The sequence below is a fragment of the Streptomyces sp. NPDC050704 genome (assembly GCF_040654355.1).
In the GTDB taxonomy this organism is placed as follows: domain Bacteria; phylum Actinomycetota; class Actinomycetes; order Streptomycetales; family Streptomycetaceae; genus Streptomyces.
Map to the genome: position 1 here is coordinate 57,420 of NZ_JBFAHW010000023.1, position 53,331 is coordinate 110,750.

Consider the following 53,331-nt stretch of genomic DNA (forward strand, 5'->3'; position numbering starts at 1 on the left):
GCGTTCCGCGGACATTGAGCCCTGGGGCGGCGCATGAAGGCAGGGCCCTGTGGTGATGTGGGTGTGCCGAGGTCAAGGAGCGGTTCGGAAGCCCTGTTGCATGGTGAGGATTGGACCTCACCAGTGATCAGATCGAGGCGTCGTCGGCCGGAGAAGGGGCAGAAGAGGTGCGGGGACGGAGGACCATCAGTGAGCCTTCCAAGCTCGCCACCATGGCAAAGGGGAACCGGTCGACCTCAAGGCAGAGTGCAACGTCATCGGGATGGACTCCTTGACGGACGCCCTCCGCCAGTTCGGCGGCGGCACGGGACTCGGCAGCGCGGCGGAGGAACTCTGCAGGGTCCGTCCCGGCTTCGGTGGCCGTCCGAGCGATGTACTGAGCACACGCCAGATCTTCTTCGGCCTGCCCATCGTCGCCGGTGACCACGAAGGTGACGCTGTCACTCCTGCGTGTCCGCAAGAGCTGAGCCGTTGCCTCCGCCACCACGAAGCTGGCGCACAGCACCAGCGAAGCCTCCTTGACTGCGAGGGCGCCCACTGTCCCTGCCGTGGTCTTCTGCACAACGGTCCGTCCGCCAAGGTCCATAGACCGCAGCAGGCCCGGCGAGTTGACGGTGTCGAACCCGGGCGCGAACGGACCGTCTTTGAGCGCTACCCAGTCCGGGTGGCGGGTTTTGAGCGCCAGGGCTTCGTCGAGCGACTCGGCAAGAACGATCTTTTCCGCCCCCTGGGCAAAGGCCCAGGCAGCCACGGTGAAAGCACGCATGACGTCGACCACGACCGCCACGGGCGGGACTTCGACCAGATCAGTGATGCCGAGGAAGCGAGTGTCCATTCCGATCATGATCCCGCATGCCCGGCCCGAAGCACCCCGGAGAGTGGTGCGCATCACATCGCCGCTCTCGCGTTGCTGGACGAGCAGGGCAACGACGAGACGACCATCACCCAGATCACCCGAGTGGCCGACGTCTACCAGCGCACCCCCTTCCGCGACTTCGCTACCAAGGAGACCTTCTCGGCGGCAACCATGTGGTCCAGCGCGGATCGATGTGGCCCAGCCATGCGTCTTGACCGTCGGCCAGCGGCTGCTTCAGGGGGAGGGGGAGGAACCGGCACGCGAAGGTGAGTCCGGCGTCGTCTCCGTCGCCGGTGACGTGGTGGTCCCACGCATCGGGGGTGTCCGCTCCTACCCGGAGGAAGAAGAAGCTGGTTCGTAGTGGCTGACCCGTGTCGGGATGGGGCTTGTCCTCCACGGTGATCTGCCGGACCACCGTGGCTGTCAGCAGGCCGGTCTCCTCGGCGATCTCCCGAAGGACCGCTTCTTCCAGTCCTTCGCCTGTTCTGACTCCTCCCGCGGGGACTTGGGTGCCGGCCTCCGGCAGGCCGATGTGGTCGAACACCAGAACTTCGGGGACGGCGCGATGCCGGATCACGTAGGCGGCGACACGGATTCTGGGTCGGGTCATCCCAGCATTGTCAGGCGGTCGAGCACGTCATCACGCGCATCACCGCCCAGGAGCACGACGAACTGTCCCCAACACCGAACGACGCCGGGGCAAGCCGCGACGAAAAGGAGAGGACTGCCGATGCGGGCTGACAACTCGGCGCACCTGGCCGAAGCCGCACAACAGCGAGCTCTCCCGCCCGCATCGAGCGTGTCCACGCCGTTCTGGACGCACACTGGGCGGCGATCGGCCGCGACCCCGCCGAGATCACCCGCTCCGCGCAGATCGTCGTCGACTACGCCGACCCCGCCGCCACCCGCGCCCACGTCCGCGCACCCGCTGCCGCCGGCATCCGGCACGTCGTGCTCGCGCTGCCCCGCCCCTGTCCGGACAAGGCCGCCCGCCGGCTCGTCGACGAGCTTGTCGCCTCTGTCCGGGAAAACGGCGCCTGACGGTATCTCCGCCACTCGGCCGCGCACCGCCCCCTGCCCGACAGGATTCAGCCGGGGGTCTGTTGCCGCCGGGCCTCCGGCCCGGCCCGGTTGTCGCGCCGGGGTTCGGCCACCGCCCGCAGAACGTCGACCAGCGCCGCCACCGAGGGCCGGCCCTCGGCAGAGGCGCGGAACACCACGACGATGTGCCGCTCGATCGTCTCGCGCAGTCGCACCACGTCGAACTGCGAGGCACGCAGCCTGAGCATCAGATCCGTCACCGTGCTCACGCCGATGCCCGCCTCGACCAGCGCCAGGGTCGCCGCGGTATCGGTCACCTCGTGGCGTACGTCGGGCTCGATGCCCGCCCGCCGACAGGCGGTGCGCACGGCACGGCCGTAGTAACTGCCGGGTGACGGCAGAATCCACCCCAGATCCCCTGTCTCGGTCAGCGAGAGCTCCGCCCGTCCGGCCATCGACCCGGTTGGCACCGCCAGGGAGAACCGCTCCCGGTACAACTGCGCCACCCGCAGGGCCGGATCACGGGGAATGGGCACATCGGGGTAGTCCAGACCGAGCGCCAGGTCCACGCCTCCGGAGGCGACGGCGTCGTACACCTCGTCCACGTCCATGTCCCGGCTGTGCACGGCCAGCCCCGGATGAACCACGCGCACCCGCCGCAGCGCCATCGGCAGGATCTCGGCGGCAGCCGTGGCGAACAGGCCGACCCGCAGCATGCCGGAGACCTCGCCCCGGCTGCGCTCCAGTGCCTCCACGGCCTCGGCCTCCGTGGACAGGATCCGCTCGGCATGGTGGGCGAGCGTCATCCCCGCGTCGGTCAATTCCACCCGCCGCCCCACCCGCCGCAGCAGCGCCATCCCCGTGGCTTTCTCCAAAGACGCAATCTGCTGGGAGACCCCGCCGGGGGTGTACCCCAGGGCCTGCGCCACCGCGGTGATGGTGCCGCGCCGGGTCAGCTCGACCAGGGAGCGCAGCTGCGAACTCGTCCAGTCCATATAGGGAATCTAAGAGATGAGGCGCAGGAACTGTTCATGGACGTCAACGGTTGGGGTGCGTCACGATGATGGGCAGCCAGCTGATCAGCGTCTCTCGACCGACGGGATGCACCGACGGAACTCGCCGACGGAACTCACTGACGGACTCACTGACGGCCCAAGCCGCGTCCCGAACGGACGCCCCCTTCGGCTCAGGCGTCGGCCTCTGGAAGGGATCGGCCTCGTGTCCTCCTCATCCACCTTCCGCACCGTCCCGCAGGCCGCCGATGCCGTGATCATCGGGGGTGGCGTGATGGGTACGAGCATCGCGTTCCACCTGGCCGAGGCCGGCGTGAACGACATCGTCGTGGTCGAGCGCGGCGAACTGGGCTGCGGCAGTTCGGGCAAGCCGATCGGCGGCGTGCGCGCCCAGTTCTCCGACCCGCTCAACATCGAACTCGGCAGCCGCAGTCTCCGCGCCTACCAGGACTTTCCGTACCGCCCCGGTGCCGACATCCGCCTCGACAGCGTCGGCTACCTGTTCCTGCTCACCAGCGACCGGCAGGCCGCCGCCTTCGGGAACAGCGTCAGGATCCAGAACAGCCTGGACGTCCCCAGCCGCGTGATCACCCCCGACGAGGCCCGCCGGCTGTGCCCGTACATCAGCACCGAGGGACTCGTGGCCGCGGTCTACTCACCCACCGACGGACACGCCCGCCCGGCCCTGGTCGTCCACGGATACGCCACCGCGGCGGCCCGAGCGGGTGTCAGGTTCGCCACGCACACCGGCGTCACCGGCATCGACACCCTCGGCGACCGCGTCGCCACCGTGCACACCGATCACGGCCCCATCTCCTGCTCCACTGTGATCTGCGCGGCGGGCGCCTGGTCGGGGCAGATCGGAGCCATGGCCGGTATCGAGCTGCCCGTACGGCCGGTGCGCCGCCAACTCGCCTTCACCGAGCCGCTGGCGCCCCCGGTGCCCCGTATCCCGTTCACGATCGATTTCTCGTCGTCGGCCTACTTCCACAACAGCGACGACGGGCTGCTGTTCGGCCTGGCCGACCCCGACCAGCCGGACGGCTTCGACACCACCTGGACGTCGGAGTGGCTCGAACTCTTCCGGAACGTCGTACGGCACCGTGCCCCCGCCCTGGCCGACATGGAGACGGCCGACGGCTGGGCAGGGCTCTACGAGGTCACCCCGGACCACAACGCGCTGATCGGACGCTCCGCCGAACTGCCCGGCTTCCTCTACGCCACCGGATTCTCCGGCCACGGCTTCCTGCAGGCCCCGGCGGTCGGCGAGATCGTGCGCGACCTGTACCGGGGCCGCGAGCCGTTCATCGACATCTCCCCGCTCAGCGCCGACCGCTTCCGAACCGGGGCCGACAGCCGTCCCGAAGCCCACGTGGTGTGAATCCCCGTGCGGCGACAGCCCGAACGACCGCCCATGGAACGCCCGTTGGAAAGGCAGCCCCGTCGATGATCAGTCAGTGGCAACTGCGCGCCGCCTTCGCCGCGCGCCTCTCGGACATGTACGGGCGGGAGGTCCCCGCCTACACCACGCTCGTGGACGTCTCGCGCGAGGTCAACGAGGACGTCCTGCGCACACAGGGCGCCGACGCCGAACGGCTCGGCTCCATCAGCCGGGTGACCGCGGAACGCCACGGCGCCATCCGCGTCGGCACCCCGCAGGAGCTGCGGCAGGTCGCCGGCGTCTTCGGCGCCCTGGGCATGCACCCGGTCGGCTTCTACGACCTGCGGGAGGCCGCCTCCAGCGCGGTGCCCGTCGTGTCCACCGCGTTCCGTCCCGTCGACGGCGAGGAACTGGCCCGCAATCCCTTCCGCGTCTTCACATCCATGCTCACCCCCGCGGACCCGCGGTTCTTCGACGCCGACCTGCGCTCACGTCTGGAGACGTTCCTCGCCGGCCGTGAACTGTTCCCGACGGAGCTGCTCGCCCTGGCCGAGCGGGCCGGGGCGGACCGGGAACTACCGGACGCCGAGGCCGAGCGGTTCCTCCAACTCGCCGTGGAAGCCTTCGAGTTGTCCAGCGAGCCGATCGACAGGACCTGGTACGAGACCCTGGAGAAGGTCTCCGCCGTCGCCGCGGACATCGGCGGCGTACGCAGCACCCACATCAACCACCTCACCCCGCGCGTGCTGGACATCGACGAGCTCTACCGGCGCATGACCGAACGCGGCATCGAGATGATCGACACCATTCAGGGCCCTCCCAGGTGGAAGGGCCCCGACCTGCTGCTGCGCCAGACGTCCTTCCGGGCGCTGGCCGAACCCCGCGCCCTGCGCGCCCCGGACGGCAGCGTGACCAGGGGGGCCCTGCGCGTACGGTTCGGCGAGGTCGAAGCCCGCGGTATCGCCCTCACCCGCGACGGCCGGGCCCTCTACGACCGACTGCTCACCCTCGTCGACGAGCAGGCAGACCGCCACCCCGGCGCAGCCTGGCCCGAACTCGCGCGCACCCTGTGGGCGGAGCACGTCCCCGGCACCGAACGCGACCTCGCCGCCCAGGGGTTGGGGTACTTCACCTACCACGTGGTGCCCGACCGGCCGCGGGACGGCAGCCACCCGCCCACCGCCGTCCGCGACTTGGTGGAACGGGGCTGGGTACGGGCCGAGCCCATCGTCTACGAGGACTTCCTGCCCCGCTCGGCGGCCGGCATCTTCCAGTCCAACCTCAGCGGCGAGGGCGCCAGGAACAACGACCGACAGGGCGCCGCCTACGACAGCGCATGGCTCTCCGGCGCCATCGGCCGCGAGGTCCTCGACCCCTACGCCCTGTACGAGCGGCAGCAGAACCGCTCCCTCGCGCAGGTCGCCCGGGAACTGGAACTCGACGGCGTGCTCGGCCGATCCGCCGACCCGACCTCCTGACCCCTCACCACCCTCAAGGGAGCATCATGACCAGCACCGCCCTGCCCACCACCAACGACCTGCGCACCCGTGCCCGCGGGTGCCTGGAGCGCGTCGGCGCGACCGTCCCGGACGGCACCGACTTCCACGCCCGTACGCCCCTCACCGGCGAGGACCTCTTCGGCCTGGCCGCCGCGAGTGCCGCCGACACCGAGGAAGCCGTCGCCGTCACCCGGGAGGCGTTCCTCACCTGGCGCACCACACCGGCCCCGCGCCGCGGCGAACTCCTGCGCCGGCTGGGCGAGTTGCTGCGCGATCACCAGAGCGACCTGGCCGACCTCATCACCATCGAAGCGGGCAAGATCCGCTCGGAGGCACTCGGCGAGGTCCAGGAGATGATCGACATCTGTGACTTCGCGGTCGGCCTGTCCCGGCAGCTCTACGGCCGCACCATCGCCTCCGAGCGCCCCGGCCACCGCCTCGCCGAGACCTGGCACCCACTCGGCGTCGTCGGCGTCATCTCCGCGTTCAACTTCCCCGCCGCCGTGTGGTCGTGGAACACCGCCGTCGCCCTCGCCTGCGGCGACACCGTGATCTGGAAGCCCTCGGAACTCACTCCGCTGATCTCCCTGGCCTGTGACCGGCTGCTGGCCCAGGCCGCCGAGGACGTCGGCGCCCCCGGCGACGTACACCGTCTGCTGCTCGGCGACCGCACCATCGGCGAGCAGCTCGTGGACGACCCGCGCGTAGCCCTCGTCAGCGCCACCGGATCCACCCGCATGGGCCGCGAGGTCGGCCCCCGCGTCGCGGCCCGCTTCGGACGCAGCCTGCTGGAACTCGGTGGCAACAACGCCGCGATCGTCACCCCCTCCGCCGACCTCGACCTCGCCGTCCAGGGCATCGTCTTCGCCGCCGCCGGCACCGCGGGACAACGCTGCACCACCCTGCGCCGCCTCATCGTCCACCGCGACATCGCCGACACCCTCGTCGCCCGGTTGACCGCCGCGTACACCAAACTCCCCATCGGAGACCCGTTCGACGAGAACACCCTCGTCGGGCCGCTCATCTCCGCCCAGGCCCTCGACGCCATGCAGGACGCCACCGCCCGGGTCCAGGCGCTGGGCGGGAAGGTCCTCGCAGGCGGCAACCGGCGTATGGCGGACGTCGCGCCCCAGGCCGCGTACGTCGAGCCGGTCATCGTCCGCGTCGACGAACAGAGCGATGTGGTGCGGGAGGAGACCTTCGCCCCCATCCTCTACGTCCTGACGTACGACACCCTCGAAGAGGCCATCGCCCTGCACAACGACGTCCCGCAGGGCCTGTCCTCCAGCATCTTCACCCGCGACCAGCAGGAGGCCGAACTCTTCCTCTCCTCCGAGGGCTCCGACTGCGGCATCGCCAATGTCAACATCGGCACCTCCGGAGCGGAGATCGGCGGCGCCTTCGGCGGTGAGAAGGAGACCGGCGGCGGCCGTGAGTCGGGCTCGGACGCCTGGCGTGCCTACATGCGCCCGGCCACCAACACCATCAACTACTCCGGCCGGCTCGCCCTCGCCCAGAACGTCAGCTTCCTCTGAGCGGGCTCGCTCTGCGGTGTGGGTCGGTGCGGGCCCTGGCGGGACCGGCCGGTGGTGGAGATGCCGGTGGTTGAGATCCACCGACAGGACGAAGCCGTTCGCGACGGAGTTGCGCATCTCCTCGGCGAGCCGGCCGATGAGAGCGGCCGAGCAGGGCGAAGGCGCGAAGCCGTTCCGGCGGAGGGCCGAGGTCGGCGAGCGTGGCGCCGCAGACCCCGGCGCAGTTGAGTGGCGGCGTCCTGCCCAGCACATGGAGTTCGGCCTGGCCGGCCGCCTCGTCGGCCGGGTGGCCGTTCGCCGGCGTTGACAGCGCGTCGTGCGGGAACCGGCCGCAGTCCTCGGCCATACCGAGGAAGCGGGAGCCGCCGCCGAGGCGCCCGGCGGCAAGCATGGCTTGGAACCCCCAGGTCTCCCCGGGGGCCGGGCGGCGCCGGGTGACCAGCCGGCACACCGGCTCGCCGAATCCCACCGCACCCGTCACATCGGCCGCGAGATCCTGCCCGAGCAGGGTGACGCCGTCCGGAGAGCACGCACCGAGTGCGGTCGGCTGACTTCTCTACCGCGGTTGCCGGCGGACCGACGTCAGCGTCGGCCGCGCAGCTTGCCCAGCAGCCGCTGGGCCTGGGCCCGTCGCCGCGGATCGGCGGAGGCGCGACGCACCTGTTCAATGGTGCGCCGGCCTTGCGGGCTCCTGATGAACCGCTTGATCTTTTCTACTATTCCGGGCACGACTCTTCTCCTGACGACGAGGGCGGTGAGCGGATCCGTGCACAGTCCCGTATACCCCGCTGCAGTGGAGTGGGTGCCTGCCGACGCACCGCGCGTGAACCCCGAGCTCAAGCAGGCTGGGCCGGGGTGCAGCACCTTTGTGCCCAAACACTACGTCGGGCGGGCATGAGCGGAAAGTTTCCGCGGACGCGCGCCCGGACCCGGGGGACCAACTGATGGCGGACCCCGTGGTCCATGACAAGCTGTACTTCCCACTGCCCGAACCCAGGAGGTCACCATGACCGCAGAGTCTGCACCGCAAGAAGGTTCGGAACCGACCGACGTCGAGGAGCCCGCGCCGGCAACCGACGACGACGGTCAGGATGACTTGAAGCGCAAGTTTCGGGAGGCACTGGAGCGCAAGCGGGGCAAACAGGCGGACGCAGCCGCACAAGCCGGGAACACCGACGCGTCGAAGATCCGCGGTACGCACGGCCCGGCTGCGAGTCAGCGGTCGTTCCGGCGCAAGAGCGGCGGCTGAGCCCGCGGCACAGCCTCACGAGGCGGCGGGCAGCAGCACCGAGGAGTCCGGCTCCAGCTGGGTGGCGAAGCCGCCGACGACGGCGAGCCGGTCCAGATCGACGACGGCGATCCGGTTGGTACCCAGCAGAGACACGTACGCCAGTGGCCTGCCGGGGTGAAGTGACACGGCGGACGGGGTCCCGTCGAGCCGAAGGGAGCGGACCGGCCGCAGGTCCGTGCTGAATACGGAGAGGGTGTTGGCGACGATGTCCGTCACCAACAGCCGCTCGTCGTCGACGGCGTAGACCCGCAACGGGTCTCCGCCCACCTTCCGGCTCCGCTCCACCTTCATGGTGCGCGCGTCCACGGCGACCAGGGAGGAGCTCTTGCGGGCTCCGACGAACAGCGTCTTCTCGTCCCGGCTCAGACAACTGCTCTCGGGCAGTTGGCCGGGCGTCACCAGGAGCGGTGGGACGGCGGCGTCGTGGGGGCGCACGAGGCTCACCGTGTGCGACAACAACCCGGTGACGTAGGCGCGTTCGCCATCCCGGCTGAGCGTGAACAGATGCGTCTTGAGCCCGTGTGCGGGGACCGCCCTGGTCGGCGCCTGGTCGGTGGACGGGGCGTCGAAACCGAGCAGTACCGCCTTTTCCTCGCTCAGGGCGTACAGCCGGTCGTCGCGGTCGATGCCCATGCCGTGGATGCGGTTGAACGGCCGGGTGTCGATGGTCCGGGCCAGGGACCGCTCGGCGAGGTCGATCACGAAGACCGCGGCGCCGCCTTCACCGACGACGGAGGACATGCGCACGCCGTAGTGTCCGACATAGGCGAACCGGCCGCGCGAGTCGACGACCATCTCATGCGGGTAATCGGGCAGCCGGACAGTCCGCAGGCGCTGCCCCGTCGCGGCGTTGTAGAAGCTGACCGCGTGGCTGCCCTTCTCCACCACTACGAGTACGTCGGCCTCGGCCGCCCGCGGAGCCCCGGCAGCCGGCGTGGTCAGCCCGCTCGCCAACGTCCCGGCCCCCGCCGCCTTGATCACCGTGCGACGCGTCACCACAGTCCCTCACCTCGATCTCTCGACAGCCCTTCTCGTCGGCGCGGGCCCGCAGCCGTCGCGCCCAGGGATGAGCGTGCTCGACAAGGGGCTGTGGCGTCCAGAGTTTCGGTAGTGCCGAGGGAGGGTGCGGCTTGAAGTGTGTGAGGAGGCGTGGAAGGGCCGGCGGCCGGAGGTGTTGCCGGGGCGGCGCGCGGCTGCGGCGACCGGCGGCGACGGCGGGCTCACGATCGGCGTCGGTGCGGGGACGGCGCATCCCCGCACACGCGCGTGAGTCAGTCCACGATCACGTTGCGTACAGCCCCCGTCGGGCGGGTGAGCGCGGCGCCGAAGTTGCCCTCGACTTCCGTTGTCTCGGCCGCGTTCGGGTACGGGTTCTTGCACGAGACGCCCGCGCTCGAACCGGACATCAGGCTGGTGCAGGGGCCGGGCTTACGGTCCGGCAGGCCGAGGATGTGACCGAGTTCGTGCGCCGAGATCCGGACCGTGTCGTAACCCTGGTCGACGGCCTGTCGCCCGATGTAGACCGTTCCGTTGCCGAGTGAGGTGGTCACCGCTCGTGGCCAGCCGTTGTCGGCCAGGACCCGGATGTTGGCGCGCTGCCCTGAGGCTGCCGGGCGCAGTTCGACACCGTCCACGCTCTCGTTCCAGATGGCGGCGCCCAGATCGACGGCGGCCTTGAACTCCGCCGACGCGCCGGCGTCATAGGTGACGACGCGGGCTGCGAGCAGCTGACCGTCCGAGCTCGCCGCGGCCGCGTAGGCCTGGCCGCCGGTGAGGGTGAGAGCCGCTGTGAGAGCGGCGGTCAGGGCAGGGACGAACTTTCGTGAGTACATGGTCGACCTTCCGTGGGGGAAAGATAGGCATGCTCATGCCACACTGCCGGGCTCCTTGCCCACGTCCCATGGGCGCCAATCCGTCAATCGGCACCGTCTCCGTCTCTCCCTCCCGTCCAGCCCGCTCAACCGCCCCTGCAACACCGGCGGTTACCAGGCCCGCCACCGGCCACCGTCCCGCACCACACTGGAGGACCGCCCTGACACGGACAACTCGTGGTTGAGTTGAGGGAAGGGATGGCTGTGCGGGCAACCGGCGGCACCGGTCCGTCGACGTCGGCAAGGCCGGGACGGATCGCTCGCTGCCGGGCCCCGATGGTGGGCTGTCACATCACATGCGGCTCACCTCACCGTCGAACGCCGCGGTCCGTGTGTGGCCTTGGCGGACTCGCCAACGCACTGGGAGGTCTCGATATGACCAGTAAGTTCACCGAGCTTGCGATCGACTGTGCCGATCCCGGCGGTCTCGCTCGGTTCTGGTGCTCGGTCCTTGGCTACGAGGTGCAGGGCGAAGGCGACGGAATCGTCTCGATCGGCTCTCCTCTGCTGCCTGAGGGCAAGAACCGCCTCGGCCCAGTGCCGCCGACGTTGACATTCGCGCTCGTGCCCGAGGGCAAGACCATCAAGAACAGGCTCCACATCGACGTCAACCCAACCGACAGGGAGCAGGACGAAGAGGTGCGTCGCCTGCTCGGCCTGGGTGCTCGACACGCCGACGTCGGTCAAACGGGCGAGGAGAGCTGGGTCACCCTCGCCGACCCGGAGGGGAACGAGTTCTGCGTCCTTGCGAGTCGCCGCCCCTGAGCGGAGGCCGCACACCGCGCCAGGCCTACTTCCGGTCGCCTGCCACGCGAGTGAGGTGGCGGCCTCTCCCGACCACACCGCGATCAACCACCACAGTGTTGACTGGCAGCTCACCACCGTGCTGCGGCACCTCCCGTGACAGAGAGACCACCATGCCCTTCGCCGATGAACTGATCGGGCGCCACACCGTAGAGAGCCTCACGCGCGCCATCCAGGCCGCCGCTCCGGATGCCAACCTCGCGGCACTGCGCGCAGCGCCCGGACAGATCGGCCCGCTGTCCCTCAGAGAGCGCGCCGACCTGCTGCGTGACGCGCTGCTCGCGGACCTGCCAGGCGACTACGCCACACTCGCCCGGACCGTACGCGCCGCCCGCGACGAGGCCCCGCACTTCACCGGATGGCTGATCTGGCCGGTCACCAGCGCTCTCGCCGCCCGCGCTGCACAGGAGGGCGGCGCCGCCTCGTTCGACGACGCGATGGGGCTGCTCGCAAGCCTTACCGGGCGCCTGACCTCGGAGTTCGCCATCAGGACGCTGCTGCGACACGATCTCGACCGGGCCCTCGGCATCATCAACGGCTGGACCGGCTCGCCCGACGCCGACGTGCGCAGGCTCGCCTCCGAAGGCACCCGCCCCTACCTCCCCTGGTCGGTACGGGTGCCGGACATCATGGCTCGCCCCGGAGCGACTGTGCCCATCCTGGACGCCCTTTACCGGGACGAGAGCGAATACGTGCGCCGCTCGGTCGCCAACCATCTCAACGACCTCAGCCGCGACCACCCCGACATCGTCATCGGCACGGCCCGTCGCTGGCTGGACGATCCCGACGCCACCACCGAGCGCCTGGTGCGCCACGGGCTGCGTACCCTCGTCAAGCGTGGCCACCCCGGGGCGCTGGAACTGCTGGGCTTCGCCCCCGCGGTCCTGGAAGTCGACGGGCCCCATCTGGACCTGGACACCGTCCAGTTCGGCGGCAGCGTGCGCTTCACCGCCTCGATCCGCAACACCGGTGACGCCGAGGCGCGGCTGACCATCGATTACATCGTGCACCACCGCAAGGCCAACGGCGGCCAGACAGGCAAGACCTTCAAACTCACCACCCGCACCCTCGCACCGGACGAACGCGTCCAGGTGACGCGGGAGCACTCGTTCCGACCGATCACGACACGCCGCTACTACCCCGGGCGGCACGCGATCTCCTTGCAGATCAACGGAGTTGAGTCGGCCCGCGCCGACTTCGAACTGGCCGCCGCGGACACGCCGTGACACGGAACACAGGTCACCGCACAGGGGAAGCCGGTGCTGTTCCTCGCGGCGGGCGTGATCATGAGGCGACGACGGAGTGCCGCGTCCGGATGTGACACCACCACAGTGTCGGCCTCGGCAGGCTTCTACGAGCCGGTCGCCTCGTAGTCGGGGCGCGGGGCCGGGGCGGGCCGGGTTGCCGGGCGCATGGCCAGGATCAGTACGGCCAGCCCGGTGAAGATGACGGCGGCGACGATGCCGGTGACGTGCAGACCGGCGGTGAAGGCTTCCCGCGCGGTGTGCAGTAGCTCCGCGCCCTGATCGGCGGGAAGGTCCTGGCCGGCGGCGACCGCGCCGGCCAGCGAGTCGGAGGTACCGTCCATCCGGCTGCGGTAGACCACCGCGGCCACCACACCGAGCAGCGCGAAGCCGAGCGATCCGCCGAAGTAGTTGCCGGTCTCCGACATCGACGCCGCCGAGCCGGCGCGCTCCGGTGGTACGGACCCGAGCACCTGCCCGGTGCCCAGCGCGAACAGCGGGCCGGTGCCCAGCGCCAGGACGGCGATGCCGGTCATCACCAGCGGCAGGGCTCTCGCGCCGTCGGCGCCGACCAGCAGCAGGCTGCCCAGCGCCGACACCACCAGCCCGCCGGCGATCGCGGTCGTCTGCTTCATCCGCCGGGCCAGCCCCGGCGCGGCCATGGTGCCGACCGCCACGCCCAGACCCATGGGGGCGAACAGCATCGCCGACGCGACCGGCGAGTAGCCCAGCACGCTCTGCAGGTACTGGGTCACCAGCAGGCCCGTGCCGGCCATGGCGACGCCGGCGAAGACCAGCGCGACGAGTACGGCCGTGAACGGGCGGTTGCGCAGCAGCCGCAGGTCCAGCAGCGGCGTCTCCAGCCGCAGCTGCCGTCGTACGAACACGAACCCGAGGGCTGCCCCGACGACGAGGGCCACCGCCGGCCCGGCCGACACGCTCTCGACGGTCAGCTGCTTGATGCCGTGGATCATCAACAGCACCGCCGCGAGCGACAGTCCGACGCTGGCCGGGTCGAGCCGGCCGGCCTGATCGCTGCGGAACTCCGGCAGCAGGACCGGCCCGGCGAGCAGCAGCAACGCCATCGCCGGCACGGCGACCAGGAACACCGAACCCCACCAGAAGTACTGGAGCAGGAACCCGGCGAGCACGGGTCCGAGCGCGCCGCCGGTGAACTGGCAGGTCGCCCAGATCGCGATGGCCTTCCCGCGCTGCCGTTCGTCGCGGAACATGTTGGTGATCAAGGCAAGTGTGGCGGGCGCCAGGGTGGCGCCGGCGACGCCCAGCAGCGCACGCGCGACGATCAGCGTCAGCGGGCTGTCCGCGAAGGCGGCCACGACCGACAGCACCCCGAACGCCGCTCCGCCGATCAGCAGCAGCCGTCGGCGGCCGATCCGGTCGCCGAGCGTGCCCATCGTGATGACCAGGCCGGCCACCATGAGCCCGTAACTGTCACTGATCCACAGCTGCTGGACGTTGGTGGCACCCAGGTCGGCGCTCAGCTGGGGGAGCGCGAGGAGCAACGCCGTCGTGTCCATCGCGACCAGCAATGTCGGCAGCATGAGGACGACCAGCCCCAGCCACGCCCGGTTGACCCGCATATCCGAAACTCCCTGTTCTCTCGACGTTTCGCCGGTTGGTCGGAGCGGTCGAGAGCTTCTTGACATCGGTACGGGAGAAGATTTCCTGCGGGGGATGTCAAGACGGCGGTGGCGGCTCCGACCAACCGGTCGAAGGGCCCAGTCGGGGCTCGCGAACCATGAGGAGTACGACATGCAGTTCCTGATCAGCCTGCATATCAACCCGGCCGTGCTGGATGCACTGACCGACGAGGAGAAGGCGGCGATCGGCGACGGCCACGGCAGGTTCATCGAGGCACTGAAGGAGTCCGGCGAGCTCATCACCACGCAGGCGCTGGTCGACCCGTCGCAGGCCGCGGTGGTGTCCGTACGCAACGGCCAGCCGGTGGTGACCGACGGACCTTTCCTGGAGGCCAAGGAGTATCTGGGCGGCTTCTACCTGATCGACTGCGAGAACAAGGAGCGGGCGATCGAGCTGGCGGCGCAGATCCCGGACACCGCGATCGAAGGACTGGGGGTCGAGGTGCGGCAGGTGATGTTCGCTGACGGACAATTGGAGGCATGACAGCCCCCACCATCGAGGACCTGCTGCGCGAGCTCACGCCGCAGGTCCTCGGCACGTTGGTACGTCGGCACGGCCAGTTCGAAGGGTGTGAGGACGCTGTCCAGGAGGCCGTCCTCGCCGCGACCGTGCAGTGGCCGGCCGGGGGAGTGCCGGACAACCCGCGCGGCTGGCTGGTGACCGTCGCGTCCCGGCGGCTCATCGACCAGATGCGCAGTGACCACGCGCGCCGCGAGCGGGAGTCGGCGACGGCCACCGAGGTGGTGCCCGAGGACGTACCGGACACCGACGACACGCTCGTCCTGCTGTTCCTGTGCTGCCATCCGACGCTGACCGCCGCCTCCCAGACCGCCCTGACGCTGCGCGCGGTCGGCGGCTTGACCACCGCCGAGATCGCCCGCGCGTTCCTGGTACCGGAGGCCACGATGGCGGCCAGGATCAGCCGGGCCAAGCAGCGCGTCAAGGCCGCCGGCAGCTCGTTCAGCCTGCCGGACGGCGCGGAACGCGAGGAGCGGCTGCGGGTCGTCCTGCACGTGCTCTACCTGATCTTCAACGAGGGCTACACCGCCTCCTCGGGGAGCGAGCTGCACCGCGCCGACCTCGCGCACGAGGCGATCCGGCTGGCCCGGATGGTGCACGCGCAGCTGCCCGAGGACGGCGAGGTGACCGGGCTGCTCGCGCTGATGCTGCTGACCCACGCCCGCCGACAGGCACGTACGACGACGGCCGGCGACCTGGTGCCGCTGGACGAGCAGGACCGTACGAAGTGGGACCGCGCTCTGCTCGACGAAGGCACCGAACTGGTCAAGGCATCGCTGGCCGGCCCGGCCCTGGGGCCGTACCAGCTGCAGGCCGCCATCGCCGCCACGCACGCCGACGCGGCCACGGCCCAGGACACCAACTGGCCGCAGGTGCACGCCCTTTACCTGATCCTGGAACGGATCGCGCCCAACCCGATGGTCACTCTCAACCGAGCGATCGCGCTCGCCGAGACCGAGGGCCCGCCGGCCGGACTGGCCCTGCTGGCAACCTTGGACAGTGACGAGCGGATGGCCGGGCATCACCGGCTGCTGTCCGTACGGGCGCACCTGCTGGAGAAGACCGGCGACACGGCCGGGGCGTACGAGCACTACCGGCGCGCCGCGAAGTCCACCGCCAGCATCGCCGAGCAACGCTACCTGGAGTCCCGGGCCGGCCGGTTGAGACCATAGATTCCGCCCCGGGTCCGCAAGACCGCCGAATCCCACGGAGTCGCCGTCATCCTCGCGTCACGCCCTCAACGTGGGCGTGGCTCTTCAACGACGCCCCAGGCAGCAGCCGCTCGCCGAAGAGCACCGCGCAGGCCCCGGCGGTCAGCAGCCCGCCGGCGAGGAAGGCGCCCCGCACGCCCGCGAGCGGCAGGATCAGTCCGCCGAGCGCGGCGCCCGCCGCGATACCGGCGTTGTAGGCACCGGAGTTGGCCGCGAGTGCCATGTCGGTGCGGCCCGGCGCGCAGTGCAGCATCGCGTTCTGGGTGGTCATGAACACCGGCCCGAGCGCGCCGCCCATCAGCACCAGGAACACCACCGCCGCCACCGGATCGGTGCCGGCCGCGTACAGGCCGAGCATGCCCACCGCCTGCGTGGCCACGGCAGTGCTCAGCGCGGCGTGCGGGAAGCGGTCGAGCAACGCCCCGGTGATGCTCACCCCGGCCAGACACGCCACGCCGAACACCACGAGCAGGACGCTGACCGTGCTCGGCGGGAACCCGCTCACGTCGCCCAGGAATTTCACGATGTAGGTGAATCCCACGAACGCGCCGGTCGCGGCCAGGGTCCCGGCCGCCAGCACGATCCCGAACCGGCGGACGTCAGGACTGGCCGCGTAGGCGGCGTGCTCTTCTTCCGGACGCGAGGTCGGCAGCAGAACGGCGACCGTCAGCAGCGAAGCGAGCCCCAGAGCCGCCAGCATGGCGAACGGCACCGGCCAGTCGCTCCGTTGACCCAGCCAGGTCCCGGCGGGAACACCGAGCACGAGGGCGAGCGAACCGGCGACGGACAGCGCCCCGACCACACGCCCACGGACCTCGGGCGCGAACAGACCCACCGCGACCGGCCCCATCACGGCCCAGAACAGCGCCTGCGCGAGCGCGGTCAGTAGTCGCGCCACGAGGAGCGGACCGTAGGAAGTCGCCAGCGCCGCAACCAGACTGGACACGACCAGCGCGGCCAGCACTCCCGCGAGCACATGCCGTCGGGGTACCGCCCGCATGACGTGGGCGAGCGGCAGAGACGCCACAGCCACCGTCAGGCCGTAACCGGTGACCAAAAGACCGACCGCCGGCACAGACACCCGAAGGCTTTCGGAGATGAGCTCCAGCAGGCCGATCGGCAGGTTCTCCGCGGTGTTGAAGGTGAAGGCGGCCAGCATCAGGGCTGCGAGCACCGCCGACCTGTGCCATGGAGCCGGTTGCGCCGTGACCATGCGGTCTCTTCCTGAACTCGCGCGTCCCGCCTGCTCGGTGACACCCTCCTTGGAGGTACCTCACCGGCCTCAGCGGCCCCGCCGCAACCGAATTTCGGGCACGTCAAGCAGGTTCCAACCCCCTGAGCGTGGCGACGGACGCGTTCCGTGAGGCCCTCGCGCAGGCCGGGCATCGCCGAGGCGTTCGACCGTGACTTCGGCGAACTGCCGGTCGAAAAAAGATGTGGCCGGGATGTCGAGACCGGCGCGGCGGCTCCGTCCCAGGGGCAGATGCGGCCGGCGTGGCCGCACCATCGCACGTACCGGAAGGACAGCCATGCGAAAGCTCGTAGTCCAGCAGTGGGTCACCGTCGACAACATCGCCGCGGAGGAGGACGGCGGCCTCAGCTTCGTGTCGGGGGAGCCGTTCGACGACGAGATCACCGACGACCCCTTCAAGAACAACATGATGGGGTTCATCGAATCGGTCGACACGATGATCCTCGGCGCGAATACCTACAACCAGGCCAAGGGTTACTGGCCGTACGCCGACGACCAGGGTCAGTATGGCAAGAAGCTCAACAACCTCACCAAGGTCGTCGCCTCGTCGAAGCTGGATGACGCCCCCTGGGGCGACTTTTCCGCCGCCACTGTGACGCGCGACGCGGCCGCCACCATCCGGGAGCTCAAGGAGCAGAGCGGCAAGGACATCTGGCTGTGGGGGAGCTTGACACTCATGCACTCCCTGCTGGACGCCGGCGTCGTCGACGAAGTCCGGATGCTGGTCTGCCCGGTGTCCCGTGGCAAGGGAACGCGCGTTTTCGAGGATCGGCAGGACCTGAAGGTGGTCGAGGCCACCGCGTTCGAAAACGGCCTGGCAATTCTGCGCTACGAGATCAAGAAATAGGCGGAGGGCTCCGCACTTTCGAAGAACCGGATGCCGACGATGCTGCTCGTTCGGGCATCGACCGGCATCCGCTCTTCCGATCTCCGACCCGTGAGCCCATTCCAACCGGACGGCAGGCGCGGTGAGTTGAAAGATATCCCGGGGCGTCCGACAGAAGAAGTACGTGCCCCCAGCGCCGTCGTCGGCGAAACCCGCGAGCGCGGCGCCGGAGGCGAGGTGGACTTCCTCTGCACGGCCGCCTCCTGGGGCCGTCCCCCGGATGGATCCTGGATCCTTCGGCGCCCGGAAACTCTCTCCGAGACCGCCCAGCTTCACCTCAAGACCGTCCGGGCCCGCTGTCCTGAACCGGACTTCCTCACCCGCCGTGTCCGCTTCTTAGTGATCATGCTCACCGAGCGCCAGGGCGAGTGCCTGCCGGACCGCAGGTGACCAGCTCCGTCTCCGGAGTGGTGGGCGGCGCAGTTCACCCGCGCCGCCCTGCGCTACGCCGCTCCGCGCCAACGGGACCAGGTTCACGGCCCCGGCGGGCCGCGTGGCGCCGCACTCCGAGACGAGGTCCGTCAGGTGCAACCCGGCCCAGATCATGGGCGTTGATCTCTGGTGGCGTCCGCCTTCGCCGTGTAGCGTCATCGTCAGATGTCGTGGTTCGCATGATCTGCCCGCGCTCCGGCGTGGGCTTCTTGCTGTGCAGTGCCGGACCAGGACGATCACCTCCGGATCCGCGCGGTGCGGATCCGATATCGACTGAGAGGCACCAGCATGGCCAGCGGAACCGTGAAGTGGTTCAACGCCGAAAAGGGCTTCGGCTTCATTGAGCAGGAAGGCGGCGGCCCGGACGTCTTCGCGCACTACTCCAACATCAACGCCTCCGGCTTCCGCGAGTTGCAGGAAGGCCAGGCCGTGACCTTCGACGTGACGCAGGGCCAGAAGGGCCCGCAGGCGGAGAACATCACGCCCGCCTGACCTCAGGCCAGCACGTGACCAGGGCCCCGGAGCAGACGCTCCGGGGCCCTGGCGCAGGCCACTCCGGCGGTGCGTGTCCGGGCTGCACCGGTAACCGCGTCGAAGCCGTAGACCCAGCGCGCGATCTCTTCGCGCAGCGGTCGCCCGGTGCGGTCGGGAGCGCGCACGTCCCGGTATGAAGAGGACCGTCGCCTCCGTATCGCTCCGCTGACCGTCGCAGCCCCGTCCCATCCGTCACCACCGACCGGCATCACCCACTACGGGAGGCGGCCGCAACTACCTGGGACCGTCTGCACCCGCTGCTGGTCGGCTCCAGGCGTGGGCCGTCAGTTCCTCACGCATCCTGGCCGTAGCGCGCGGCGATGTCCTCGGAGCCGGCCCACCGACTGTAGGTGGGCGACTGCGGCCAGCCCTCGGGTGAGTCCTGCCACTCCTCCTGCCGCCCGTACGGCAACAGGTCGATCAACGCGAAGGTGTGACTGAGCTGCTCGGTGCCTCGGCCGTTGGTGTGCCAGGTGCGATAGACGGTGTCGCCGTCGCGCAGAAAGACGTTGACCGCGAACCCACCGCCGGGCGGTGCGCCCACGTCGGTGCCGAACGGGCTGTTCGCAGTGGAGTACCAGGTCATCTTGTTCCCGACCCGCTGTTTGTACGTGAGAGCCTCGTCGATCGGGCCCTGGGTGACGATGACGAACCTGGCGTCGTAGGCCTCCAGAAACTCCAACCGGGTGAACTGCGACGTGAACCCCGTGCAGCCCGGGCACTGCCATTTCTCGCCGGGGAACCACATGTGGTTGTAGACGATCAGCTGAGGCTTGTCGCCGAAGACGTCGGCCAGCCGGACCGGTCCCTCCTCGCCCTCGAGGGTGTAGTCGGGCATCTCGACCATCGGCATGCGGCGGCGCTGGGCGGCGATCGCATCGAGTTCCCGGGTCGCGGCCTTCTCCCGAATACGCAGGTCGTCGAGTTGGCGCTGCCAGGTCTCGGCGTCGACGACGGACGGTAGTGGCTTGGCGGTCATGAGTTCCTCCGAAGTTCACGGCTTGCGGTCCGTATGTGTAGACCGCGCCCAGTCGCCAAACTCATCGCTTTCCGGCCGAGACGCTGGGGAGATTCCGGCATGTGGTGCCGAGCAGTGCGGTCGGTGCGGTCAGGGGTCAAGCTTTGACCCATCGTTTGACCAGAGCGGTGAAGGCTGTCTCGTTTGCCTTGATGTCGGCGAGGTCTTTGAACGTGACCACTGCCCGGTCGCTGGATCGCCACCGCATCATGCCGCTGTCGTCAACGAAGGTGAAGGACGTGGTGTCGTCCTTCACCTTGGCGCCGCGGTGGAAGATGAGCTGGACGTCCTTGGACCTCAACTGGAAGGTCACTCGGTCAACACCGTCGTAGCAGAAGCTCGGCGCGTTCCACTTCACTTGCTCGGTGATCTGCGGATCCGCCCGCAAGACAGCGGCGCGGAGGTACTCGACTGCTTCCCTGTGCGGATGATCAACCGTCTCCATCAGCTGATCGACCTTGTCGCTCTGGCTCGTCATCCTGTGGATTCCCCTTGGCGGCCGACAACGGGAGGTCCCCCGTATCAACATCGTGGCACGCTGATACACGCCCGGTTCGGCATCCGGAAGGAACGGCTGGGCAACGACGGACCCCACGGCGGGATCGAAGTCGGCGACGAACAATCTCGCCGGTTTCACAGGCCACTCGTAGATCACGTGGCTTGTGTCGTCGCCGCCCGGTGGGTCGCCGGTGCATCGTGGTCCTGGCCGACCCCGTCGGTTGGGGGCCTTCCCCTCAGTCGGCGCCCCCGAAGTCGCCCGCGTCCACGTCACCGTGGTCGGCCGAGCCGGAGTCGTCCAGGAGTTCCTCCCCGTCGCGGGCCCGCCGTTCCCGGTCGGCCGCCCAGGCCCGCTCTTGTGATCGGTGGGTGAGGGACACCGCTGTGATCAGGCCCGCCAGGCACGCCATCATGAGAGCGGTGCCCGCGATGAGCAGGGCGGCCATGGGGCCCTCCGTGTCGTCCATGACGTTGTCCATCACCACCGCCCCCGGGAACATGCCGAAGATCCAGGTGCCGCAGACGGTGGCCACCGTCACGCTCTGGTAGAGGTCGGAGATCTTTGCCACCTCCCATGGCGTCGCCGCCCGGCCCGGCCAGGCGACCGGCACCAGCGCCACCGCCTGGCACACCAGACAGGCCACTTGGAGGACGACGACACCGCCGAACGTCACGTCATGCGACCAGTAGTGCGCGAGCCCGGCCACGGCACAGAGCAGCAGGGCGGCGTCGCCCACCAACACTAACGTCCGGCGGGACCGCACGGTCGCCACCAGACCGTCCACCAGGTCGTCCCAGAACCATCCCCAGGCGTCCGCTTTCAGTCTGAGCTGGACCCGGACTCTGTCGATCATGCACGCCCCCGTTCATGCGTTCGCAAGTGCGTCCGTGGACCGCATCATGCCCACATCGGGGGAGTCGCAAAGGCGGGGGAGTGCGGGGCGCTCACCTGGGGAACACCCGCCCGGCCGGCCGGCGCCCCGTTGAGCCGCGCACCCGGCGATCGTCGACGTCAACGCCGCGTCGCCCAGGCGGGATGGGGCCGTCAAGAGTCGTGGACGTCAATCGCGCCAGGTGCCCGTCCAGTCGTAGAGCGGCGCCGTGGTCGCGTACTCCCGAAGGTAGGCGATCTTTTCCCCTTCGAGTCTGGCGATCGTCGCGCCCTCGAACGTGGCCGCTTTTCCCTGCCAGGTGCAGGAAAAGATCCATTCAGCGCTGAGTGACCCACCGGTCGTCCCCTGCCAGGTGATCTCCCAGCTGTCGACCGAACCACCGGCACCGAACCAAGCGCGCATCCACTGCTCGACCCGTTGCCGGGAGCGGTAGACCGGGCCGTAGGACTCGACGATCACGCAGTCGTCGGTCAACGTGCCCAGCACTCCGGCCACATCATGTCGTCGCCACGCGTCGATGTAGGCATGTAGTTGGTTCTTCATCAGGCCATTGATTCTTTCACGGGCTCGGCGATCGTTCGGCGACGCGGCCGCGTTCGGTGGCTTCCCCGTCCAGTCACGCCGGCACGTCGTTCGTCAGTACCCGAGTGGTCGGCGACAACGACCGCGCCCGTACGGCATCCGGATGTTCGGCCGTCGCTTCCAACAGACCTGCGGCGCACCGCGATACCCCCCACCACCTGTCTACGGCTACCGGCCATGCCGATCCCGATCAGCGAAGTAGGCTCGTGTCCATGGCTCCGCTCTTACCGTTCCTGATCTTGATCGGTTTCCTTGTCGCGGTCCTGGGTTTCTTCGCGTGGCTGGCATCACGTATTCGTCTGAAGCAGGACCTGCGGAGGCAGCGGATCGTCGCCCGCTTCGGCCACGTTCTCGCCGCTCGCGACGCAGCCTTGGCCGCTGGGTCGATCGCCTGAGGCGCGGTCGCTGAGCGATGGGCACCGCATCGCTGGTTGCGGGAGTCTCGCTCGTCCGTGACCACGGCATGAGCCGCCCCGCCCTTCCAGGTGGGTCTTGATGCCTGCACGGTGCACATTCGCCGCGCGGGAGACGACGGGCAGGAACCGTAGGTACGGCCGCGAGCCCGACCAACTGCTCACACTGTGGTGACACCGGCGCCCGCACGACGCAGGGCACTCCCAGGCTTCGACCGCAGGAACCCCAGTATCGAGGCGTTTGACAGCGAACCCAGTCGTTCGAGCGTCCTCGCCGGCGAAACTGACCGTGTGAGGTGAACAGGCTGTGTCGTGGCCGTCGGCCTGGAGATCGTTCGCACCCGGCACGGCGGCTCCGGCAGAGACCAACTGCGCGCCCAGGCTCGGCTGCGCGGTGTTCGGCCGGGTGATGGTCTGCCCGATGTTGCCGAAGCTGGTAGCTATGGGCACGCCTTCAGCCGGAGAACCTCTTGGCGAGGTCCCGGTGCCATTCCGCGGCCCTGGTCGCGTGGTCGCCGGTGATGGGCATGCCGGGCTGGTTCAGGCGCTCGATCTGGTTGGCGAAGCGCAGGTGCTCCCGGTGGGCGTGTTCTCGGCAGGCCAGGCAGGTGACGTTTTCCGGGCGGGGAGAGGTCATCGCGTAGGGCACCGGGCGTCCGCAGCCGGTGGTGACGATGCTCGGTGAGTCAGGCACGCGGCCGAACGTCGACGCGATCACGTTGCGGACGTCGGCACCGGTCTGGAGCAGTTTCTGCTCGACGTGGATGTGCGGATCGGTCTCGCTCATCTGTGTCCATGCCTCCGTCCCGGCCGTTCGGAACCAGGCTAGCGGTGTGACGCCAGGCTGGGGACACCGAGGAACTGAACTGCCAGTCTGTCGGAGGCTCAAGCCTGCCCCGAGCTGGGGAGCCGTCGGTTGAGGCTGGTGTCGAGGCCCGCCTCACTGCGATCAGCCACGTCACGCATCACACCTCTTCGAACAACCACCCGCCGCCGCCGACCGAAACAGAACTGATCAGCCTGTCGGGGCGGCAGGCCTGCTTGCGCGGACGTCGGCGGACCGAGCCGACAGGCTTGTCCGGGCCGTTCGGCAGACGCGTTCAGCTTGCTGGACACCTGGTTGTGGGTGCCGAAAGTGCGGCACCGTGGTGCGGTCCGCGCGGTACCCGACAGGTGTCCAGTCGGGTGCTCAGCTGGAGACTTCTTCTGCCTGCTGCTTGTCCTGGGCGGGCTGCGAGCCGGCCGAGGCGGTGTAGAAGACGGATGAGCCCTGCTTCGTGCGGTGAGCGTGGCTCTTGGCGACCAGCCCTTCAAGGGTGGTACGCACGACGGTGGTCTTGATGTTGCGGTCGGGGTGGGCCTGCCCGAGTGTGGCGGAGATTTCCGCGGCGGAGCGCGGCTCGCTCTGCTGCTGCAGGTGGCCGCGGATCAACTCGACGAGAGTCGGCTTTGCGACGGCTTTGGCATCCGTCGTGGACGAGGCCTTGGCGGCGGTCTTCTTGGAGGTTGTCTTCTTCGCGCTGCCGGCGGCTGCCTTCTTCTCTTTGCCCTGCTTGGCTTCCGCGGAGGCCTGCCGGGGCACGGACGGCGTAGCCGTGGCGGGCGCCGCGGCAGGCTCTGCTCCTGCGGTGTCCGCACCGCCGAGTGCCTTTTGCATGTTGGTCAGCACGGTGTGGTCGTGCTGCAGGGCGTGCAGTTGTTCCTGCAGCGCGTCGATTTCCGCAGTGATGCGTTCCTGATCCTTGGTGTTGTGCTCGAGGTCGCCGGCCACCTGGGCCGTGTACTGCGATGTCAATTCGGTGGTGGGAGTCTGGGTGTCAGACATGGTGCTGACCTTTCCTCGGTTTGCGGCCAGGGAAGAAGGAACCTGCGGAGCGGGCGTCAGCGCTGGGCAGTGATTCCACTGGCGATGATTGAGTTACGGGAGGACCACGACTGTTTTGGGCCACCCCGGCGTAGAGATAGTACGGGTGCGCGGAGTCAGTTGTTCCGCTCGCGTGGTGTGAACGCCCCGAATTGGTGCTCGCGGGATGGGCCGGACCTGCTCGTCGGCTCTCCTCAAGGGTTATGCGGCGGTCGGGCGTGGGCCGAGCGCACGTGTGTGCGCGGCGGTGCCGGTGGCCTTACGTCGCCGCCTCGACCGCCTGTGTCCCGACGACGATCAGCAGTGCGAGCCGTTCGGCGTCCTCGCTCCCGGGCTCGTCGGGGGCGTGGCACCGAGTTGCCGGCCGACACATGTCACGCGCAGCTGGGACACGCCCGAGTAGGCGTGAGCCGACGCTGGTTCTGCGCGGACCTCCTCCGCGAAGCCATCGACGGTGCCGTCGGCGAGTAACCCAGCCCGCTTGCCACCATGCGGCCGGGTCCGGCATCACGACGAAGTCGGCGCAGCCTGCGCCCAGCCGTATGTCTCAGGGAGCAATAGGTGTCCGGCGTAGCCATCACGCAACCGCGGCCACCGTCTTCAACCGGCCCGTCCTGGCGCTGCGGATGGCCGACTGCCGACTCGGCCGCTCACCCGTCGGCCGGCCCTGCGGAAAACCGGACCACGGCTGCTGGGGGTACCACGAGTGACCCTGTGAGGGGCCGTGGCCAGGATGGGAAACATGACGTCCCTTCCTCTCCCACGACGCGAGTTCCTGGCGGCAACCGCTCTGGCGATGTTGCCACCGGCGGGCACGACCGCCGCACGGCCCCGGCCTTCCCGCCGCTCCGGGATTCGACTGTGCCTCCCCGAGCCGACGGGTCCTTGCACGATCGGGACGCTTGCGCTGCATTTGGTGGACCGTACTCGGCCCGACCCGTGGAGGCCGTCGGTGCCGTACCGCCAGCTGATGATCAGTCTCTGGTATCCGGCTCTTGTGTCAGGCCACGAGCATCGCCTCGCGCCGTACATGGAGCGCGGCGCGGCCGAGCGTTTCGACGCCCTGACGCCGCATCGCATCCCACCGGGCACCGTGGACTGGGCGAGCACGCGTACACACGCCTACCTGGCGGCGCCCGCGGATGTACGGGGCGGCCGCCGGCCGGTGGTGGTCTATTCGCCGGGCAGCGCCGACCCGCGCAGCTGGGGCACCCTGCTGGCGGAGGAACTGGCCAGCCACGGCTATGTGGTTGTCACGGTCGACCACACCTATGAGGCTCCGGGTGTGCAGTTTCCCGACGGCTCGGTCAAGACCAATGAGGTGCTGTTCGAGGAGTTCGCGCGGGCTCACCGCGAGGGCACCGTTGCCGACCTGTTGAAGAAGATGCTGCGTGCCCGGATCGCCGACACCCGCTTCGTGATCGGCCGGCTCGGCGCGTTGCCGTACGGGCTGTCGGGCGTGCTCGACCCACGCCGGGTCGGCCTGGCCGGCCAGTCGGCGGGCGGGTTCACCGCCGCTCAGAGCATGTACGAGGACAGGCGAATCCGAGCCGGGATCGATCTGGACGGCACCCTGGAGTTCAACCAGGAGCCGAACGGGACCAACCTCTCGCCGGTTGCCGCCCACGGCCTGGACCGCCCGTTCCTCCTGATGGGTCGCGAAGGCAGCGATCACGCCGGGACTGAGCCGTCATGGGCGGCGTTCTGGTCCCACAGCACCGGTTGGCGCCGCGACCTGACCCTGCGCGGTTCCCGGCACCAGACATACACCGACCTCGCGGCGGTCATGCCGCAGACCGGGCTCGGTCAGGACGTCGTCGACAAGACCATCGGCACGATCGACCCCACCCGTGCGATCACGGCGATCCGGGCCTGTGTGACCTCCTTCTTCGATCGCTGGCTGCGAGGGCGTGACAACCACCTTCTGGACGGTCCCTCGTCGAGTTGGCCCGATGTCTCCTTCGTCTGGTGAGTACCTGTGGTGTGGATGGCCGGACAGACGGATCCGATACGGGCCAGGGTGCGGCTGCTATTCGATCGGCGACGACACCTTGCGGGGCGTCAACGGCCGTCGCAAGGGAGCGGCCAACAGCCTGGCCGCGCTCAAGTCCGTCCGGGCCGCCCGCCCGGACGGCGCCCCGATCCACGTGATCCTGGACAACCTCTCCGCACACAAGGGCACGAAGATCCGCCGGTGGGCGCAGAAGAACAAGGTCGAGCTGTGCTTCACTCCGACCAACGCCTCCTGGGCCAACCCGATCGAGGCGCACGTCGGGCCATTGCGGCAGTTCACGCTCGCCAACTCGAACCGTCCCAACCACACCGTCCAGACCCGCGAGTTGCACCGCTATCTGCGGTGGCGTAACCAGAACGCTCGGCACCCCGATGTCCTGGCCGCCCAGCGACGCGAACGCGCCCGCGTCCGCAGCGAGAAGGGCATCCGCTGGGGCGGACGCCCACTGCCCGTCACGACCTGATGCCTGGCTCACGACCGCCGCCGAGCCCTACCACCGCGGCTCACCCCCGGGGCCGAGCTTGGACGGGCTGTGCCGTGTCCGGCTGCGGGCCCGGGCCGTAATTCGCTTGCCCTGACTACGGGTTAACGCTGCACTGTGGCCAGACACCATGAGTCGTGGTGCCGGTATCCCGAGGAGGCAGCGGCAACAATGGAGATCCGTTCCACGACCGACAAGGATCTTGAGGTCTTCGTCGACACAGTCCATGCCGCGTTCGGGCTCTTCCCGCAAACCCCGATCGAGGGCGGCGGGCTCTGGTGGTCGGCGCTCGAAATGGACCGCTGTCTGCTCACCCTGACAGCGGACGGGCAGCCTGTCGGCACCGCCGCCGCGCACTCCTTCGAGCTCACCCTGCCCGGTGAGATCCTAGTCCCGGCCTCCGGGGTGACCGCCGTCGGCGTCCTGCCCTCGCACCGGCGCCAGGGCGTGCTCAGCGCGATGATGCGGCATCAGCTCGCCGAGTTGCGGGCAGGCGGGGAGTTCCTTTCCGTGCTGCTGGCCTCTGAGGCCCCGATCTACGGCAGGTTCGGCTACGGACCGGCGACCTACACGGCGCAGCTGACGGTGCCGCGCCACAAGGCCGCCCTCGCCGTTCCCCGGGCACGCGGAGTGGCCGACGCACCAGCGACCGGCTCGGACAACGGCTCGGTCGAGGTGCTGCGTCGGGCCGAGTGCGGCGAGATTCTGGAAGAGGTCTACGACCGGTACCGCCGCGCCCAGCCCGGCGCGCTGTCCCGTCCGCACCGCTGGTGGGCCTTGCGCGCGGGGCAGCCCCCGATCTCGCCGGCGCCGCGCTACGTCGCCGTCCACCGGGACGCCGACGGCGTCCCGGACGGGTACGCCAGCTACTCGGTCGAGTCCGGCACCCTGACGGTCGACGAGACCATCGCCACCGACGACGCCGTCTTCACGCCCCTGGCCCGGTTCGTACTCGGACACGATCTGGTCTCTCAGGTCGTGTTCAAGCACGTCCCGCCCGGGCACCCGCTGCGCTGGCAGTTCGCGGACTTCCGCGCCGGCGAGGTGAGCGGCGACATGGACTGGCTCTGGGTGCGGCTGCTGGACGTCCCGCGTGCTCTGACCGCGCGCGGCTGGTTCACGGACGGCGAGCTCGTCCTCGACATCGACGACCCGTTCTTCGGCGAACACGGCCGCTACCTGCTGACCGTCCGGGACGGCAAGGCTGACTGCGTCCCCACGGACCGGAAGCCCGACCTGTCCATGGACGTGCGCGACCTGGGCTCCGTCTACCTCGGCGGCACCGCCCCGAGCACGCTCGTACGTGCCGGACACATCCAAGCCCACCGCCCCGGCGCGGCCACCCTCGCCGACTCCCTCTTCCGCGCCGACCGTCCCCCGCACTGCCTGCACTGGTTCTGACCGCGCGCTCGCCGACCCTGCACAAGTCTCGTCAGCCCATAGTCACCCGTCGGGGCGGATGCTACCGACGGGCGAAGTGGCGAGTGGGGCCAGCCAGGAGCAGGGGCGAGGGCGGCCGGGCTGGAGCGGGCACACCGTCACGAACGGCCGGACAACCTCGCCTTCCCTGCGGCGGCTCGGCGAGGAACTGACCCACTACCGCTGCCTCGCCCACGGGCGGGCGGCCCGGGAATGGATCGCCTACTGAGCACGCTGCCACGCCATGCCGGTGAACCTATGTGGTCACAGCATTAGCGGCGTAACTTGCTCGTTCGTGGCCGATTCCCGGACTCCCGCGCTCCACCCGGTCCCCGCGCCCGTCGTCCGCGAGCCGGGGCTTGCGCACGTGGTGACGCTGCAGCGCCGGCGCCAGGCAGAGGCGCACCTGGAGGATGAGGAGGGCTTCTTCCTCGACACGCTCGCCGAGTACGGGTGGGCACGTGATGCGGGAGGGCTGGCCCCGCGACCCGCGACCAGCTGATCAAGCCGATCATCGAGCTGTGTGACTACTACTCGCTGGCGGCGTGGCGGATCACTCCGCGTCATCTCGACAGATACTTCGCCGGCCCTGGGAAGAGGCCCGAAGTACCACACGGCAGAAGATCACGCGGATCGACGCGTACCTCGCCTTCCTGGAGCAGCGGTACGCGGGCGAGATCTCCTGCGATCAACAGAGCGTGACCACCAGCAGGGCCCAACCGCTCAACTTCGAAGACCACATTGGTAGCGAGTCTGAGACGACTCGCTACCAATGGCGAAGGCGGACGAGCGCTCAGCGCCTCGTCTCGTACCTGGTCAGGACCACGCCGCCGGGAAACGTCCGCGTCTCCACCAGGTTCAGATTCACCCAGTTGTCCAGCGCGGCGAAGAACGGCGTGCCGCCGCCCCCGAGGACCGGCGCGGTGGCCAGCACGTACTCGTCAATCAGCCCGGCCCGCATGGCCGCCCCGGCGAGCGTCGCGCCGCCGATGTCCATCGGGCCGCCGTCCTCGGCCTTGAGCCGGGTGATCTCGGCGACCGCGTCGCCGGTGACCAGTCGGGTGTTCCAGTCGACCTTGTCGATCGTCGAGGAGAACACCACCTTCGACATGTCCCGCCAGCGGCGCGCGAACTCGATCTCCGCCGGGGTGGCGTTGGGCTGCTGGTCGCCGGTCGGCCAGTAGGAGCTCATCGTCTGCCACAGCTTGCGCCCGTACAGCGTCAGGCCAGTCGCCTGCAACAGGTCGGACCAAAACTGGAACAGCTCGTCGCTCGGCACGCTCCAGCCGATGTCGTCGCCGGGCGCGGCGATGTAGCCGTCCAGGGTCACGTTCATGCCGTAGATCAGTTTCCGCATGGCGCCAGCCTTCCGTGAGTCGGTCTCACGCGTACAGACCGGCGCGGCGCGGGAAACTCATCGGTGCGCGATCTGAGCTCACAGGTAGTCCTCGTGGTCAGGGCTCAGTGTGGCGGGAGGCGGCGCACGACTGGACACCATTCGGGGCGGGCGGCCTCTTCGGCCAGCGTCGGGACCCGCACCACCGGAAGCGCTCGTCCATCCGTAGCAGCTTGGCCAGCCGCTGGGCATCCCGTTTGTCGGTCTTGATCCGGTGCCCGCGGGGCGCTCCATCTTCGACCTTCGACGGGGCTGCCACCACGCAGCGGAGCCCGGTCGAGTCCAGGGCCCGGGCCAGCACGAACCCGCTCGGTCCTGCCTCATGGGCCACCGTCACCGCGACCAGCTGCGGCAGCGTGGCCACCCACGCCAATATGTTGTGCGTCTCGGCGTCGAGCCCTCGCCCGTCTCGCCGTCCAGGGCCCAGGCCATCGTGGTGCGGGCGTGGACATCCAGACCGACCGCTTCATACGGTCTACAGGTGATGGCCGCGTTCCGCAGCGCTGCCGAGGCGGTGCCTCAGGCGCCGCTTTCCGATATCGGAGTGCTGGGCATCGACGAGACCCGGCGGGTCAAGGCCCGCTGGGAGAAGGACCCGGAGACAGGAAAGTGGTCTCCGGCAGCGGATCGCGGGCACACCGGATACATCGACGCCGCAGGTCACGGTGGGCTGCTCGGCCAGATCGAAGGACGGGCCACCGGTGATGTGCCGGCCTGGCCGGCCGGCACCCCGCTTGCCGGGCGCCAGGCCATCCGGTTCGTGGCCATCGACATGTCACCGTCCTACCGGGCCACCGAGCGCACCAGCCTGCCGCACGCCACCGTGGCGGTCGATCACTTCCACTCTGGGGCACGCTCGGCAAACTATTTGAAGGCCCACATCTGCCGCTGGTTACCGTTCTGACACCGTTCCGTAGTGACATGTCCCAAAGGGGCCGACGCGGTCAGGCAGTCCTTGGTCTGCCAGTTCTTCACGTAGCCCTCCGAATAGCGCGTCCACTTCTGCCAGTTGTCGCCACTGCATTGGACGACTCGAACGTCCGATCCCGTTGGGCCGGCGAGCATGCACTGGTGATGGGGTCGAGTCTCCAGTTCCCGGCCGTAGTTACGAATGCTGTTCCCCGCACCCTGTATCCAGACCTTGTACGGGCTGGGGGAGGAGCAGTCAGTGGTCGCGACCCCTACGAAGTGGTACAGACACTGCTTGGTCTCATAGTTCTGGATGGTGAACAGCGAGCCTTCCGGCAAAGTCGCCTGAGCCGACACCGCAGCCGTGGCCGACGTCGTTTCCTGGGTTCCAGCGGATGCCGAACTCGCCGTGGGGACAGCCAGACTCAGCAGGATCGCCGCAGCGGCCGACGCACCGAACAGGGTGCGCTTGTTCCGGCCCGCGAGACGTGGGAAAGACAGCATTTCGAAAACCTTCCAGGTGGATTGGTGCAGGAGATACCGAGCGTCGAATGGCGCGGTCAGTCGGTCAGTCGGTCAGTTGGGGTGGTTCGGTGAGATGGAGATGCGGGTTTCCGAGAAGCGTCGCTCACGCGGAGGGAACGGCGCGGGCGATACAGATGCGCGCATCGAGCCGTGAGCCGGCTTCGTAGAACATGTACTCGGTGCCGTTGTCGGTACCGAAGGACGGCGCGGCCACGCGGCCCTCGTCCGAGGCGATCGGCGAATGGAAGACGCCGAGGTGGTTCTCGCGGTCAAAGGCGTTGCCGACCTCGGTGATGCGCATCCGGCCGTCGTTGCCGTGGTAAGCGACGTAGGTGGTGCCGTTGCGTTTGACCAGGGTGGGTCCGGAGATGTCGGTGACGCCGTCCGGCTCGGGGTTGACCAGTGGGGTAGAGCTGAACTGCCAGTTGTCCCAGCCGTTGGGCGACCAGCCGTAGAAGATCCGCCGCCCGCCCCGTACGCCCATGAAGACCATGACGTACCTGTTGCCGCGTCCCGGCAGGGTGTGCTCGAAGACCCGGGCGTAGGAGGTCTCCGAGGTGCCGGGTACCAGACGGGTGCTCAGGATCGGCGTTTCGTCGGTGAAGTGGAGGCCGTCCGCGGACCGCGCCACGCGCGTCACGGTGTTCTCGCCGTGGAAGTAGCAGAAGAACTGCCGGGTGGTCGCGTCCCAGGTGACATGAGGGGACGAGACATGACTGACCGTGGTGCCCGGCAGGTGCCGGTCGATGAGCGGATTGCCCTCGTACTCGGTGAACGGCCCCTCAAGGGAGTCGGCGAACGCCACGCAGATACCGCCCGGGTTCTCGTGCGGCGCGTAGTACAGGTAATACCTCGCCCGGGCACCGCTGATCTTGTCGTACACCCCGCGGACGCACGGGAAGATGAACTCCTTGGTGGGATTGTGAGCCGGTACGGCCGGCAGGACGATCGCGTCCCGCAGATACCGGTACGTCGGCATCCCGCCCGGGCCCGCGGCCCGCGCCGGCCCCGCGCCGGCGAGAATCCCGCCCGCTCCCGCGGTGATGCCGACCGCCGCGGCCGCCGCACCGCGCAGCACGCTGCGCCGACGCACCGGTGACTGCCTGTTGGGGTCCAAGTCTTCCATTCCGCCCTTTCTCGGCGCGTAGATCAGCCCTGCGGGACGAAGCTACGGGCAACACCAAGGGCCGAGTTGCCTGTCCGTGCCCGAGGACTTGGCCCGGAGCGACTCATCGGCTCAACCGGTTCACCTCCAGGCCCGTCATGACAACGGGGAATGACCACGACAAAAAAAGGGGTCTTAGATTCAACCGGTCAAGGCAACACTCTCGGCTGGGGTGCGGAATCCCAGACACTTGCGCGGACGGTTGTTGAGCTTCGTCGCGATGGCGTCAAGGTCGTCCTGGCTGAACGTCGACAGGTTCGTGCCTTTGGGCAGGTACTGCCGGAGCAGCTTGTTGGTGTTCTCGTTGGTGCCACGTTGCCAGGGGCTGCGCGGGGCTGCGAAGAACACGTCGACGCCGGTGTCGACGGTGAGCCGCTTGTGGGCTGCCAACTCCATGCCGCGATCCCAGGTCAGCGTGCCGCGTAGTCGGGGGTCCATACGTTCGTAGGTCTCGGCCAGAGCGGGAACGACCACGGTGGTGTGGCGGCTGGCGAGTTTCACGACCGTGAGGAACCGTGACTTCCTGTCGACCAGCGTGGCGACCTGGCTGTTGTTCGAGCCGATCACCAGATCGCCTTCCAGATGCCCGAACTCGCTGCGGTCTCCCGCCGCCTGGGGCCGCTCCTCGATCGGTCGGGCATCGGTGATCTGCGAGCGCCACTGACCCTTCACCGTGTGGCGCTTGTTCTTCCGGATCGGACGGCCAGTTCGCAGGCGTTTGCACAGCTCGCGGGGGACCACCTTCCAGCGGGTGGTGTAGACCGATCGGTAGATCGTCTCGTGGCTGATCTCCATCGCCGGGTCGTCACCGTGGTGCAGACGCAGGTGGCCGACGATCTGTTCCGGCGACCACTCCTCCTTCAGCAGGGTCAGCACCGTCTGCCTCAACGCGGGCCTGCGGGCGAGCAGGCACTGCTTCGGGCGCCGGGCTCGGTCAAGTGCCCGTTCCTGCGCAGCGATCGCCCGGTAGACATCACGTCCGCCGTTATTGCTGACTTCACGGCTGATCGTCGACACCGCACGCCCCAGGAGGCCGGCGATGGCCCGGTAGGACTCTCCGGCACAAAGCCCGCGCGAGATCTCCTCCCGCTCACCCATGGTCAAGCTTCCGACGCGCGCTTTGCGGAGTTCGGGAGCGATCCCTCCATGGTGCTTGAGTACGGTGAACACCGAGCCGGGCGGCTTGCCGATCTGCCTGGAGATGACGCTGATCGATTCTCCGGCCCTCCAACGCCGCCACAAGTCGGCCTTCATCTCGTCCGACATCCCCGGCCGACCCAGTCTCGCCACGTAAACCGTCCTCAACCAGCACTGTTGCTCTGACCGGTTGAATCTAAGGGGACCACCATGAGCATCGTGCTGTCCACCGCATCGGTGCCCGCCAGGGAGCGGCTGGCCTACTGGCATGAGGCGATCAGTCAGACGTACGACCAGTTGGCGTCTGTCCGGCTGGACGTCTCCACGCCCACCGACGCGCCGTACAGGGGCACGCTTGCGGCCGGCCAGGTCGGCTCCGTATGTGTGGCCACGACGGATTCCGACCCCTTACAGGTCCGCCAGACCACACGGTGGGCCGCCGGGACGGACGACGAGTACCTCAACGTGTGCTTACAGGACCGCGGTCACCTGGTGATCGACCAGAACGACAGCCAGACACTGCTGCGGCCCGGCGCCCTCACCCTCTTCGACACCACCCGCCCCTACACGGTCACCTATCCCGCCGCCTTCCGCATGCACGTCATCCAGATACCGCGGTGGATGCTGGTCGTTCGCGCGTGCGACCTGCGGCGCATCACCGCGGTGCCCATCCACGCCGATACCGAAACCGCGTCGCTGATCATCCCGTTCCTCTCCCAGCTCGCCACCCAGGCGGGAGGCCGTCCGCCGCACATCGCCGACTTACTCGCCCGCAACGCCGCGGACCTGCTGGCCACCCTCATCGCCGAGCGACTGGACCGCGACGTCGCCGACATCAGCACCGGCACCGACGCCGCGCACACCGCGCTGCGGCTGCGCATCAAGGCCTTCGTCGACCGCCACCTCGCCGATCCCGACCTGTCCCCGCGGACCATGGCCGCCGCGCACCACATCTCCGTACGCCATGTGCACCGGCTTTTCCAGGACGAGGGCACCACCGCCGGCCGCTGGATCCAGCACCGCCGGCTGGAAGCCTGCCGACGCGAACTCGGCCGCCCGGGCCGAAACGTTCCAGCGGTGATGGCCATCGCACACCGCTTCGGCTTCACCAGCCCGTCCCACTTCAGCCGCGCCTTCCGCGCCGCCTACGGCGCGTCACCCCGCGAATGGCGCGCCACTGCCCAACTCGGCTCGACCGTGCGATCAACAAGCACCTGAACTGGGAGCGACCAGCCTGGCGCACGCGGATATCCACGCTAAGAGCTCGCAACAGGACCATGGGTAGGCCTTCTTGAGGCGCCGCCAGCAGATGAGGCTGCGTGCCGGGGAGACGAAGGCGTCGTGGAGTTCGAGGCGTCGTTCCCATCGGATGACGAGGCGTTTGAACTGGTGGAGGAGGGCGAAGTCCTGCCCGACGACGAAGCGGAGTTTGTGAAACTCCGCCTGTCGTGAGCGAAGTTCAGCCGTGTGGCGTGCCTGCTACCGGTTGGCCACGAGGAAGTCCTCCAGGATCTCGACAAACCGCGCCGGCTGCTCCTCGGCCGGGTAATGGCCGCAGTCGTCGAGGACGACCCCCGTGACGTCGTCGGCTGCCAGCCTCATCGTCTGGGCGGTACTCGCGCCGCTCCACAGCGCGCCGCCGACGGCGAGCACCGGCAGTGTCAGCCGGGTCTTGCTGCGCTGCTCGTTCTGCGCGATCGTCTCGTCCAGCGCCCGGTAGTACGCGAAGCTCGCCCGCAGCGCGCGAGGATCCGCGGTGATCGCGTCGACGTAGACGTCGACGGCGTACGCGGGGATCGCGGTCCGCGTGGCGGCCTTGGTGGCGAACTGCCAGCCGAAGAAGAGCTGCTCCCGTCCCCGGACCAGTTCCTCGTTGAGGTCGGTGAGCCGGTTGAAGCCGAACTGCCAGAGCTTCAGGTTGACCGCGGCCGGGCCGAAGAACGGCGGGGACGGCGTGAGACCGGGGATCACTGCTTCGAGGATGGCGAGCCGGCCCACCCGCTCGGGGTGATCGGCGGCGAGGGCGTATCCGGTCCATGTACCGATGTCGTGGCCGGCCACGTCGAACCGGTCGTGCCCGAGCGCGGCCATCAACGCGACCAGGTCGGAGGCCAGCGTGCCGGCGTCGTATCCGTCGTCGGGTTTGTCGGAGAGCCCGGCCCCACGCGAGTCGACGGCGACGACGGTGTGCCGGCGGGCGAGCGCGGGCATCACCTCCCGCCAGGCGTACCAGGTCTGGGGCCAGCCGCCGATCAGCAGCAGCGCCGGGCCGTCCCCGCCGGTGACCGCGTGCAGCCGCAGCCCGTTCACCTCCACGAGCCGGCTGGTGAAGACGTCAAGGAATCCGTCAGGCAGCCGCAGCGAACTCAAGCTTGTCATGCTGGCGACCATACCCATCTTTGAACGATCGGTACAAGATGTGTAGGCTGACGGACCATGGCAGGCCGCAAGCAATTCGACGTGGATGAGGCGCTACGACGTGCGATGCACGTCTTCTGGCGCTGGGGTTATTCGGAGGCATCGATCGATCGCCTGGCCGAGGGCACGGGTCTGGGCCGGGGCTCGCTGTACGGCACCTTCGGCGACAAGAGCGCCCTGTTCCGCAAGAGCCTCCAACGGTACGCGCAGACCTATCACTCGCTGTACGAGCAGGCACTGTCCGGCCCTCACCCGAGCCCGAACGCCGTTGTGGCCGCCTTCCTGCAGGTCGCCCTGAACCGTATCGCCGACCCGACGGTCCCGGACGGCTGCCTGCTCACGGTGTCGGCAACGCAGTTCCCGGCGCTTGACGCGGAGGGCCGGGCCATGGTCCGCGCCATGATCGACGGTTTGCGGGCGAGGCTGGAGCAGGCGTTGCTGGCGGCGGGGGCCGATGAGCAGGAGGCGGCAGAGCTGGCGTTGTGCACGCTGGCGACGAACAAGTCTCTGGCGGTGCTGAGTCGCGCCGGCTTCGCGGGCGAAGACCTGGCAACCGTCGCGGCAGCCGCCGCCAAGAATGCCAAGGCTCTGCCGAACCGGCCGGCCGAACCGTCGGGGCCGCGATAGGCGGGAACGACTCCGTCGCCAATGGAGCTGCAGCGACCTCGGGGCAGCCGGCGGCTCGGCAGGAAGTAGCTCGGCTCAGTCCTCGTGGGGGCTGAGTCGACCCGGGCGACGAAATCGTCCCACCGGGGGAAGAAGCTGACCTGAGCAGCCTCGATCTTCGGGCTGTTGGGACATATGAACCCCCATAACCCGCGCAGCGGGCTCGCCTCGGCCGCAAGCGCGCCGCTTGTGCCGCGTCCAGCAGTACCCGGCATCTCGCTCAGCCCACGGTGCGAGCACACCCCCGCTGTCCGGGCACTCGATCTCACCCGCCAGCAACCTGGCCTCGACCCTGACCACGTCCGCCTCTACCGCGAGCACCGGCGCTTCCAAGTGCGTCACGGTCCTCCCGGACTCGGCCAAGAGGTCTTCGGGAGGGCCTTCGCATGCCCTCAACTCACTGCCCACATAGGCATCTTGAGTGTCGTTGAACACCCCGGGTTCGGGACGCGCATCGTCGCTGCGGGCAAAACGGGGTTGCGGACTCGACACTGCTACGCCGTCCCCGGACTACTGCAATATCCGAGGGAAGCATCACCGCGAGGGGCGGCTCGGCGCCCTGGTGTGCGCCCTCTTACTCAACCGCGTTCGTCATCACCAATCAACGACGAGCATCCAGGTGCAACCTGTGGGTTGCGTCTACGGTGTCGGTGTGCAACTCTGAGGTTGCACCTAATGGCGACGCCTCAAAGGAGAGACCTCATGAGCGAGGACCGGATCGAACGCGAAACGCTGATCGCCGCACCGCTGGAGCGGGTCTGGTCGCTGGTGGCCCAGCCCGGGTTCTGGGTGGCCGACAAGGCGAGTCTGCCGGGCACGGTGGCCCGGGAGGGCGAGACGCTGGTGGCGAAGAATCCCGAGCACGGCGACTTCCCGGTGCGGGTGGAGACGGTGCGGCCGCCGACGTATCTGGCGTACCGCTGGACCAGTGCGTTCCCCGGTGAGGAACTGCGCGAGGACAACAGCACCCTGGTGGAGTTCACGCTGACTCAGGAGGGCGAGCGGACCCGGCTGCGGGTGGTGGAGAGCGGGTTCGCGGCGCTGGCTGCCTCCGAGGAACTGCGCACCCAGAACCTCAAGGACCACACCGCCGGCTGGCCCCAGGAACTCGACGCGCTCAAGAACCGCGCCGAACAGTAAGCCCCGTGATGAACGAACGCGACGGCACCGGCGACAGTGTCGACAGCGTGCTGAGCGCGCTGGCCGACCCGACGCGACGCCGACTGCTCGATCTGCTCGCCGCCCGGGGCGAGGCCACCGCGACGACGCTGGCCGAGCCGCTGCCCGTCTCGCGGCAGGCGGTGGTCAAGCATCTGGCGGTGCTGGATGCCGCCGGGCTGGTGTCCGGCAGCCGGGTCGGGCGCGAGGTGCGGTACGCGGTGCGGCCCGCGGCGCTGGACGCGACGGCACGGTGGATGACCGGACTCGCCGCCGACTGGGACCGAAGGCTGGCGAACATCAAGCGCGTCGCCGAGGCGGCGGAACGGGATTCGAGTTCGACGCGCCCCGACTGATTCGACAGGCTCGGCCGGACTGAAGGGAAACGCGCTATGGACACGGCAGCACTGCGCAGTGCCTACGACAGGTTGCTCGATGCGGCGGCCATCCCCGACCTCGGCGACGCCGACGACGGAGGATGGAACGCCGACCAGATCTTGGCTCATCTTCTCAGTGTCGACGCCTCAACCGCGGGGGTTGCTCTGGGTGTTGTCGCCGGCGCGCGGCCCACTTTCGACAACCGGATCTCCCTCGATGCCTGGAACCTGGACCGGATCATCGCCGAGCACTCCGGCCGGGCGGATCTGCTTGATCATGTCCGGAGTCAGGCCGCCGTCCTGTGCGACATCGCCGATCGGCTCAATGAGCAGGACGCCTCGGTACTGGTGCCGTCGCTCCTCCTGTCCAACGGCGCAGTCGTGTTGGATCGGCCGGTCCCAGTGGCGGGCCTCATCGATGGCCTCGCCGAGAGCCACGTGCCAGGACATACCCAGCAGCTCCTCGGGCTTCGCCGCACCGTCCCCGGACACGCCTGAAAGCGGCGGTCAACGTCGGCCACGCCTGCCGTACCGAGATCCGGTGAGCCCTCCACCCTTTCCTGAGGCCTCCTCGGCGACGATCTCGGAGCATCGCTCGACTTGCCTTCCGGGAAAGCCAAGGGGTAACTTTCCCGACAGGAAAGTTGAGCGGTTCGTCTCGGGTGGCCACACGCCGTCTCGGACCCTCTCTAACTCCCGTGCGGTTCTCTCGATCTACCTTGAACTGCGCTCGAAACGCCCTGCACTGTCCTGAATCGTCACGGGGAGGCGATGGCTGTGAGCCCACCGGTGGATGCCGAACAGGCCTGGAAAGATCTGCAGCGCATCCGGGTGCCGCAGGAGCGCGTGTACGACGAGATCGAGCGGTGCGCATCCGGTGGCCCCGGCGCGGCATACGCCACGGCCGCGCTCATGTGGGTCTTCCTGGCCGGCCTGGGTCTGGACCCGCCTCGGTGGGGAGTCTGGCTGATCCTCGCCGCGTACGTCGCGCTGGTGAGCGTGCTGGCCGTGTTTTACAGCCGCAGGAGTCGGATGCAGTTGCACCGTTCCCGCTACAACTGGCGGACGTCCGCCACGTTCGTCGCGGGGGCAGTGGTGACAGGTGGGACGACCCTGCTGTCCGGCCGCCTGGCCGAGCCACTGGAGCCTATGTCCGCCAGTCTCATCCAGGCCACGGTCTCGACGGCCGTGTTCCTGCTGTTCGTCGGGCCGGCGAACAGCTGGGCGGCCGGCTCGCTGCGCGGCCGCGGCGAACGGACGGCCCGCGAGAGGGCGGGCCGATGAGTACCCCCACCGGGTTCGACGAGCTGATCCACCCCGCCACTCGGCTGTCGGTGGTCGCGCTGCTCGCCCCCACCGAATGGGCGGACTTCGCGTTCATCCGCGACAGCCTCTCGCTCAGCGACTCCGCACTCTCCAAACAGCTGCACACCCTGGAAGAGGCCGGATACCTGGAAATCCACAAGGAGGGCGGCGGCCGCAGGCGACGCACGAAAGTACGGCTGACGGACCGCGGCCGCACCGCCTTCGAAGGACATGTGGCGGCGCTCCGGGCGATCGTCGAGGGTGCCGGGCTCACGGCGGCGACCGGCCCGGCGGCGAAGGCGACAGCGGACGACGTTCCCGCGATGACCGCAACCGGGGCGGCACAGCGGCAGCGGCACCACACGGAGACAGGACGATGACGAAGCTCAAGCGCACGCCGTTACAACCCGCACCGCCGACCACGCTCCCCGAGCCCACTCCAGCCACTGCGCGCCGCACAATGACCCAACCCATAATCCAGGCACGCGATTTGACCATGACGTACGGCGACATCGATGTCCTCCACGGCATCGATCTGGACATCCATCGCGGCGAGGTCTTCGCGCTACTGGGGCCCAACGGCGCCGGGAAGACCACCACCGTCGAGATCCTGGAGGGCTTCCGGCAGCGCTCTGCCGGGGACGTCCGCGTCCTCGGCGCGGACCCGGAGCGGGGCGACGACGCCTGGCGCGGCCGAATCGGTCTGGTCCTGCAGTCCTGGCGCGACCACCGTCGCTGGCGGGTCGCCGAGCTGCTGACGCACTTCGCCACGTACTACCCCGACCCGCGCGACCCGGCCGAACTGCTGGCCCTGGTCGGCCTCACCGGCCAGGCCGGCCAGCAGGTGGACCGGCTGTCCGGCGGCCAGCGCCGACGGCTGGATGTCGCGCTCGGCATCGTCGGCCGCCCCGAACTCCTCTTCCTGGACGAGCCGACCACCGGCTTCGACCCGGAGGCGCGGCACGAGTTCCACGTCCTGGTCGAACGGCTGGCCCGCGACGAAGGTGTCACCGTCCTGCTCACCACGCACGACCTGGTGGAGGCCGAGCGGCTCGCCGACCAGATCGCCATGCTGGTCAGCGGCCGGATCCGGGCTTGCGGTACCCCGTCGGAACTGGCCCGGCAGGCTGCCGCACAGGCCGAGGTCCGCTGGACGGCCGACGACGGGACGTCCCACCGCGAACGCACCGAGGACCCCTCACGGCTGGTCTGGGAACTCCACCGGGACGCGGACGGCCCGATCGCCGACCTGGAGGTCCGCCGCCCGACGCTGGAGGACACCTATCTGCACATGGTGCATCGGGAGGGCGACGACACGGACAGGGTCGTGGACGGGGAGGCACAGGCCGTATGACGGAGACACCCGCGACGAACAGGATGAACAGGGCCGAGAGGACGGAGAACGAGAGGACGGAGAACGAGAGGACGGAGAACGAGAGGACGGAGAAGGCGGAGAAGGCCGACGCGGCATACCACGCCGACGCGGCGGACATGGCCGACGCGAACGACGCACCGGGCGCGACGAAGAAACCGCGCCGCCCCGGCCGTCGCTACTGGCGTGCCGGTTTCCTCCGCGGCGGCATCGAGCTGCGGCACCTCCTGCGCAATCCCAAGGAGATGTCCGGCCACCTGACCAATGTGGTCGTCGCACTGCTGATCGCCGCGTACATCAGCGATGATGTGCCCGGCACCCACACCCCGATGGCCCATCTGGTGCTTGCCGGGTTCGCCGCCTATGGGCTGTTCCAGATCGGGCTGATCAACCTCCCGCAGATGCTCGTGACCGAGCGGGAGGAAGGCGCGCTGCTGCGGCTGCGCGCCACACCCGGCGGGATACCGGCCTACCTCGTGGCCAAGTGCCTGCTGGTGGTTGTCACGGCGGTCGGCACCCTGGCCCTGCTCCTGGCAGCAACGGCACTGCTGGCGGACGGGCCGCTGCCGCATGGGCCGGGCGGCTGGCTGACGCTGCTGTGGGTCACCACGCTCGGGCTGCTCGCCGTCGTACCGCTGGGCGCCGCCATCGGCGCCGTGCTGCCCAATCCGCGGGAGGCGCTGGCGCTGATCATGCTGCCCACCATGGGGCTGTTGTTCACCTCCGGAGCGGTGTTCCCGATCACCGCAATGCCCGGGCCGATCCAGCAGGTGGCCTCTGTCTTCCCGCTCAAGTGGATGGCGCAGGGCCTGCGTTCGGCGCTGCTGCCGGACGCCGCGCGGACCGCCGAGCCGGCCGGCTCGTGGGAGCTGCCCATGGTCGCCCTGGTACTGACGGCCTGGGCAGTCCTCGGGTTCCTCCTCGCGATTCCCCTCCTGCGCCGCGCCGCCCGCCGCGAGTCCGGCTCCCGCCTGACCGCACGCCACCGCAAGGCGGCACAGAACGGGGCGATGCCCGCGTAGGGCCAAGAGCACGTCCATCGGGATCAAGAACGCCACCGGAGAGTACATCGCGGCCCTCCGTCTGAACCTCGACGTGTCGGGGCTGTCACCGGTGACGCTCGCGCTGTCGAACCTCGTGGCCACGGACGCCGAGCACCGCGAGCAGGCCCTGGAAACCCTGTCCAACCACGCCCGCGCCACCGCCGCCCAGCACCACGGCTACCACGTCATCGACGGGACCCGCACTACCAGCACCGCACCGGCGATCCAGACCTTCTGGGAACGCGTCACCGGCTGATGACCGACCGGGGCAACGACGGGCCCTGTGCCGCCCGGTGGTGGCGACCGCTGCCGGGTTGCCTGCCGCGCGGTGAACGCCGAGACCTCCACGGCCGGTCCGATGACGGGGACACGCGGTGCGCCGCGCGCCGGTACTTCGCCTGTCAGCGGCCGGTGGATCCATCGATCTGCTCGCGGATGATGTCGGCGTGGCCGGCGTGCCTGCCGGTCTCTTCAATCATGTGCACCAGGACCCACCGCATCGATGGTGCCGGCCCCCGGCGCGGGGGTCGCGGAGCGGGAAGAGCCAGATCCGGGCAGGCATCGATGACCTGGTTCGCTCGCTCGACGGTCTTTCGGTAGTCGGCGAGCACGCCGTCGACGGTGTCCTCCGCGGACGGCCGCATGGTCGCACGCCAGTCGCCGACATCCTCACCGAGGAAGTAGAACCGTTCGACGAACGCCAGATGCTTGAGCAGCCCGAGAAGGTTGGTGCCCGAGGGCACTTGGCCCGTTCGGACGTCCGGTTCCGGCACGCCCGCGATCTTGTCCGCGACCGCGTTCCGCAGATAGTCGAGGAAGCCCCGCAGGGTGGCCTTCTCGTCGGTGCCTGTCCGCGGAGGTCCGGTGTCCCTCGCCTGCGTCCGGGATCGCCGCGCACGGTTTCCTGGCATCGCGTCGCTCCATTCCGATGTGACGTCGTGTGGTTCAGGTCGTGCGGTTCAGGTGGTCATCCGGCCGTCAGCTGGAAAAGCAGGACGTTGTCGATGACGGTGGCGGTCTCACCGGCGGGTCCGGTGGCCCGGCGGCGGGGCATGTCGGCGCGCAATACGGACCAGTGCGCGCGGTCGAGATCAAGTCCGGTGGCGACCTCGGTGGGCGTGGGGTACTGGGTGTCGGGGTCCTGGTTCCACGACCAGGGAGCGGTGGAGCCGTGGTCGACGATCAGCAGGAGACCGCCGGGCCGCAGGGCCCGTGCGGCGGTGCGCAGGACTCGGCCGCGGAGCAACGGGAACGGGGTGTGGAAGTACTGGGCGGAGACGAGGTCGAACTGGCCGGCCGGGAAGCTGCTGGCCAGATCGTGCTGTTCGGTGGCGACCCGGTCCGCGACGCCGAGATCGCGGGCGCGTTCCCGCACCCGTTCGACGGCGGTGGTGGAGATGTCCACGGCAGTGACGTGCCAGCCCTGCTGGGCGAGCCAGATGGTGTCGCCGCCGGCGCCGCAGCCCAGATCCAGGGCGGTGGCGGGGCGCAGCGGTGCGGCGGTCTCGGCGAGCAGCGGGTTGACGCGTGCGCCCCAGGTGCGCTGGGCGCGGTAATGCCGCTCCCAGAACAGCTCGGCGTCCTCGTCCGCCGCGCGCCGGTCGTCCGCCGCCGCGGTGGGCCGTGGATGTCGGGTGGAATCCATCTGAGTTGCCCCTTCGTCGGCCGGCGTGCCGAGCGTGATCCGATGCGTATCTGCGACGCCGGTGATGTACCGACAGCATCACCACCGCCGTTTCGCCCTTGCAAGAAAAGTTGCGGATCCGCATCATCGGGGCATGGACAACCCCGCAGGAGAAGTTCTGGCCGGAGTCGGGCCGCGTCTGCGCGCCCTGCGCCGGGCGCGGAGCGCCACGCTGGCGGCGCTGGCCAACGAGACCGGCCTCACCGCGAGCACCCTGTCCCGTCTCGAGAACGGCAAGCTCCGCCCCACACTGGAGCAACTGCTGCCGCTGGCCCGGGCGCACGGCGTCCCGCTCGATGATCTCGTCGCGGCGCCGCCCACCGGCGACCCGCGCGTCCATCTGCGACCGGTGCGGCGGTCCGGGCTGGTGCTGGTGCCACTGACCAGGCGGGCGGGCGGCATTCAGGCCTACAAGGTGATCTATCCGCCTGCCGGCCGAGCGTCCACGATGAACCTGCAGACCCACGAGGGATACGAGTGGTTCTACGTCCTCGACGGACACGTCAGGTTCGTGCTCGGCGAGCAGGAGTTCCGGCTCGGCGTCGGCGAGGCCGCGGAGTTCGACACCCGCATACCGCACTGGATCGGCAGCGCCGACAGCCGGCCCGCGGAGCTGCTCGCCCTGTTCGGCGCGCAGGGAGAGCGCGCACATCTGACACCGTCCAAGCCCTGACCAGTCTCGCCCCGGCCCTGTTCACCCACGCCGTCCGGGCCGCACTCGCAGCCCGCGCAGCCGACACCACGGCAAAGAGGGCCGCAGTAACGGATCAGCCCTCTCCGGCGGGGTTGTCAACCCGGCGGCGAGAGATCCGGAACATGACGCAGCGCGTCCAACACGGCGCGCACTGCCGCGCGGGGTGGTGCGCCGCGGCGGATCGCCGCCGTGATCGTACGGGTGACGGGCGTCGCGAGTTCCCCGGTGGCGACGTGATAACGGCGGTCGACAGCCAGGCCGGGCAGCAGCGCGATCGACAGGCCGGCCTCGACGTGCTGCAGGGTCATCATGTAGTTGCTGAACCGGCACACCACCCGCGGTTCGAACCTCGATCGACGGCACAGCCGGAGCGCGAGATTCGCCATGTACGACTGTGGCATGTCGAACGCCCACGGCTCGTCCGCGTAGGCCGCGAGGTCCACGGAGCCACGCCCGGCCGCGGGATGCTCGGGCGGGACCACCAGCAGGACCGGGTCGGTGGCCAGCGGCACGAGGTCGAGGTCCGGGCCCAACGGCAATTCGCCGAAGTCCGTGGTCGTGATGATGATGTCCGCGTCGCCACCTCGCAGCGCGGGCATGCTCTCGTGCGGCTCCAACTGCAGCAACTCGACGTCGAGGTGCGGATGCTCGCGCGCCAGCCGGTTCACCGCCGGCACGGCCATGGTGTGGATCGCGCTCTGGAACGCCCCCAGCCGCACCAGCCCGGCCGGTTCTTCGCCGAACCCGCGCAACTCCGCCTCCACACCCTGCATGTGATCGAGGATCGTGCGCGCCCGCCGCGCGAGGATCAGCCCGGCCGAGGTCAGCCGTACCCGGCGCCCCGTTCGTTCCAGCAGCTGCGTGCGCGTTTCGGCCTCGAGCACGGCGAGCTGCTGAGACACGCTTGAGGGGCTCAGATTGGCGGCTTGAGCGACCGCCCGGACGGTACCCAGCGTGTCCAACTGGCTCAGCAGCCGCAGCCTCCAGGGATTCATCACACACTCATTGTTGTGCGGTTCTGCCGAACAGGACAGCCGGAATTGTGAGATGGACGTGTCGCTCAAATGCGGCCTACCGTCGGGGACATGGCTGCTTCGACCACCGACTCGCCGTCCTCCGAACGCTTCTGGGCCGATGCCGACAGGCACCTCGTACGCTATGGCGGCGAGTTCACCCGCGAGATCATCGACCGTGCCGCGGGGAGTTTTCTGTTCACCGCGGACGGCCGGAAGATCCTCGACTTCACCTCCGGCCAGATGAGCGCGATCCTCGGCCATTCGCACCCGGCGATCGTCGCGACGGTCCAGCGGCAGGTCGCGACCCTCGACCACCTCTTCAGCGGCATGCTCAGCCGCCCCGTGGTCGACCTCGCCCGGCGGCTGGCCGACACGTTGCCCGCGCCGCTGGAGAAGGCACTACTGCTGACGACCGGCGCCGAGTCGAACGAAGCCGCGATCCGGATGGCCAAGCTTGTCACCGGCCGACACGAGATCGTGTCCTTCGCGCGGTCCTGGCACGGCATGACGCAGGCCGCCGCGTCCGCCACCTACAGCGCGGGTCGCAGGGGCTACGGCCCGGGCGCACCCGGCAATTTCGCCATCCCCGTGCCGAACGCGTACCGTCCCGACTTCACCACGGCCGACGGATCGCTGGACTGGCGGCGTCAGTTGGACTTCGCCTTCGACCTGATCGACGCCCAGTCGACCGGCAGCCTGGCCGCGTGCCTCGTAGAACCGATCCTCAGCTCAGGCGGAATCATCGAACCGCCGCCCGGATACTTCGCGGCTCTGCAGGTGAAGTGCCGGGAACGCGGCATGCTGTTGATCCTCGACGAGGCCCAGACCGGCCTCTGCCGCACAGGGACCTGGTACGCGTTCGAGCGCGACGGCGTCATTCCCGACATCCTCACCCTGTCCAAGACACTCGGTGCCGGGCTTCCCCTCGCGGCCGTGGTCACCAGCGCCGAGATCGAACAGGAGGCGTACGACCGCGGGTTCTTGTTCTTCACCACGCACGTCGCCGACCCGCTGGTGGCCGCCGTCGGCAACACCGTCCTTGACGTTCTGATCGGCGACAGGCTCGACGAGCGCGCGCGGTCGCTCGGCACGTTCCTCCGCCAGGGCCTGGCGGACATCGCCGGGCGCCACGAGGTCGTCGGCGACATCCGCGGCCGGGGCCTGCTGGCCGGGCTCGAACTCGTCGACCGCGAGACGAAGCGGAGCTCGAACGAGCTGGGCGCGCGGGTCACCCGGCGCTGCCTCGAACTCGGCCTGCACATGAACATCGTCCAGCTCCCCGGCATGGGCGGAGTCCTGCGGATGGCTCCGCCGCTGACCGCCACCGAGGACGAACTGTCGCTGGGCCTGGCCATGTTGGACAAGGCGATCGGCGACGCCTGCGCCGTCCTCTGAGCATGCCGCCGGCGCCGAGCAGGCTGCGGGAAGCTGGACGCTGGACAGCTTTCTCAAGCTACTCGGGCGCGGCGGGGAAGATGCCCTTGACGCATGCGTCCCGTTCCCTGACCGGACGCCGGCCGCCACTCACTCAGGCATCGCGGGGCGGCACTCCCGTCTCTCCGGAAGACGCGGACGCGTCTCAGCCCGTCGTCCAGTGACGGAGTTTCTCGGGGTTGCGTACCACCCAGATGTACTTGATCCGGCCGCCCGCGACCTCGAACGCGAACACCGTCACGATGACACCGTCCTGCTGCGCCACCAGACCGGGCTGACCGTTGACCGTACGCTCCAGGAACGTCATGTTGCCGGGCACCCGTCCGGCGATCTCGACCCAGGCGTGCGCGATCTGCTCGCCCCCCTCGATGGGGCGCAGGAAGGTGGTGGCGAGGCCGCCGCCGTCGGCGATCGCCGTGGCGTCGGGGTCGAGCAGGCCGATCAGGGCGTCGATGTCCTTGGCTTCCCATGCCTGCTTGAAGTCCCTGACGAGGCCGGCCTGCCGGGCCGTTGGACCAGCGGGAGCCGGCGACGCGCGAATGCGGCGGCGGGCTGAGGAGGCCAGCTGGCGGCACGCCGCCGGCGTACGGCCGACGATCTCGGCGACCTCGGCGAAGGGGTGGCAGAAGACATCGTGAAGGATGAACGCGACGCGCTCGGCCGGGGTCATCGATTCGAGCACGACCAGGAAGGCCATGTTGACCGACTCGTCCAGGGTGACGCGGTCGGCCGGGTCGACCGTGGTGCCGTCCGGCCTCCCACTGATCCACTCCGTACGTTCGGGTAGCGGCTCGGGGAGCCATTCGCCCACGTAGGTCTCTCGCCGGGCCCGTGCCGAGCCGAGCAGGTTGAGGCAGACGCGGCTGGCGACCGTCGTCAGCCAGGCGCCGGGGGACGCGATGGCGTCCTGCTGCTGCGGAGACATGGCGTACCAGCGTGCGTAGGTCTCCTGGACGGCATCCTCGGCCTCGGCCAGGGAGCCCAGGAGCCGGTACGCGAGATTGATCAGCTGACGCCGCTCACTCATGATCGCGTCCAGGCCCGGATCGGGCCGGCCGCCCTGTCCTGGGCCGGATCGGGTGGTCATGGTGCCTACAGCTCCCTCGGTCGCAGCTGTCCTCACCTGTTCGACAAGACAGCGCACCGGAATGTGAGGCGACGCACCGGCCTCACATTCCGGGGACCTGTCCTGTCGAACAGGTGAGGCCAACACATCATCCAGCGAACAGGGAGTTCAGAGACCTTATGACTGCCCCCATGCCGACAACACCGTTCGCCGGCCCGGCGCCCGCGCAGCGCCTGGAGCGGGCGGCGACTGCGCTGACCGCACACGGTTTCACGGTGGAAATCCTCGACGACGCCGCCGCCGCGCGTACCCGTATCAAAGATCTGATACCGGAGGGCGCCGGCGTGTTCACAGGAGCCAGCGAGACCCTCCGCCTGTCCGGCATCGACGAGGACATCAACAACAGCGGGCGGTACGACGCCATCAAGCCACGCGTGCTGGCCATGGATCGCGTCACCGGCGCCGACGACATCCGGCGGCTGCTCGCCAGCCCCGACTTCATCGTGAGCAGTGTCGCCGCGGTCACCGAAACCGGCTCCCTCGTGGTCGCTTCGGGCAGCGGAAGCCAACTACCGGGCTGCGCCGGTGGCGCCGCCCGCGCGATCTGGATTGTCGGGGCGCAGAAGGTGGTACCCGACCTGAGCACCGCACTGCGGCGCGTCGAAGACCACTGCCTCCCGCTGGAAAGCGCCCGCACTCAGGAAGCCTACGGGTGGCCCAGCGCCATCAACCGTCTTCTCATCCTCAACGCGGAACCCCGCCCCGGGCGCGGCACCGTCCTGTTGCTCCGCGAAGCCATCGGATACTGAGACCACCCGTGCGGCAGCGGGGCCCAGATCCTCCAGCCTGAAGCTCGGCGCAGCTCTCCTTGCTGCGGAAGAGGCGTCAGCTGGTGCATGTCGACAGGCCCGCGGCCTCGGCGATCCGGTCGCCGCTGGTCGCGGCCACGCCGTGCTCCCAGAACAGGCGCGAGGCCTCGCGGGAGATCTCCAGGCGCAGCCGGTGGCGACGCTGCTCGCTCGTCCCGGTTGCGCGGCGCGCCCTCGTTGCCATGCCAGTGCTTGGTGTCCCAGGGCATGACGGGGCCGTACTTCCACAGGTACGCCGACCGGAGTGCGGCGCAGGTTACGGCGCCGAGTGCGGTCAGGGCGATGTTGAGGCGAAGATCACCAGTCAGCCGGGGCCGGGCATCGGCAGCATCACGCCGGTGATGACGACGACGAGGCCGATCACGAAGACGCCGGACCGACAGCCGAGGCGCAGCGTCCGGGAACGCGTGACGAACTGCGGCGCCCAGGACCCCAGCCGCTTCTCGTCAGGCGTGTCGGCGGTTGCCGGGGCGACTGTCGTGTCGCGGCCCCAGGGGGGAGAAGGGCGCTGGCCGGGGGCGGCGCGGAGACCGGCTCGGGGCGCCCTGTTCGCATTTGGTCGTGGCCGTGTCGCTAAGTGACAGTCAGGTCAACCTCGGCACCCTCGCCCGATCGCCGCTGGAACATGGCCCTGGCCGTACTCGGCGTCGCAACCCGCGCTGCGCGCCCGGTGGCACTGGGAGGCGAAGGAGGTAGACGGCGAGGTGCTGACCACGCGCCCGAGAACTGTGCTGCGCATGGCTCTTGGGAAACTGTCAGAGGTGGCGTGGCAGGAGGCTGGTCGAGTCGGGCGGCAAACCGCTGCGCCGCGGCGCCGGGTGGCGTCCCGCCTCAAGGTGTAGCCCGTCGGCCTGTCTGCGGGCGGTCCGGTACAGCACACACCGGCGAAGCGGCCCATCCGGCACGCTCGGATCCTCGAAGTCGTCGGCCGGATCCCGTGTCATGCCGATCCGGCGCATCACTGCCTGGGAGCGAAGGTTGTTGACGGTCGTCGACGCAACGACCTCCGGCAGCCCGAGGGCCTCGAAACCGAAGGCCAGGCAGGCCACGGCGGCCTCGGTCGCGTAGCCGTGCCCCCACGCCGAACGCGTCAACCGCCACCCGACATCCACCCCCGCGAACGGCATGTCCTCGTCGACCTCGTCCAAGCCGGCGCGGCCGAGGAACTCGCCCGTCTCCCGTGCTTCGAGCGCCCACCACCCGAAACCTCGCGCGTCGAACTCGGCCTGCATGAGGGCCGCCGCGGCATCGCTCTGCTCCCGGGTGAGCAGTTCGCCCAGGTGTTCACGGACTTCGGGATCGGCGTTCATCGCCGCCCACGGTTCGAGGTCGGACTCCCGCCACCGGCGGAGCAGGAGACGATCGGTACGCAGCTCTGGCATGCCGACCAGCCAACGCCATCACGATCAGGGTGTCGATCGGTTATGGCGAGCGCAGGCCCCCTTCCAGGCCATGTCTTCATCGGACCAGAAGGCCTCACGACAGAGGCTGTCCCTTGGCCGGCTCCGGTGTGGTGGAGTCGGCCAAGGGGGTCGGGTCAGGAGCTGGGGCACTCCTTCCAGGCCAGGTGGTAGATGGTGCTGATGTCACCGTCCGTCGAGTCCATGGTCATGAAGCTGGTGCTGCCAGGGGCGGACGTGCCCGCGTTGACGCGGAGTTCGGTGTTGATGTTGAAGTTCCGTTGCACGCCGCAGGGCGCCCAGACCAGTTGAGCCCACTCCGTCGTGTCCGTGGCCTGCCAGTTGTCGTTGTACGGGCCCCTGAAGGGATGGGTGATGGAAGCCGTGTTCGGCGACCCCTGGAAGTAGTACGAGGCCTTCTCGGTGCTGCTCGCGCCCGGCTGGAGCGAGGCGAAGCCGCGGTAGTCCGCGCTGGCGATGGCGTACGTGAAGCCCTGCGGGACATGAACGATCAGGTTGATCTGGCAGTTCTTGCGGAACGCGGTGGGGTCGGAACTGCCGCCGACCTGGGCCAGGTAATCGCTGTAGGTCACCGTGAAGGCCGTGTTGTCCGGGGACACCGCGACGGCGGCGGTGCCCTGGGGGCAGCCCGAGCCGTTCACCGTGGCGACCTTGATGACGATCTTGTCCGGGGGCGGGTCGGCGATCCCGGAGGACGGGTCCTGCGCGGGGAGTGCGGTGGCGAACAGAGTGGCGATCGCGCCACTCAGAAGCAGCCCACCAGCCATGGTGCTCCAATCCGTTGCGTCGGTGTTCCGGCGGCGGGAACGTGTCCTGCCGCGAAATGGGGGGTGCGGCCTCCGCGTACGCGGAGAGCCGTCGCAGACCAGGTGCGGGGATCGGGCATGGTGCGATGCGGTCATGTGCATGCCAAACATGCACACGCATGACCCCGGTCTTGTGAAGGAGCTGTGAAGGCCGGGTGCGGTCGCAGCGTACGTGCACCTGCCGGGAGCAGCCAGGGCGAACTCCAGCCATTCCCGTCGGCACCTTCCGGCCCTCGGTCTCGGGCACTGCGGAGCCGTTCCGGAGCACTCAACCCCACCGGTGGTGCGTGCAATCCGTCCAACTCGCACATCTGAGTGTTCAAACGAACGTAGGCATGTTAGAATAGGGCTATGGGTGTCGCCAATCGTTTGGACCTGACCCTGCGGCTGGTGCAGGGCTCCGGCAAGGTTTCCGTGTCCGAGCTCTCCCAACGCCTCGGGGTCTCGGAGATGACCGTGCGCCGGGACCTCGACGCGCTGGAGCGGCAGGGCCTGGTGCGTCGGGTGCACGGCGGTGCGGTCGCCGACCGCCGCCGCGAGGAGGGCGGGGGGTTCGCCGCCCGAGAAGCCTGGCAGGCGGCCACGAAAGACCGGCTGGGCGCGGCCGTGGCGGCGATGGTGGCGCCAGGCTCACGCGTGCTGCTGGACGCGGGGACCACCACCGTGCATGTCGCGGAGCACCTGGCAGAGCGGGCCCCGCTGACGGTTGCCGTGCTGAGTCTGCAGGCGGCGTCACGTCTGGCGGACCGCCAGGGGATCGAACTCCTCGTAGTGGGAGGCCGGTCGCGTCCGGGTGAGCGCTCGTTGGTGGGGCCGCTGGCACTGCGGACCCTGGAGTCGTTGAGCTTCGACTGTTTCGTGATGTCCATCGGCGGCGTGCACGCCGAGCACGGCTGGTCGGAGTTCTCCCTGGACGACGCTGCCGTCAAGCAGGCTGGGCTCGCCCAGTCCGCTCGTACGATCACGGTCGCGGACGCCACCAAGCTCGGTGTGCGCGCGTTCAGTCAGGTCGCTCCGCTCGGTGCCGTGGACTGCTTCGTCACCGATGCCGCCGCTGAAGATCCGCAGACCCATCCAGGCGGTCCGCAGACCCTTCAGGCCCTGCGGGAGTCCGGTGTCGAGAACCAGCTGGTCTGACGCCCCGCCCTACGCACCACGGACCACATCAAGGAGTAGCTCTGTGAAGACTGCCGCGTGCTCGCTGATGATCCTGGTCGCCGGTCCGTACCGGTCCGGCACCGGAGACGACCCCGACAAACTCGACGCGAATGTGAGAGCGATGAACGAGGCCGCCCTGCAGCTGTTCCGCGCCGGCCACCTGGGTGTCACGGGTGAGGCCCTCGCCCTGCCGCTTCTGGAGACCGCGGGCAGCACCCGGCCCGGCGACGCGGCGTACGAGGAGATATTCCACGCCGTCGCCGAACAACTGCTGTCTCGCTGCGACGGGGTACTGCGGATCGGCGGCCCCTCTGAGGGCGCCGACCGGATGGTCGCCCGGGCGCGCGCCTGGGGCAAGGCCGTCTTCACCGACCTCGACGACGTCCCGGCCGCCCGGTGACAGCGGGCACCGACACGCCGGACCGGCACGGACGCACCGGCCCGCACCGGCATGGACGCGATCTCACCGGCAGCCCCCGGGCACGGATCCGACCGACACAGCCTACGGACCCGAGAAGGCCATACCGGCCCTCTCCGCCGATCTTCGGACGCTCGCGGCCGAGTCGCTCGCCCGCATCCTCGATGACGAGTCCGGACTGGCCGCAAACTGGGTTGACCCTGCTGACGTAAGCCAATGGCTCACCATAATCAGCCGCCTTCGCACAGCGCCGGCCCCGTCACCCGAGTCCTGCGGCATCCCACTCTGTGACATTGACGCGTAACGCTGCATTACTGGTCACGGCACCTGTGCCAGACCCCGATGAACAGCGTCACAGGCACTCCGCGGCTTCACGGGCCGCAATCCCGGTTCGTCAGGGACGGACACGGGCGGCTGGTTCGGCGGGGGAGTCGAGTGAGTCGGAAGCGCCCTTCACCTCGCCGGTTTCGGGATACCTCGCAAGGAGGGGTGAGCTGTGAAAGACGGCGGCGAGGGCACCGATGGCGCCGTCGTCGTCCGAGAGCCGCGCCGCCTCGACGACGGGACTCGCTGACGCGGTAGGGAAGACCTCGGCGGCGAGAGTGGCGGCGACCTGCTCCACGACGACGGGCGCCAGCCGAGTGATCTCGCCGCCGATGACCACCTTCGCCGGATTGAGGGTCATCGTGGCCGCTCCGACGACGCGTCCCAGCGCCACGGCCGCCTCCCGCAGCACCCGGTCCGCGACGGGGTGCGCGCCCGCCACGGCGGCCGCCAGGCCCTGGAGGTTTTTCAGGCGGAGACCGTATTCCCGGCAGGTGGCGAGGATCCCGGGGACCGAGGCCACCGTCTCCAGGCAGCCTCGCTTGCCGCACCGGCACGGCCGGCCCGCGGGTTCGACGGTCACGTGCCCGAGCTCGCCGGCCAGCCCGGCGGAGCCGGTCACCAGCCGGCCACCGACGACGAGCCCGCCGCCGACACCGTCCGACAGGCGTACGTACACCAGGTCGGCGACGCTGCCGGCGCCGCTGATCGCCTCGGCGAGGGCGGCCAGACGGGTGTTGTTGTCGACGATCACCGG

Annotated in this window: 61 protein-coding genes and 3 pseudogenes (2 of these 64 running past the window's edge); 35 read left to right on the top strand and 29 right to left on the bottom strand. The window is 69.2% G+C overall.

Features of this window, described 5'->3' with window-relative positions:
* Positions 1-18, top strand: the 3' end of a protein-coding gene (locus tag AB0I18_RS16190; protein WP_363106178.1) for a thiamine pyrophosphate-binding protein. 1,623 nt of this gene lie to the left of the window's left edge; only the last 18 of its 1,641 coding nucleotides appear in the window; its start codon lies beyond the left edge, outside the window; the stop codon is at positions 16-18.
* Positions 19-127: 109 nt separating this feature from the next.
* On the opposite strand, the gene AB0I18_RS16195 is transcribed toward AB0I18_RS16190, so the two are convergent.
* From AB0I18_RS16195 to AB0I18_RS16210, 4 genes are all read right to left on the bottom strand, one after another.
* Positions 128-835 carry a 2-phosphosulfolactate phosphatase gene (locus AB0I18_RS16195; protein WP_363106108.1) on the bottom strand — a complete coding sequence of 236 codons (708 nt, stop codon included), beginning with the start codon at positions 833-835 and terminating at the stop codon, positions 128-130.
* 163 nt (positions 836-998) lie between these two features.
* Positions 999-1,466, bottom strand: a complete 468-nt coding sequence (locus AB0I18_RS16200; RefSeq protein ID WP_363106109.1) for an NUDIX domain-containing protein — start codon at positions 1,464-1,466, stop codon at positions 999-1,001.
* Entirely contained in the window at positions 1,463-1,912 is a 450-nt protein-coding gene (locus tag AB0I18_RS16205; protein WP_363106110.1) for a hypothetical protein, read from the bottom strand. The genes AB0I18_RS16200 and AB0I18_RS16205 overlap by 4 nt, the downstream gene beginning before the upstream one ends.
* 32 nt (positions 1,913-1,944) lie before the next feature.
* Positions 1,945-2,892: a LysR substrate-binding domain-containing protein gene (locus AB0I18_RS16210; protein WP_363106111.1), complete on the bottom strand. Its 948-nt coding sequence runs from the start codon at positions 2,890-2,892 to the stop codon at positions 1,945-1,947.
* Between the two features lie 223 nt (positions 2,893-3,115).
* On the opposite strand from AB0I18_RS16210, the gene AB0I18_RS16215 reads away from it, so the two are divergent.
* From AB0I18_RS16215 to AB0I18_RS16230, 4 genes are all read left to right on the top strand, one after another.
* The gene (locus tag AB0I18_RS16215; RefSeq protein WP_363106112.1) at positions 3,116-4,291 is read left to right on the top strand and encodes an FAD-binding oxidoreductase; all 1,176 of its coding nucleotides are present in this window, start codon (positions 3,116-3,118) and stop codon (positions 4,289-4,291) included.
* A 65-nt stretch (positions 4,292-4,356) separates the two neighbouring features.
* Positions 4,357-5,769, top strand: a complete 1,413-nt coding sequence (locus AB0I18_RS16220; protein ID WP_363106113.1) for a VOC family protein — start codon at positions 4,357-4,359, stop codon at positions 5,767-5,769.
* Between the two features lie 26 nt (positions 5,770-5,795).
* A complete protein-coding gene (locus tag AB0I18_RS16225; RefSeq protein WP_363106114.1) occupies positions 5,796-7,325 on the top strand; it encodes an aldehyde dehydrogenase family protein in 1,530 nt (509 codons plus the stop codon).
* 70 nt (positions 7,326-7,395) lie between these two features.
* Entirely contained in the window at positions 7,396-7,632 is a 237-nt protein-coding gene (locus AB0I18_RS16230) for a hypothetical protein (protein ID WP_363106115.1), read from the top strand.
* 275 nt (positions 7,633-7,907) lie between these two features.
* On the opposite strand, the gene AB0I18_RS16235 is transcribed toward AB0I18_RS16230, so the two are convergent.
* Complete coding sequence (locus AB0I18_RS16235; protein ID WP_363106116.1) at positions 7,908-8,054, bottom strand: hypothetical protein; 147 nt, start codon at positions 8,052-8,054, stop codon at positions 7,908-7,910.
* Between the two features lie 277 nt (positions 8,055-8,331).
* Here AB0I18_RS16235 and AB0I18_RS16240 point away from each other — a divergent pair, with 277 nt between their 5' ends.
* Positions 8,332-8,574, top strand: a complete 243-nt coding sequence (locus AB0I18_RS16240; protein WP_363106117.1) for a DUF5302 domain-containing protein — start codon at positions 8,332-8,334, stop codon at positions 8,572-8,574.
* Between the two features lie 15 nt (positions 8,575-8,589).
* Here AB0I18_RS16240 and AB0I18_RS16245 read toward each other — a convergent pair whose 3' ends face one another.
* Together AB0I18_RS16245 and AB0I18_RS16250 are read right to left on the bottom strand one after the other, a co-directional pair.
* Positions 8,590-9,612, bottom strand: a complete 1,023-nt coding sequence (locus AB0I18_RS16245; protein WP_363106118.1) for a YncE family protein — start codon at positions 9,610-9,612, stop codon at positions 8,590-8,592.
* A gap of 275 nt (positions 9,613-9,887) precedes the next feature.
* Positions 9,888-10,448 (bottom strand): snapalysin family zinc-dependent metalloprotease, encoded by a 561-nt coding sequence (locus AB0I18_RS16250; RefSeq protein WP_363106119.1) that lies wholly within the window; start codon positions 10,446-10,448, stop codon positions 9,888-9,890.
* Positions 10,449-10,862: 414 nt separating this feature from the next.
* On the opposite strand from AB0I18_RS16250, the gene AB0I18_RS16255 reads away from it, so the two are divergent.
* Together AB0I18_RS16255 and AB0I18_RS16260 are read left to right on the top strand one after the other, a co-directional pair.
* Positions 10,863-11,252, top strand: coding sequence for a VOC family protein (locus AB0I18_RS16255; protein ID WP_363106120.1), 390 nt, complete (start codon positions 10,863-10,865; stop codon positions 11,250-11,252).
* 152 nt (positions 11,253-11,404) lie between these two features.
* Complete coding sequence (locus tag AB0I18_RS16260) at positions 11,405-12,517, top strand: DNA alkylation repair protein (protein WP_363106121.1); 1,113 nt, start codon at positions 11,405-11,407, stop codon at positions 12,515-12,517.
* Positions 12,518-12,642: 125 nt separating this feature from the next.
* Here AB0I18_RS16260 and AB0I18_RS16265 read toward each other — a convergent pair whose 3' ends face one another.
* Positions 12,643-14,136, bottom strand: coding sequence for an MFS transporter (locus tag AB0I18_RS16265; protein WP_363106122.1), 1,494 nt, complete (start codon positions 14,134-14,136; stop codon positions 12,643-12,645).
* A 172-nt stretch (positions 14,137-14,308) separates the two neighbouring features.
* Between AB0I18_RS16265 and AB0I18_RS16270 the strand changes: the two genes are divergently transcribed.
* On the top strand, positions 14,309-14,680 hold the full coding sequence (locus AB0I18_RS16270) for a YciI family protein (protein ID WP_363106123.1): 372 nt from the start codon (positions 14,309-14,311) through the stop codon (positions 14,678-14,680).
* Positions 14,677-15,888: a DUF6596 domain-containing protein gene (locus AB0I18_RS16275; RefSeq protein WP_363106124.1), complete on the top strand. Its 1,212-nt coding sequence runs from the start codon at positions 14,677-14,679 to the stop codon at positions 15,886-15,888. The genes AB0I18_RS16270 and AB0I18_RS16275 overlap by 4 nt, the downstream gene beginning before the upstream one ends.
* Positions 15,889-15,934: 46 nt before the next feature.
* Here the strand turns inward: AB0I18_RS16275 and AB0I18_RS16280 are convergent, their stop codons facing one another.
* A complete protein-coding gene (locus AB0I18_RS16280; protein ID WP_363106125.1) occupies positions 15,935-17,140 on the bottom strand; it encodes an MFS transporter in 1,206 nt (401 codons plus the stop codon).
* A gap of 190 nt (positions 17,141-17,330) precedes the next feature.
* On the opposite strand from AB0I18_RS16280, the gene AB0I18_RS16285 reads away from it, so the two are divergent.
* The 3 genes from AB0I18_RS16285 (at position 17,331) to AB0I18_RS16295 (ending at position 18,989) form a co-directional block, all read left to right on the top strand.
* Entirely contained in the window at positions 17,331-18,026 is a 696-nt protein-coding gene (locus AB0I18_RS16285; RefSeq protein ID WP_363106126.1) for a dihydrofolate reductase family protein, read from the top strand.
* A gap of 30 nt (positions 18,027-18,056) precedes the next feature.
* Positions 18,057-18,455, top strand: coding sequence for a hypothetical protein (locus tag AB0I18_RS16290; RefSeq protein ID WP_363106127.1), 399 nt, complete (start codon positions 18,057-18,059; stop codon positions 18,453-18,455).
* 330 nt (positions 18,456-18,785) lie between these two features.
* Entirely contained in the window at positions 18,786-18,989 is a 204-nt protein-coding gene (locus AB0I18_RS16295) for a cold-shock protein (protein ID WP_363106128.1), read from the top strand.
* A 334-nt stretch (positions 18,990-19,323) separates the two neighbouring features.
* Here the strand turns inward: AB0I18_RS16295 and AB0I18_RS16300 are convergent, their stop codons facing one another.
* The 4 genes from AB0I18_RS16300 to AB0I18_RS16315 form a co-directional block, all read right to left on the bottom strand.
* On the bottom strand, positions 19,324-20,010 hold the full coding sequence (locus AB0I18_RS16300) for a DUF899 family protein (protein ID WP_363106129.1): 687 nt from the start codon (positions 20,008-20,010) through the stop codon (positions 19,324-19,326).
* A gap of 136 nt (positions 20,011-20,146) precedes the next feature.
* A complete protein-coding gene (locus tag AB0I18_RS16305; RefSeq protein ID WP_363106130.1) occupies positions 20,147-20,704 on the bottom strand; it encodes a DUF1801 domain-containing protein in 558 nt (185 codons plus the stop codon).
* Between the two features lie 79 nt (positions 20,705-20,783).
* A complete protein-coding gene (locus AB0I18_RS16310; RefSeq protein WP_363106131.1) occupies positions 20,784-21,401 on the bottom strand; it encodes a hypothetical protein in 618 nt (205 codons plus the stop codon).
* Between the two features lie 207 nt (positions 21,402-21,608).
* Positions 21,609-21,983, bottom strand: coding sequence for a nuclear transport factor 2 family protein (locus AB0I18_RS16315; RefSeq protein WP_363106132.1), 375 nt, complete (start codon positions 21,981-21,983; stop codon positions 21,609-21,611).
* Positions 21,984-22,234: 251 nt separating this feature from the next.
* On the opposite strand from AB0I18_RS16315, the gene AB0I18_RS16320 reads away from it, so the two are divergent.
* The gene (locus AB0I18_RS16320) at positions 22,235-22,417 is read left to right on the top strand and encodes a hypothetical protein (protein ID WP_363106133.1); all 183 of its coding nucleotides are present in this window, start codon (positions 22,235-22,237) and stop codon (positions 22,415-22,417) included.
* 472 nt (positions 22,418-22,889) lie between these two features.
* Here AB0I18_RS16320 and AB0I18_RS16325 read toward each other — a convergent pair whose 3' ends face one another.
* Complete coding sequence (locus tag AB0I18_RS16325; RefSeq protein WP_363106134.1) at positions 22,890-23,222, bottom strand: hypothetical protein; 333 nt, start codon at positions 23,220-23,222, stop codon at positions 22,890-22,892.
* 402 nt (positions 23,223-23,624) lie between these two features.
* The gene (locus AB0I18_RS16330; RefSeq protein ID WP_363106135.1) at positions 23,625-24,260 is read right to left on the bottom strand and encodes a hypothetical protein; all 636 of its coding nucleotides are present in this window, start codon (positions 24,258-24,260) and stop codon (positions 23,625-23,627) included.
* 1,009 nt (positions 24,261-25,269) lie between these two features.
* On the opposite strand from AB0I18_RS16330, the gene AB0I18_RS16335 reads away from it, so the two are divergent.
* From AB0I18_RS16335 to AB0I18_RS16355, 5 genes and pseudogenes are all read left to right on the top strand, one after another.
* Complete coding sequence (locus AB0I18_RS16335; protein WP_363106136.1) at positions 25,270-26,271, top strand: hydrolase; 1,002 nt, start codon at positions 25,270-25,272, stop codon at positions 26,269-26,271.
* Between the two features lie 52 nt (positions 26,272-26,323).
* Positions 26,324-26,776, top strand: a pseudogene (locus AB0I18_RS16340) (transposase); the annotation flags it as partial.
* A gap of 189 nt (positions 26,777-26,965) precedes the next feature.
* Positions 26,966-28,195: a GNAT family N-acetyltransferase gene (locus AB0I18_RS16345; RefSeq protein ID WP_363106137.1), complete on the top strand. Its 1,230-nt coding sequence runs from the start codon at positions 26,966-26,968 to the stop codon at positions 28,193-28,195.
* A 76-nt stretch (positions 28,196-28,271) separates the two neighbouring features.
* The gene (locus tag AB0I18_RS16350; RefSeq protein ID WP_363106138.1) at positions 28,272-28,442 is read left to right on the top strand and encodes a hypothetical protein; all 171 of its coding nucleotides are present in this window, start codon (positions 28,272-28,274) and stop codon (positions 28,440-28,442) included.
* Positions 28,443-28,508: 66 nt separating this feature from the next.
* Entirely contained in the window at positions 28,509-28,715 is a 207-nt protein-coding gene (locus AB0I18_RS16355) for a hypothetical protein (RefSeq protein WP_363106139.1), read from the top strand.
* A gap of 291 nt (positions 28,716-29,006) precedes the next feature.
* On the opposite strand, the gene AB0I18_RS16360 is transcribed toward AB0I18_RS16355, so the two are convergent.
* Together AB0I18_RS16360 and AB0I18_RS16365 are read right to left on the bottom strand one after the other, a co-directional pair.
* Positions 29,007-29,570, bottom strand: a complete 564-nt coding sequence (locus AB0I18_RS16360) for a dihydrofolate reductase family protein (protein WP_363106140.1) — start codon at positions 29,568-29,570, stop codon at positions 29,007-29,009.
* A 97-nt stretch (positions 29,571-29,667) separates the two neighbouring features.
* Complete coding sequence (locus tag AB0I18_RS16365) at positions 29,668-29,973, bottom strand: hypothetical protein (protein WP_363106141.1); 306 nt, start codon at positions 29,971-29,973, stop codon at positions 29,668-29,670.
* 120 nt (positions 29,974-30,093) lie between these two features.
* Between AB0I18_RS16365 and AB0I18_RS16370 the strand changes: the two genes are divergently transcribed.
* A complete protein-coding gene (locus AB0I18_RS16370; protein ID WP_363106179.1) occupies positions 30,094-30,513 on the top strand; it encodes a transposase in 420 nt (139 codons plus the stop codon).
* Here the strand turns inward: AB0I18_RS16370 and AB0I18_RS16375 are convergent.
* From AB0I18_RS16375 to AB0I18_RS16385, 3 genes are all read right to left on the bottom strand, one after another.
* Positions 30,474-31,022, bottom strand: coding sequence for a ricin-type beta-trefoil lectin domain protein (locus tag AB0I18_RS16375; RefSeq protein ID WP_363106142.1), 549 nt, complete (start codon positions 31,020-31,022; stop codon positions 30,474-30,476). The genes AB0I18_RS16370 and AB0I18_RS16375 overlap by 40 nt on opposite strands.
* A 124-nt stretch (positions 31,023-31,146) precedes the next feature.
* Entirely contained in the window at positions 31,147-32,169 is a 1,023-nt protein-coding gene (locus tag AB0I18_RS16380; protein WP_363106143.1) for a hypothetical protein, read from the bottom strand.
* A 180-nt stretch (positions 32,170-32,349) separates the two neighbouring features.
* The gene (locus tag AB0I18_RS16385; RefSeq protein WP_363106144.1) at positions 32,350-33,474 is read right to left on the bottom strand and encodes an IS30 family transposase; all 1,125 of its coding nucleotides are present in this window, start codon (positions 33,472-33,474) and stop codon (positions 32,350-32,352) included.
* Positions 33,475-33,555: 81 nt separating this feature from the next.
* Between AB0I18_RS16385 and AB0I18_RS16390 the strand changes: the two genes are divergently transcribed.
* Positions 33,556-34,563, top strand: a complete 1,008-nt coding sequence (locus AB0I18_RS16390; RefSeq protein ID WP_363106145.1) for a helix-turn-helix domain-containing protein — start codon at positions 33,556-33,558, stop codon at positions 34,561-34,563.
* A 261-nt stretch (positions 34,564-34,824) separates the two neighbouring features.
* On the opposite strand, the gene AB0I18_RS16395 is transcribed toward AB0I18_RS16390, so the two are convergent.
* Positions 34,825-35,724: an alpha/beta hydrolase gene (locus AB0I18_RS16395; RefSeq protein WP_363106146.1), complete on the bottom strand. Its 900-nt coding sequence runs from the start codon at positions 35,722-35,724 to the stop codon at positions 34,825-34,827.
* 57 nt (positions 35,725-35,781) lie between these two features.
* Between AB0I18_RS16395 and AB0I18_RS16400 the strand changes: the two genes are divergently transcribed.
* The 9 genes and pseudogenes from AB0I18_RS16400 to AB0I18_RS16440 form a co-directional block, all read left to right on the top strand.
* Positions 35,782-36,390, top strand: coding sequence for a TetR/AcrR family transcriptional regulator (locus AB0I18_RS16400; RefSeq protein ID WP_363106147.1), 609 nt, complete (start codon positions 35,782-35,784; stop codon positions 36,388-36,390).
* Between the two features lie 741 nt (positions 36,391-37,131).
* Positions 37,132-37,569, top strand: a complete 438-nt coding sequence (locus AB0I18_RS16405; RefSeq protein ID WP_363106148.1) for an SRPBCC domain-containing protein — start codon at positions 37,132-37,134, stop codon at positions 37,567-37,569.
* An 8-nt stretch (positions 37,570-37,577) separates the two neighbouring features.
* Positions 37,578-37,943 (top strand): metalloregulator ArsR/SmtB family transcription factor, encoded by a 366-nt coding sequence (locus tag AB0I18_RS16410; RefSeq protein ID WP_363106180.1) that lies wholly within the window; start codon positions 37,578-37,580, stop codon positions 37,941-37,943.
* 36 nt (positions 37,944-37,979) lie between these two features.
* Complete coding sequence (locus AB0I18_RS16415) at positions 37,980-38,462, top strand: hypothetical protein (protein ID WP_363106149.1); 483 nt, start codon at positions 37,980-37,982, stop codon at positions 38,460-38,462.
* A gap of 273 nt (positions 38,463-38,735) precedes the next feature.
* Positions 38,736-39,248, top strand: a complete 513-nt coding sequence (locus AB0I18_RS16420; protein ID WP_363106150.1) for a hypothetical protein — start codon at positions 38,736-38,738, stop codon at positions 39,246-39,248.
* Entirely contained in the window at positions 39,245-39,649 is a 405-nt protein-coding gene (locus AB0I18_RS16425; RefSeq protein WP_363106151.1) for a transcriptional regulator, read from the top strand. Before AB0I18_RS16420 ends, AB0I18_RS16425 begins: the two co-directional genes overlap by 4 nt.
* 116 nt (positions 39,650-39,765) lie before the next feature.
* Entirely contained in the window at positions 39,766-40,623 is an 858-nt protein-coding gene (locus AB0I18_RS16430) for an ABC transporter ATP-binding protein (protein WP_363106152.1), read from the top strand.
* A gap of 137 nt (positions 40,624-40,760) precedes the next feature.
* On the top strand, positions 40,761-41,663 hold the full coding sequence (locus AB0I18_RS16435) for an ABC transporter permease (protein WP_363106181.1): 903 nt from the start codon (positions 40,761-40,763) through the stop codon (positions 41,661-41,663).
* Positions 41,659-41,829, top strand: a pseudogene (locus AB0I18_RS16440) (transcriptional regulator); the annotation flags it as partial. The gene AB0I18_RS16435 and the pseudogene AB0I18_RS16440, both read left to right, overlap by 5 nt.
* 256 nt (positions 41,830-42,085) lie before the next feature.
* On the opposite strand, the gene AB0I18_RS16445 reads toward AB0I18_RS16440, so the two are convergent.
* Together AB0I18_RS16445 and AB0I18_RS16450 are read right to left on the bottom strand one after the other, a co-directional pair.
* Positions 42,086-42,595 (bottom strand): DinB family protein, encoded by a 510-nt coding sequence (locus AB0I18_RS16445; protein WP_363106153.1) that lies wholly within the window; start codon positions 42,593-42,595, stop codon positions 42,086-42,088.
* 56 nt (positions 42,596-42,651) lie between these two features.
* Positions 42,652-43,329, bottom strand: a complete 678-nt coding sequence (locus tag AB0I18_RS16450; RefSeq protein WP_363106154.1) for a class I SAM-dependent methyltransferase — start codon at positions 43,327-43,329, stop codon at positions 42,652-42,654.
* Positions 43,330-43,462: 133 nt separating this feature from the next.
* Between AB0I18_RS16450 and AB0I18_RS16455 the strand changes: the two genes are divergently transcribed.
* The gene (locus tag AB0I18_RS16455; protein ID WP_363106155.1) at positions 43,463-44,041 is read left to right on the top strand and encodes an XRE family transcriptional regulator; all 579 of its coding nucleotides are present in this window, start codon (positions 43,463-43,465) and stop codon (positions 44,039-44,041) included.
* 116 nt (positions 44,042-44,157) lie between these two features.
* Here the strand turns inward: AB0I18_RS16455 and AB0I18_RS16460 are convergent, their stop codons facing one another.
* Positions 44,158-45,057: a LysR family transcriptional regulator gene (locus AB0I18_RS16460; protein WP_363106182.1), complete on the bottom strand. Its 900-nt coding sequence runs from the start codon at positions 45,055-45,057 to the stop codon at positions 44,158-44,160.
* Between the two features lie 90 nt (positions 45,058-45,147).
* Here AB0I18_RS16460 and AB0I18_RS16465 point away from each other — a divergent pair, with 90 nt between their 5' ends.
* Complete coding sequence (locus AB0I18_RS16465) at positions 45,148-46,473, top strand: aspartate aminotransferase family protein (RefSeq protein ID WP_363106156.1); 1,326 nt, start codon at positions 45,148-45,150, stop codon at positions 46,471-46,473.
* Positions 46,474-46,657: 184 nt separating this feature from the next.
* Here the strand turns inward: AB0I18_RS16465 and sigJ are convergent, their stop codons facing one another.
* On the bottom strand, positions 46,658-47,599 hold the full coding sequence (gene sigJ, locus AB0I18_RS16470) for an RNA polymerase sigma factor SigJ (protein ID WP_363106157.1): 942 nt from the start codon (positions 47,597-47,599) through the stop codon (positions 46,658-46,660).
* Positions 47,600-47,769: 170 nt separating this feature from the next.
* On the opposite strand from sigJ, the gene AB0I18_RS16475 reads away from it, so the two are divergent.
* Positions 47,770-48,387, top strand: a complete 618-nt coding sequence (locus AB0I18_RS16475) for an LUD domain-containing protein (protein WP_363106158.1) — start codon at positions 47,770-47,772, stop codon at positions 48,385-48,387.
* Between the two features lie 79 nt (positions 48,388-48,466).
* Here the strand turns inward: AB0I18_RS16475 and AB0I18_RS16480 are convergent.
* From AB0I18_RS16480 to AB0I18_RS16490, 3 genes and pseudogenes are all read right to left on the bottom strand, one after another.
* Positions 48,467-48,631: pseudogene (locus tag AB0I18_RS16480) on the bottom strand (TetR family transcriptional regulator); the annotation flags it as partial.
* A gap of 571 nt (positions 48,632-49,202) precedes the next feature.
* Positions 49,203-49,829, bottom strand: a complete 627-nt coding sequence (locus tag AB0I18_RS16485) for a GNAT family N-acetyltransferase (RefSeq protein ID WP_363106159.1) — start codon at positions 49,827-49,829, stop codon at positions 49,203-49,205.
* 155 nt (positions 49,830-49,984) lie between these two features.
* The gene (locus AB0I18_RS16490) at positions 49,985-50,635 is read right to left on the bottom strand and encodes a DUF4360 domain-containing protein (protein ID WP_363106160.1); all 651 of its coding nucleotides are present in this window, start codon (positions 50,633-50,635) and stop codon (positions 49,985-49,987) included.
* A 390-nt stretch (positions 50,636-51,025) separates the two neighbouring features.
* Here AB0I18_RS16490 and AB0I18_RS16495 point away from each other — a divergent pair, with 390 nt between their 5' ends.
* Positions 51,026-51,811: a DeoR/GlpR family DNA-binding transcription regulator gene (locus AB0I18_RS16495; protein WP_363106161.1), complete on the top strand. Its 786-nt coding sequence runs from the start codon at positions 51,026-51,028 to the stop codon at positions 51,809-51,811.
* A 43-nt stretch (positions 51,812-51,854) separates the two neighbouring features.
* Positions 51,855-52,232 carry a DUF4406 domain-containing protein gene (locus AB0I18_RS16500; RefSeq protein ID WP_363106162.1) on the top strand — a complete coding sequence of 126 codons (378 nt, stop codon included), beginning with the start codon at positions 51,855-51,857 and terminating at the stop codon, positions 52,230-52,232.
* Between the two features lie 412 nt (positions 52,233-52,644).
* Here the strand turns inward: AB0I18_RS16500 and AB0I18_RS16505 are convergent, their stop codons facing one another.
* Positions 52,645-53,331, bottom strand: the 3' portion of a protein-coding gene (locus AB0I18_RS16505) for an ROK family transcriptional regulator (protein ID WP_363106163.1). 579 nt of this gene lie beyond the right edge of the window; 687 of the gene's 1,266 nt are visible here — the last part of the coding sequence; its start codon lies off the right edge, out of view — the gene reads right to left on this strand; it ends in the stop codon at positions 52,645-52,647.

What these genes read in the sequence shown, in the direction of transcription:
- AB0I18_RS16410 (WP_363106180.1), top strand. Translation starts at nt 37,578, where the DNA reads ATGAACGAACGCGACGGCACCGGCGACAGTGTCGACAGCGTGCTGAGC.
- AB0I18_RS16425 (WP_363106151.1), top strand. Translation starts at nt 39,245, where the DNA reads ATGAGTACCCCCACCGGGTTCGACGAGCTGATCCACCCCGCCACTCGG.
- AB0I18_RS16270 (WP_363106123.1), top strand. Translation starts at nt 14,309, where the DNA reads ATGCAGTTCCTGATCAGCCTGCATATCAACCCGGCCGTGCTGGATGCA.
- AB0I18_RS16415 (WP_363106149.1), top strand. Translation starts at nt 37,980, where the DNA reads ATGGACACGGCAGCACTGCGCAGTGCCTACGACAGGTTGCTCGATGCG.
- AB0I18_RS16325 (WP_363106134.1), bottom strand. Translation starts at nt 23,222, where the DNA reads ATGAGCGAGACCGATCCGCACATCCACGTCGAGCAGAAACTGCTCCAG.
- AB0I18_RS16330 (WP_363106135.1), bottom strand. Translation starts at nt 24,260, where the DNA reads ATGTCTGACACCCAGACTCCCACCACCGAATTGACATCGCAGTACACG.
- AB0I18_RS16275 (WP_363106124.1), top strand. Translation starts at nt 14,677, where the DNA reads ATGACAGCCCCCACCATCGAGGACCTGCTGCGCGAGCTCACGCCGCAG.
- AB0I18_RS16490 (WP_363106160.1), bottom strand. Translation starts at nt 50,635, where the DNA reads ATGGCTGGTGGGCTGCTTCTGAGTGGCGCGATCGCCACTCTGTTCGCC.
- AB0I18_RS16200 (WP_363106109.1), bottom strand. Translation starts at nt 1,466, where the DNA reads ATGACCCGACCCAGAATCCGTGTCGCCGCCTACGTGATCCGGCATCGC.
- AB0I18_RS16295 (WP_363106128.1), top strand. Translation starts at nt 18,786, where the DNA reads ATGGCCAGCGGAACCGTGAAGTGGTTCAACGCCGAAAAGGGCTTCGGC.
- AB0I18_RS16375 (WP_363106142.1), bottom strand. Translation starts at nt 31,022, where the DNA reads ATGCTGTCTTTCCCACGTCTCGCGGGCCGGAACAAGCGCACCCTGTTC.
- AB0I18_RS16300 (WP_363106129.1), bottom strand. Translation starts at nt 20,010, where the DNA reads ATGACCGCCAAGCCACTACCGTCCGTCGTCGACGCCGAGACCTGGCAG.
- AB0I18_RS16450 (WP_363106154.1), bottom strand. Translation starts at nt 43,329, where the DNA reads ATGGATTCCACCCGACATCCACGGCCCACCGCGGCGGCGGACGACCGG.
- AB0I18_RS16430 (WP_363106152.1), top strand. Translation starts at nt 39,766, where the DNA reads ATGACGTACGGCGACATCGATGTCCTCCACGGCATCGATCTGGACATC.
- AB0I18_RS16405 (WP_363106148.1), top strand. Translation starts at nt 37,132, where the DNA reads ATGAGCGAGGACCGGATCGAACGCGAAACGCTGATCGCCGCACCGCTG.
- AB0I18_RS16445 (WP_363106153.1), bottom strand. Translation starts at nt 42,595, where the DNA reads ATGCCAGGAAACCGTGCGCGGCGATCCCGGACGCAGGCGAGGGACACC.
- AB0I18_RS16455 (WP_363106155.1), top strand. Translation starts at nt 43,463, where the DNA reads ATGGACAACCCCGCAGGAGAAGTTCTGGCCGGAGTCGGGCCGCGTCTG.
- AB0I18_RS16250 (WP_363106119.1), bottom strand. Translation starts at nt 10,448, where the DNA reads ATGTACTCACGAAAGTTCGTCCCTGCCCTGACCGCCGCTCTCACAGCG.
- AB0I18_RS16260 (WP_363106121.1), top strand. Translation starts at nt 11,405, where the DNA reads ATGCCCTTCGCCGATGAACTGATCGGGCGCCACACCGTAGAGAGCCTC.
- AB0I18_RS16420 (WP_363106150.1), top strand. Translation starts at nt 38,736, where the DNA reads ATGGCTGTGAGCCCACCGGTGGATGCCGAACAGGCCTGGAAAGATCTG.
- AB0I18_RS16495 (WP_363106161.1), top strand. Translation starts at nt 51,026, where the DNA reads ATGGGTGTCGCCAATCGTTTGGACCTGACCCTGCGGCTGGTGCAGGGC.
- AB0I18_RS16485 (WP_363106159.1), bottom strand. Translation starts at nt 49,829, where the DNA reads ATGCCAGAGCTGCGTACCGATCGTCTCCTGCTCCGCCGGTGGCGGGAG.
- AB0I18_RS16310 (WP_363106131.1), bottom strand. Translation starts at nt 21,401, where the DNA reads ATGATCGACAGAGTCCGGGTCCAGCTCAGACTGAAAGCGGACGCCTGG.
- AB0I18_RS16265 (WP_363106122.1), bottom strand. Translation starts at nt 14,136, where the DNA reads ATGCGGGTCAACCGGGCGTGGCTGGGGCTGGTCGTCCTCATGCTGCCG.
- AB0I18_RS16400 (WP_363106147.1), top strand. Translation starts at nt 35,782, where the DNA reads ATGGCAGGCCGCAAGCAATTCGACGTGGATGAGGCGCTACGACGTGCG.
- AB0I18_RS16335 (WP_363106136.1), top strand. Translation starts at nt 25,270, where the DNA reads ATGATCAGTCTCTGGTATCCGGCTCTTGTGTCAGGCCACGAGCATCGC.
- AB0I18_RS16360 (WP_363106140.1), bottom strand. Translation starts at nt 29,570, where the DNA reads ATGCGGAAACTGATCTACGGCATGAACGTGACCCTGGACGGCTACATC.
- AB0I18_RS16385 (WP_363106144.1), bottom strand. Translation starts at nt 33,474, where the DNA reads ATGTCGGACGAGATGAAGGCCGACTTGTGGCGGCGTTGGAGGGCCGGA.
- AB0I18_RS16290 (WP_363106127.1), top strand. Translation starts at nt 18,057, where the DNA reads ATGCCGACGATGCTGCTCGTTCGGGCATCGACCGGCATCCGCTCTTCC.
- AB0I18_RS16370 (WP_363106179.1), top strand. Translation starts at nt 30,094, where the DNA reads ATGGCCGCGTTCCGCAGCGCTGCCGAGGCGGTGCCTCAGGCGCCGCTT.
- AB0I18_RS16435 (WP_363106181.1), top strand. Translation starts at nt 40,761, where the DNA reads ATGGCCGACGCGAACGACGCACCGGGCGCGACGAAGAAACCGCGCCGC.
- AB0I18_RS16225 (WP_363106114.1), top strand. Translation starts at nt 5,796, where the DNA reads ATGACCAGCACCGCCCTGCCCACCACCAACGACCTGCGCACCCGTGCC.
- AB0I18_RS16280 (WP_363106125.1), bottom strand. Translation starts at nt 17,140, where the DNA reads ATGGTCACGGCGCAACCGGCTCCATGGCACAGGTCGGCGGTGCTCGCA.
- AB0I18_RS16255 (WP_363106120.1), top strand. Translation starts at nt 10,863, where the DNA reads ATGACCAGTAAGTTCACCGAGCTTGCGATCGACTGTGCCGATCCCGGC.
- AB0I18_RS16390 (WP_363106145.1), top strand. Translation starts at nt 33,556, where the DNA reads ATGAGCATCGTGCTGTCCACCGCATCGGTGCCCGCCAGGGAGCGGCTG.
- AB0I18_RS16395 (WP_363106146.1), bottom strand. Translation starts at nt 35,724, where the DNA reads ATGACAAGCTTGAGTTCGCTGCGGCTGCCTGACGGATTCCTTGACGTC.
- AB0I18_RS16240 (WP_363106117.1), top strand. Translation starts at nt 8,332, where the DNA reads ATGACCGCAGAGTCTGCACCGCAAGAAGGTTCGGAACCGACCGACGTC.
- AB0I18_RS16475 (WP_363106158.1), top strand. Translation starts at nt 47,770, where the DNA reads ATGCCGACAACACCGTTCGCCGGCCCGGCGCCCGCGCAGCGCCTGGAG.
- AB0I18_RS16195 (WP_363106108.1), bottom strand. Translation starts at nt 835, where the DNA reads ATGGACACTCGCTTCCTCGGCATCACTGATCTGGTCGAAGTCCCGCCC.
- AB0I18_RS16315 (WP_363106132.1), bottom strand. Translation starts at nt 21,983, where the DNA reads ATGAAGAACCAACTACATGCCTACATCGACGCGTGGCGACGACATGAT.
- AB0I18_RS16220 (WP_363106113.1), top strand. Translation starts at nt 4,357, where the DNA reads ATGATCAGTCAGTGGCAACTGCGCGCCGCCTTCGCCGCGCGCCTCTCG.
- AB0I18_RS16465 (WP_363106156.1), top strand. Translation starts at nt 45,148, where the DNA reads ATGGCTGCTTCGACCACCGACTCGCCGTCCTCCGAACGCTTCTGGGCC.
- AB0I18_RS16320 (WP_363106133.1), top strand. Translation starts at nt 22,235, where the DNA reads ATGGCTCCGCTCTTACCGTTCCTGATCTTGATCGGTTTCCTTGTCGCG.
- AB0I18_RS16210 (WP_363106111.1), bottom strand. Translation starts at nt 2,892, where the DNA reads ATGGACTGGACGAGTTCGCAGCTGCGCTCCCTGGTCGAGCTGACCCGG.
- AB0I18_RS16460 (WP_363106182.1), bottom strand. Translation starts at nt 45,057, where the DNA reads ATGAATCCCTGGAGGCTGCGGCTGCTGAGCCAGTTGGACACGCTGGGT.
- sigJ (WP_363106157.1), bottom strand. Translation starts at nt 47,599, where the DNA reads ATGACCACCCGATCCGGCCCAGGACAGGGCGGCCGGCCCGATCCGGGC.
- AB0I18_RS16345 (WP_363106137.1), top strand. Translation starts at nt 26,966, where the DNA reads ATGGAGATCCGTTCCACGACCGACAAGGATCTTGAGGTCTTCGTCGAC.
- AB0I18_RS16380 (WP_363106143.1), bottom strand. Translation starts at nt 32,169, where the DNA reads ATGGAAGACTTGGACCCCAACAGGCAGTCACCGGTGCGTCGGCGCAGC.